55 protein-coding genes (1 of these 55 running past the window's edge) are annotated in these 56,003 nt (G+C 63.8%); 17 read left to right on the top strand and 38 right to left on the bottom strand.

Features of this window, described 5'->3' with window-relative positions; genetic code table 11:
* Positions 1-1,516, bottom strand: the 5' portion of a protein-coding gene (gene dnaK / locus J3E64_RS18600; protein WP_253344566.1) for a molecular chaperone DnaK. Its footprint begins 383 nt before the window's first position; 1,516 of the gene's 1,899 nt are visible here — the first part of the coding sequence; it begins with the start codon at positions 1,514-1,516; its stop codon lies off the left edge, out of view.
* Between the two features lie 172 nt (positions 1,517-1,688).
* Between dnaK and J3E64_RS18595 the strand changes: the two genes are divergently transcribed.
* Positions 1,689-2,165: a copper chaperone PCu(A)C gene (locus J3E64_RS18595; protein WP_253344565.1), complete on the top strand. Its 477-nt coding sequence runs from the start codon at positions 1,689-1,691 to the stop codon at positions 2,163-2,165.
* 4 nt (positions 2,166-2,169) lie between these two features.
* Positions 2,170-2,640 (top strand): vgr related protein, encoded by a 471-nt coding sequence (locus J3E64_RS18590; protein ID WP_253344564.1) that lies wholly within the window; start codon positions 2,170-2,172, stop codon positions 2,638-2,640.
* A 94-nt stretch (positions 2,641-2,734) separates the two neighbouring features.
* Here J3E64_RS18590 and lpdA read toward each other — a convergent pair whose 3' ends face one another.
* From lpdA to mdh, 5 genes are all read right to left on the bottom strand, one after another.
* The gene (gene lpdA / locus J3E64_RS18585) at positions 2,735-4,135 is read right to left on the bottom strand and encodes a dihydrolipoyl dehydrogenase (protein WP_253344563.1); all 1,401 of its coding nucleotides are present in this window, start codon (positions 4,133-4,135) and stop codon (positions 2,735-2,737) included.
* Between the two features lie 25 nt (positions 4,136-4,160).
* On the bottom strand, positions 4,161-5,399 hold the full coding sequence (gene odhB, locus J3E64_RS18580) for a 2-oxoglutarate dehydrogenase complex dihydrolipoyllysine-residue succinyltransferase (RefSeq protein WP_253344562.1): 1,239 nt from the start codon (positions 5,397-5,399) through the stop codon (positions 4,161-4,163).
* An 8-nt stretch (positions 5,400-5,407) separates the two neighbouring features.
* Entirely contained in the window at positions 5,408-8,203 is a 2,796-nt protein-coding gene (locus J3E64_RS18575; RefSeq protein WP_253344561.1) for a 2-oxoglutarate dehydrogenase E1 component, read from the bottom strand.
* A gap of 93 nt (positions 8,204-8,296) precedes the next feature.
* Positions 8,297-9,181, bottom strand: a complete 885-nt coding sequence (gene sucD / locus J3E64_RS18570) for a succinate--CoA ligase subunit alpha (RefSeq protein WP_253344559.1) — start codon at positions 9,179-9,181, stop codon at positions 8,297-8,299.
* Positions 9,182-9,285: 104 nt separating this feature from the next.
* Positions 9,286-10,248 carry a malate dehydrogenase gene (gene mdh, locus J3E64_RS18565; RefSeq protein ID WP_253344557.1) on the bottom strand — a complete coding sequence of 321 codons (963 nt, stop codon included), beginning with the start codon at positions 10,246-10,248 and terminating at the stop codon, positions 9,286-9,288.
* A gap of 381 nt (positions 10,249-10,629) precedes the next feature.
* On the opposite strand from mdh, the gene J3E64_RS18560 reads away from it, so the two are divergent.
* On the top strand, positions 10,630-11,178 hold the full coding sequence (locus J3E64_RS18560; RefSeq protein ID WP_253344555.1) for a phosphatase PAP2 family protein: 549 nt from the start codon (positions 10,630-10,632) through the stop codon (positions 11,176-11,178).
* A 4-nt stretch (positions 11,179-11,182) separates the two neighbouring features.
* Here the strand turns inward: J3E64_RS18560 and zapE are convergent, their stop codons facing one another.
* Genes zapE through J3E64_RS18545 form a run of 3 tightly spaced genes read right to left on the bottom strand, consistent with a single transcriptional unit; the run spans position 11,183 to position 13,537 of the window.
* Positions 11,183-12,295 carry a cell division protein ZapE gene (zapE, locus tag J3E64_RS18555; protein WP_253344553.1) on the bottom strand — a complete coding sequence of 371 codons (1,113 nt, stop codon included), beginning with the start codon at positions 12,293-12,295 and terminating at the stop codon, positions 11,183-11,185.
* Positions 12,292-12,747, bottom strand: a complete 456-nt coding sequence (locus J3E64_RS18550; RefSeq protein WP_253344550.1) for a PaaI family thioesterase — start codon at positions 12,745-12,747, stop codon at positions 12,292-12,294. Before J3E64_RS18550 ends, zapE begins: the two co-directional genes overlap by 4 nt.
* 1 nt (position 12,748) lies before the next feature.
* Positions 12,749-13,537 (bottom strand): succinate dehydrogenase iron-sulfur subunit, encoded by a 789-nt coding sequence (locus J3E64_RS18545; RefSeq protein WP_253344548.1) that lies wholly within the window; start codon positions 13,535-13,537, stop codon positions 12,749-12,751.
* Between the two features lie 154 nt (positions 13,538-13,691).
* On the opposite strand from J3E64_RS18545, the gene J3E64_RS18540 reads away from it, so the two are divergent.
* Genes J3E64_RS18540 through J3E64_RS18530 form a run of 3 tightly spaced genes read left to right on the top strand, consistent with a single transcriptional unit; the run spans position 13,692 to position 16,296 of the window.
* Entirely contained in the window at positions 13,692-14,765 is a 1,074-nt protein-coding gene (locus tag J3E64_RS18540) for a glycosyl transferase (protein ID WP_253344546.1), read from the top strand.
* The gene (locus J3E64_RS18535) at positions 14,762-15,859 is read left to right on the top strand and encodes a CDP-alcohol phosphatidyltransferase family protein (RefSeq protein WP_253344544.1); all 1,098 of its coding nucleotides are present in this window, start codon (positions 14,762-14,764) and stop codon (positions 15,857-15,859) included. The genes J3E64_RS18540 and J3E64_RS18535 overlap by 4 nt, the downstream gene beginning before the upstream one ends.
* Positions 15,856-16,296, top strand: a complete 441-nt coding sequence (locus J3E64_RS18530; protein ID WP_253344542.1) for an HIT family protein — start codon at positions 15,856-15,858, stop codon at positions 16,294-16,296. Before J3E64_RS18535 ends, J3E64_RS18530 begins: the two co-directional genes overlap by 4 nt.
* 25 nt (positions 16,297-16,321) lie before the next feature.
* Here the strand turns inward: J3E64_RS18530 and J3E64_RS18525 are convergent, their stop codons facing one another.
* The gene (locus tag J3E64_RS18525; protein WP_253344540.1) at positions 16,322-17,032 is read right to left on the bottom strand and encodes a Bax inhibitor-1/YccA family protein; all 711 of its coding nucleotides are present in this window, start codon (positions 17,030-17,032) and stop codon (positions 16,322-16,324) included.
* A gap of 291 nt (positions 17,033-17,323) precedes the next feature.
* On the opposite strand from J3E64_RS18525, the gene cysS reads away from it, so the two are divergent.
* Complete coding sequence (cysS, locus tag J3E64_RS18520; protein WP_253344538.1) at positions 17,324-18,844, top strand: cysteine--tRNA ligase; 1,521 nt, start codon at positions 17,324-17,326, stop codon at positions 18,842-18,844.
* Between the two features lie 75 nt (positions 18,845-18,919).
* Positions 18,920-21,847, top strand: coding sequence for a CHAT domain-containing tetratricopeptide repeat protein (locus tag J3E64_RS18515; RefSeq protein ID WP_253344536.1), 2,928 nt, complete (start codon positions 18,920-18,922; stop codon positions 21,845-21,847).
* Here J3E64_RS18515 and ccoS read toward each other — a convergent pair.
* From ccoS to J3E64_RS18455, 12 genes are all read right to left on the bottom strand, one after another.
* Positions 21,844-21,999 carry a cbb3-type cytochrome oxidase assembly protein CcoS gene (gene ccoS / locus J3E64_RS18510; protein ID WP_253344534.1) on the bottom strand — a complete coding sequence of 52 codons (156 nt, stop codon included), beginning with the start codon at positions 21,997-21,999 and terminating at the stop codon, positions 21,844-21,846. The two genes, J3E64_RS18515 and ccoS, sit on opposite strands and share 4 nt — an antisense overlap.
* A complete protein-coding gene (locus J3E64_RS18505) occupies positions 21,996-24,143 on the bottom strand; it encodes a heavy metal translocating P-type ATPase (RefSeq protein ID WP_253344532.1) in 2,148 nt (715 codons plus the stop codon). The genes ccoS and J3E64_RS18505 overlap by 4 nt, the downstream gene beginning before the upstream one ends.
* Positions 24,143-24,616, bottom strand: a complete 474-nt coding sequence (locus tag J3E64_RS18500) for a FixH family protein (RefSeq protein ID WP_253344530.1) — start codon at positions 24,614-24,616, stop codon at positions 24,143-24,145. The genes J3E64_RS18505 and J3E64_RS18500 overlap by 1 nt, the downstream gene beginning before the upstream one ends.
* Positions 24,613-26,055, bottom strand: coding sequence for a cytochrome c oxidase accessory protein CcoG (gene ccoG, locus J3E64_RS18495; protein WP_253344528.1), 1,443 nt, complete (start codon positions 26,053-26,055; stop codon positions 24,613-24,615). The genes J3E64_RS18500 and ccoG overlap by 4 nt, the downstream gene beginning before the upstream one ends.
* A 19-nt stretch (positions 26,056-26,074) precedes the next feature.
* Complete coding sequence (gene ccoP / locus J3E64_RS18490) at positions 26,075-27,010, bottom strand: cytochrome-c oxidase, cbb3-type subunit III (RefSeq protein ID WP_253344526.1); 936 nt, start codon at positions 27,008-27,010, stop codon at positions 26,075-26,077.
* Positions 27,003-27,179 carry a cbb3-type cytochrome c oxidase subunit 3 gene (locus tag J3E64_RS18485; protein WP_253344524.1) on the bottom strand — a complete coding sequence of 59 codons (177 nt, stop codon included), beginning with the start codon at positions 27,177-27,179 and terminating at the stop codon, positions 27,003-27,005. Before J3E64_RS18485 ends, ccoP begins: the two co-directional genes overlap by 8 nt.
* Positions 27,176-27,910, bottom strand: a complete 735-nt coding sequence (gene ccoO / locus J3E64_RS18480) for a cytochrome-c oxidase, cbb3-type subunit II (RefSeq protein WP_253344522.1) — start codon at positions 27,908-27,910, stop codon at positions 27,176-27,178. The genes J3E64_RS18485 and ccoO overlap by 4 nt, the downstream gene beginning before the upstream one ends.
* 14 nt (positions 27,911-27,924) lie before the next feature.
* On the bottom strand, positions 27,925-29,580 hold the full coding sequence (gene ccoN, locus J3E64_RS18475) for a cytochrome-c oxidase, cbb3-type subunit I (protein ID WP_253344619.1): 1,656 nt from the start codon (positions 29,578-29,580) through the stop codon (positions 27,925-27,927).
* Between the two features lie 155 nt (positions 29,581-29,735).
* Positions 29,736-30,479, bottom strand: coding sequence for a Crp/Fnr family transcriptional regulator (locus J3E64_RS18470; protein ID WP_253344520.1), 744 nt, complete (start codon positions 30,477-30,479; stop codon positions 29,736-29,738).
* Positions 30,480-30,551: 72 nt separating this feature from the next.
* A complete protein-coding gene (gene fixJ, locus J3E64_RS18465) occupies positions 30,552-31,163 on the bottom strand; it encodes a response regulator FixJ (protein WP_253344518.1) in 612 nt (203 codons plus the stop codon).
* Positions 31,160-32,308, bottom strand: coding sequence for a sensor histidine kinase (locus J3E64_RS18460; protein ID WP_253344517.1), 1,149 nt, complete (start codon positions 32,306-32,308; stop codon positions 31,160-31,162). Before J3E64_RS18460 ends, fixJ begins: the two co-directional genes overlap by 4 nt.
* Before the next feature lie 20 nt (positions 32,309-32,328).
* Positions 32,329-33,144, bottom strand: coding sequence for a universal stress protein (locus J3E64_RS18455; RefSeq protein WP_253344516.1), 816 nt, complete (start codon positions 33,142-33,144; stop codon positions 32,329-32,331).
* A 114-nt stretch (positions 33,145-33,258) separates the two neighbouring features.
* On the opposite strand from J3E64_RS18455, the gene J3E64_RS18450 reads away from it, so the two are divergent.
* Positions 33,259-33,621 (top strand): hypothetical protein, encoded by a 363-nt coding sequence (locus J3E64_RS18450; RefSeq protein ID WP_253344515.1) that lies wholly within the window; start codon positions 33,259-33,261, stop codon positions 33,619-33,621.
* Between the two features lie 23 nt (positions 33,622-33,644).
* Here the strand turns inward: J3E64_RS18450 and J3E64_RS18445 are convergent, their stop codons facing one another.
* Positions 33,645-35,513 (bottom strand): ABC-F family ATP-binding cassette domain-containing protein, encoded by a 1,869-nt coding sequence (locus tag J3E64_RS18445; RefSeq protein WP_253344514.1) that lies wholly within the window; start codon positions 35,511-35,513, stop codon positions 33,645-33,647.
* Between the two features lie 349 nt (positions 35,514-35,862).
* On the opposite strand from J3E64_RS18445, the gene J3E64_RS18440 reads away from it, so the two are divergent.
* Positions 35,863-36,639, top strand: coding sequence for a DUF4019 domain-containing protein (locus J3E64_RS18440; RefSeq protein WP_253344513.1), 777 nt, complete (start codon positions 35,863-35,865; stop codon positions 36,637-36,639).
* 39 nt (positions 36,640-36,678) lie between these two features.
* Here J3E64_RS18440 and J3E64_RS18435 read toward each other — a convergent pair whose 3' ends face one another.
* The 9 genes from J3E64_RS18435 to J3E64_RS18395 all read right to left on the bottom strand — a co-directional run bounded on the left by J3E64_RS18435 (position 36,679) and on the right by J3E64_RS18395 (position 46,000).
* Positions 36,679-38,232, bottom strand: a complete 1,554-nt coding sequence (locus J3E64_RS18435; protein ID WP_253344512.1) for a M56 family metallopeptidase — start codon at positions 38,230-38,232, stop codon at positions 36,679-36,681.
* Positions 38,229-38,597, bottom strand: a complete 369-nt coding sequence (locus J3E64_RS18430) for a BlaI/MecI/CopY family transcriptional regulator (protein ID WP_253344511.1) — start codon at positions 38,595-38,597, stop codon at positions 38,229-38,231. The genes J3E64_RS18435 and J3E64_RS18430 overlap by 4 nt, the downstream gene beginning before the upstream one ends.
* Positions 38,598-38,883: 286 nt before the next feature.
* Positions 38,884-40,206, bottom strand: a complete 1,323-nt coding sequence (locus tag J3E64_RS18425; protein ID WP_253344510.1) for an ATP-binding protein — start codon at positions 40,204-40,206, stop codon at positions 38,884-38,886.
* The gene (locus J3E64_RS18420) at positions 40,203-40,913 is read right to left on the bottom strand and encodes a response regulator (RefSeq protein WP_253344509.1); all 711 of its coding nucleotides are present in this window, start codon (positions 40,911-40,913) and stop codon (positions 40,203-40,205) included. Before J3E64_RS18420 ends, J3E64_RS18425 begins: the two co-directional genes overlap by 4 nt.
* Positions 40,914-41,104: 191 nt before the next feature.
* Complete coding sequence (locus J3E64_RS18415) at positions 41,105-41,935, bottom strand: TorF family putative porin (protein ID WP_253344508.1); 831 nt, start codon at positions 41,933-41,935, stop codon at positions 41,105-41,107.
* Positions 41,936-42,223: 288 nt separating this feature from the next.
* On the bottom strand, positions 42,224-43,720 hold the full coding sequence (locus tag J3E64_RS18410) for a SulP family inorganic anion transporter (protein WP_253344507.1): 1,497 nt from the start codon (positions 43,718-43,720) through the stop codon (positions 42,224-42,226).
* A gap of 3 nt (positions 43,721-43,723) precedes the next feature.
* Positions 43,724-44,422 (bottom strand): carbonic anhydrase, encoded by a 699-nt coding sequence (locus J3E64_RS18405; RefSeq protein WP_253344506.1) that lies wholly within the window; start codon positions 44,420-44,422, stop codon positions 43,724-43,726.
* Positions 44,423-44,582: 160 nt separating this feature from the next.
* Entirely contained in the window at positions 44,583-45,293 is a 711-nt protein-coding gene (locus J3E64_RS18400; protein WP_253344505.1) for a response regulator transcription factor, read from the bottom strand.
* Between the two features lie 176 nt (positions 45,294-45,469).
* Positions 45,470-46,000, bottom strand: a complete 531-nt coding sequence (locus J3E64_RS18395; protein WP_253344617.1) for a hypothetical protein — start codon at positions 45,998-46,000, stop codon at positions 45,470-45,472.
* Positions 46,001-46,225: 225 nt separating this feature from the next.
* On the opposite strand from J3E64_RS18395, the gene J3E64_RS18390 reads away from it, so the two are divergent.
* The 3 genes from J3E64_RS18390 (at position 46,226) to J3E64_RS18380 (ending at position 49,368) form a co-directional block, all read left to right on the top strand.
* Positions 46,226-47,194, top strand: a complete 969-nt coding sequence (locus tag J3E64_RS18390; protein ID WP_253344504.1) for a magnesium and cobalt transport protein CorA — start codon at positions 46,226-46,228, stop codon at positions 47,192-47,194.
* Positions 47,195-47,446: 252 nt separating this feature from the next.
* On the top strand, positions 47,447-47,827 hold the full coding sequence (locus J3E64_RS18385) for a hypothetical protein (protein WP_253344503.1): 381 nt from the start codon (positions 47,447-47,449) through the stop codon (positions 47,825-47,827).
* Positions 47,824-49,368, top strand: coding sequence for a relaxase (locus J3E64_RS18380; RefSeq protein WP_253344502.1), 1,545 nt, complete (start codon positions 47,824-47,826; stop codon positions 49,366-49,368). Before J3E64_RS18385 ends, J3E64_RS18380 begins: the two co-directional genes overlap by 4 nt.
* A gap of 5 nt (positions 49,369-49,373) precedes the next feature.
* Here J3E64_RS18380 and J3E64_RS18375 read toward each other — a convergent pair whose 3' ends face one another.
* Both J3E64_RS18375 and J3E64_RS18370 read right to left on the bottom strand, forming a co-directional pair.
* A complete protein-coding gene (locus J3E64_RS18375) occupies positions 49,374-49,829 on the bottom strand; it encodes a MucR family transcriptional regulator (protein WP_253344501.1) in 456 nt (151 codons plus the stop codon).
* A 197-nt stretch (positions 49,830-50,026) separates the two neighbouring features.
* The gene (locus J3E64_RS18370) at positions 50,027-50,350 is read right to left on the bottom strand and encodes a hypothetical protein (RefSeq protein WP_253344500.1); all 324 of its coding nucleotides are present in this window, start codon (positions 50,348-50,350) and stop codon (positions 50,027-50,029) included.
* A 199-nt stretch (positions 50,351-50,549) separates the two neighbouring features.
* Between J3E64_RS18370 and J3E64_RS18365 the strand changes: the two genes are divergently transcribed.
* Positions 50,550-51,524 carry a hypothetical protein gene (locus tag J3E64_RS18365; RefSeq protein ID WP_253344499.1) on the top strand — a complete coding sequence of 325 codons (975 nt, stop codon included), beginning with the start codon at positions 50,550-50,552 and terminating at the stop codon, positions 51,522-51,524.
* Positions 51,525-51,534: 10 nt separating this feature from the next.
* On the opposite strand, the gene J3E64_RS18360 is transcribed toward J3E64_RS18365, so the two are convergent.
* The 3 genes from J3E64_RS18360 to J3E64_RS18350 all read right to left on the bottom strand — a co-directional run bounded on the left by J3E64_RS18360 (position 51,535) and on the right by J3E64_RS18350 (position 53,428).
* Entirely contained in the window at positions 51,535-51,771 is a 237-nt protein-coding gene (locus tag J3E64_RS18360) for a hypothetical protein (RefSeq protein WP_253344498.1), read from the bottom strand.
* 47 nt (positions 51,772-51,818) lie between these two features.
* On the bottom strand, positions 51,819-52,202 hold the full coding sequence (locus J3E64_RS18355) for a hypothetical protein (protein WP_253344497.1): 384 nt from the start codon (positions 52,200-52,202) through the stop codon (positions 51,819-51,821).
* 233 nt (positions 52,203-52,435) lie between these two features.
* Positions 52,436-53,428 carry a restriction endonuclease gene (locus J3E64_RS18350; protein ID WP_253344496.1) on the bottom strand — a complete coding sequence of 331 codons (993 nt, stop codon included), beginning with the start codon at positions 53,426-53,428 and terminating at the stop codon, positions 52,436-52,438.
* Between the two features lie 281 nt (positions 53,429-53,709).
* Between J3E64_RS18350 and J3E64_RS18345 the strand changes: the two genes are divergently transcribed.
* The 3 genes from J3E64_RS18345 (at position 53,710) to J3E64_RS18335 (ending at position 55,386) form a co-directional block, all read left to right on the top strand.
* Positions 53,710-54,276, top strand: a complete 567-nt coding sequence (locus tag J3E64_RS18345; RefSeq protein WP_253344495.1) for a tyrosine-type recombinase/integrase — start codon at positions 53,710-53,712, stop codon at positions 54,274-54,276.
* A 238-nt stretch (positions 54,277-54,514) separates the two neighbouring features.
* Entirely contained in the window at positions 54,515-54,724 is a 210-nt protein-coding gene (locus tag J3E64_RS18340; RefSeq protein WP_253344494.1) for a hypothetical protein, read from the top strand.
* A complete protein-coding gene (locus J3E64_RS18335; protein WP_253344493.1) occupies positions 54,721-55,386 on the top strand; it encodes a DNA methyltransferase in 666 nt (221 codons plus the stop codon). Before J3E64_RS18340 ends, J3E64_RS18335 begins: the two co-directional genes overlap by 4 nt.
* 68 nt (positions 55,387-55,454) lie before the next feature.
* On the opposite strand, the gene J3E64_RS18330 is transcribed toward J3E64_RS18335, so the two are convergent.
* Positions 55,455-55,823 carry a hypothetical protein gene (locus J3E64_RS18330; RefSeq protein ID WP_253344492.1) on the bottom strand — a complete coding sequence of 123 codons (369 nt, stop codon included), beginning with the start codon at positions 55,821-55,823 and terminating at the stop codon, positions 55,455-55,457.
* Positions 55,824-56,003 lie beyond the last annotated feature (180 nt).

Below are 56,003 nucleotides of genomic sequence, written 5' to 3'. Positions count from 1 at the left end.
CGGCGTCCGACAGGCCACCCGATGCCTGGATGCGGATCTGCTGTTCCTTGCCGGTGCCCTTGTCCTTGGCGGACACGTTGACCAGACCGTTCGCGTCGATATCGAACGTCACCTCGATCTGCGGCACGCCACGCGGCGCGGGCGGAATGCCGACCAGGTCGAACTGGCCCAGCAGCTTGTTGTCCGCCGCCATTTCACGTTCGCCCTGGAACACGCGGATCGTCACCGCCTGCTGATTATCGTCGGCGGTCGAATAGACCTGCGACTTCTTGGCGGGGATGGTGGTGTTGCGGTCGATCATGCGGGTGAACACGCCGCCAAGCGTCTCGATGCCGAGGCTCAGGGGGGTCACGTCGAGCAGCAGCACATCCTTGACGTCGCCCTGAAGCACGCCGGCCTGGATAGCCGCGCCCATGGCGACGACTTCGTCCGGGTTGACGCCGGTGTGCGGTTCCTTGCCGAAAAATTCCTTCACGGCTTCGCGGACCTTGGGCATGCGGGTCATGCCGCCGACCAGGACGACTTCGCTGATTTCGCTGGCGGTCACGCCCGCATCGGCCATCGCCTTCTTGCAAGGCTCCATGGTCCGCTTGATCAGGTCGGCCACCAGACGCTCCAGATCGGCGCGGGTCACGGTCTTGACCAGATGCTTGGGACCATTCTGGTCAGCGGTGATGAAGGGCAGGTTGACCTCGGTCGACTGCGCCGACGACAATTCGATCTTCGCCTTTTCAGCCGCTTCCTTGAGCCGCTGGAGCGCCAGCTTGTCCTTGGTGAGGTCGATGCCCTCGTCCTTCTGGAAACCGTCGGCCAGATACTGCACGACCTTCGCGTCGAAATCCTCGCCGCCCAGGAAAGTGTCGCCGTTGGTCGATTTCACCTCGAACACGCCGTCGCCGATCTCCAGGATCGAGATGTCGAAGGTGCCACCGCCAAGGTCGTAGACCGCGATCGTCTTGCCGTCCTGCTTCTCAAGGCCATAGGCGAGCGCAGCCGCGGTCGGCTCGTTGATGATGCGCAGCACTTCGAGACCCGCGATCTGGCCGGCGTCCTTGGTCGCCTGGCGCTGGGCGTCGTTGAAATAGGCCGGAACGGTAATGACCGCCTGCGTCACGGTTTCGCCCAGATAGCTCTCGGCGGTTTCCTTCATCTTTTGAAGGGTGAAGGCCGAAATCTGCGACGGGCTGTAATCCTTGCCGCCTGCGTTGACCCATGCGTCGCCATTGCCGCCCTTCACGATCGAGTAGGGGACGAGTTCCATGTCCTTCTTCGTCGTCGGGTCGTCGAAACGGCGGCCGATCAGGCGCTTGACCGCAAAGATGGTGTTGTCCGGATTGGTGACCGCCTGGCGCTTGGCCGGCTGACCGATCAAGCGCTCGCCATCCTTGGCGAAGGCGACGATCGAGGGCGTGGTCCGCGCCCCTTCGGCATTTTCGATGACCTTGGGCTTGCCGCCATCCATCACGGCAACGCAGCTGTTGGTTGTACCCAGATCGATCCCGATAACTTTTGCCATCTCTTCCTCTTTTAACCCCAAAATATTCAGCGGTTGAAGGCCCCATACCTCACGAAAGCGCCAAGGCAAGGCCAGTTTGCATGGCGGATATAGGCGCGCTTTTCCTTGGCACAAGGCGCTGCGGCGATTACCTATGCCACAGACCTGAAACGAGACAGTCATGGAGTGACGGATGCGCGGCCCCCTTGCCCTTATCGCCCTGATGGCGCCGCTGGCCCTGAGCGCCTGCGGCGATCCGGCGCCGACTTATATAGACCAGGCCTGGGTGCGCCTGTCCCCGGGCAAGGATACGCCATCGGCGGGCTATTTCGTCGCGCATGGCGGCGATGCGGACACGCAGTTGCGGGGCGTGCTCACCGATTATGCGCTCAAGGTCGAGATGCATGAAAGCGTCGAGCAAAATGGCATGATGACGATGAAGCCGCTGAGCAGCGTCGACATCCCGGCCAAGGGCACGGTCGCCTTCGCGCCGGGCGGAAAGCATCTCATGATCTGGGGCGTCAACGACACCGCGATCGGCCGGGGCAAGATGCAGCTGACATTTTTGCTTTCCAATGGCGACCGGCTGCTGGTCGATGCCGTGATCCGCAAGCCCGAAGCGGCCGGCGCACCCGCTGCCATGGACATGGGCAACCATAGCGGTCACTGAACGGGTGACCGGCCGCCCGCTTACCCCCGACGAGATCGCACTGGCGCGCACCATGTTCGGCAGCGCGATCGCCTATGATCGCGTGCGCGTGCATAATCGCAGCTGGTGGCCGCTACAGCCCAGGCACGTTGCCATGGCGCCCGACGGCCATCTCTGGTTTCATCCGGGCGGCAACCTCTTTTGTGCCGATTTCTGCCGCAGCACACTCGCTCACCAGGGCCTTTTCGTCCACGAAATGACCCATGTCTGGCAGGCCCAGACACGCGGTCGATGGTATCTGCCACTGATGCGCCATCCTTTCTGCCGCTATGGCTATGCGATCGAACCTGGCAAGCCGTTTGATCGCTACGGCATCGAACAACAGGCCGAGATCGTGAAGCACGCCTTCCTGTTGCGCCACGGTCGAAGGGTTGAAGGCAAGCCGGACCGCGCCACCTACGATGCCCTCCTGCCCTTTCCCCGCATGCCCGGCTGAGCAAAGGGCGGGCCTTTCATCCAGCCATCCCTGAAAAGGAAAAGGCCTCCGCATAACGGAGGCCTTTTCCTTTCTGCATTCGCGCGGGCGGCGATTACATGTGGATCGGCTTGCCCGTGACGGCCATCGCCGCCTCCTTGATCGCCTCGCTGTGCGTCGGATGGGCGTGACAGGTATAGGCGATGTCCTCGCTCGACGCGCCGAATTCCATCGCCTGCGCCGCCTGCGCAATCATCGTGCCGGCAACGGTGGCGATGATCCACACGCCCAGAACCTTGTCGGTCTCGGCATCGGCGATGATCTTTACGAAACCTTCCGGTTCATGATTGGTCTTGGCGCGGCTGTTCGCCATCATCGGGAATTTGCCGACCTTGATCGCGCCCTTTTCCTTGGCGGCTTCCTCAGTGAGGCCCACGCCCGCGATTTCCGGCTTGGTGTAGACAACCGACGGGATGACCGCATGGTTCACGATGCCGGTCAGGCCAGCGATATTCTCGGCCACGGCAATGCCTTCATCCTCAGCCTTGTGCGCCAGCATCGGGCCGGGAATGACATCGCCAATGGCCCATACGCCCGGAACCTTGGTCGCGAAATCATGATCGGTTTCGATCTGGCCGCGCGCGTTGAGTTCCAGCCCGATCTTGTCGAGGCCCAGACCTTCAGTGTTGGGACGGCGGCCGATCGACACCAGCACGACGTCGGCCTCGATCTTCTCGGCTGCGCCACCGGCGGCGGGTTCGACCGTCAGGGTGACGCCCTTCTTGCCCACCTCTGCGCCCGTAACCTTGGTGCCGAGCTTATATTCGAAGCCCTGCTTCTTGAAAATCTTGTTCGCTTCCTTGCGGACTTCGCCGTCCATGCCGGGCAGGATCTGGTCAAGAAATTCGACCACCGTGACCTTGGCGCCGACGCGGCGCCACACCGACCCCAGTTCCAGACCAATGACGCCGCCGCCGACGACGACCAGATGGCCCGGCACCTTGTCCAGTTCGAGCGCGCCGGTCGAATCGACGATCCTGCCGCCCGCATTGTCGACCTGCACGCCCGGAAGCGGCGTGACCGACGATCCCGTCGCAATGACGATGTTCTTCGCCGTCACCTTCTCGCCATTCACGTCGACCGTGTTCGCGCCTGTGAAGCTCGCCAGCCCCTTCAGCCAGGTGACCTTGTTCTTCTTGAACAGAAACTCGATACCGCCGGTCAGACCCTTCACCGCATCAATGCGCTGGCCCTGCATGGTGGGCAGGTCCAGGCTCATCTTGTCGATCTTGACGCCCAGCTTGGCCAGCGCGCCATTCGCGGCTTCGTCGTAGAGCTCGGACGCGTGGAGCAGCGCCTTGGACGGTATGCAGCCCACATTGAGGCAGGTGCCGCCCAGCGTCTCGCGGCTTTCGGCGCAGGCTGTCTTGATCCCCAGCTGCGCCGCGCGGATCGCGGCGACATAGCCGCCCGGTCCGGCGCCGATGACAAGGACGTCATAATCAAAGTCGGCCATGGTTCTGGTCCTCTGGCTCTGGAACTTACAGGTCGATGAGAAGGCGGGTCGGATCCTCAATCGCATTCTTCACCGCGACCAGGAAGGTGACCGCCTCGCGCCCGTCGATCAGGCGGTGATCGTAGCTGAGCGCAAGATACATCATCGGCCGGACGACAACCTGACCGTTACGGACGACGGGACGGTCCTCGATACGGTGAAGGCCCAGCACCGCCGACTGCGGCGGATTGATGATCGGAGTCGACATCAACGATCCGAACACGCCGCCATTGGAGATCGTGAAGGTGCCGCCCTTCATGTCTTCCATGGTCAGCTTGCCGTCTTTCGCCTTCTTGCCGAAATCGCCAATCGTCTTTTCAATCTGCGCGACGCTCATGCTTTCGGCGTTGCGGATGACGGGAACGACCAGTCCGCTCGGCGCGGACACGGCGACGGAAATATCGGCGAAATCGTTATAGACGATCTCGTCGCCCTCGATCTGCGCATTGACACCCGGTATATCCTTGAGCGCCATGCACACGGCCTTGGTGAAAAAGCCCATGAAGCCCAGGCGGACGCCATGCTTCTTCTCGAACAGATCCTTATACTTGGCGCGCGCCTCGATGACGTTGGTCATGTCGACGTCGTTGAAGGTCGTAAGCAGCGCGGCCGTGTTCTGCGCCTCCTTCAGCCGCTTGGCAACCGTCTGGCGCAAACGGGTCATCTTGACCCGCTCCTGCGCGCGACCCGGTCCGGCGGCGGGCGCAGCGGCCGCGGGTGCCGCGGCCGAAGCAGACGCGATCGCCCTGGCGGTGCCGGCGGCGACGGCAGCCATGACATCATCCTTGGTCAGGCGACCGTCCTTGCCGCTACCCTTGATCTTGCTCGGGTCGAGACCATGCTCCAGCACGAGACGGCGCACGGCAGGCGACAGGGTCAGGTTGCCGCCCTCTTCATCGTCCGAAGCGGCGGGCGCCGAAGCGGCAGGCGCCGGGGCAGCGGCTTCCGCCTTGGCGGGCGCGGTGGCAGGAGCAGCCGCAGCGGCTCCGCCTTCGTTCACATAGGCCAGCAGGGCTCCAACTTCGACCGTATCGCCTTCCTTCGCGACAATGTCGCCCATCGTGCCGGCGGCCGGCGCGGGTACGTCCACCGCGACCTTGTCGGTTTCCAGGCTGACGATGGGCTCATCCAGCGCGACGGCTTCGCCCGGCTTCTTGAGCCACTGGCCCACGGTCGCTTCGGTAACGGATTCGCCCAGCGTGGGGACTTTGACTTCGGTGGCCATGAGCTGTCTCAGCCTTTCTTCTGGCGACGGATTTCAGTGCGGACGCTGTGCCCCAGCGCATCGGCGACAAGCGCACCCTGTTCGGACACGTGACGCGATGCCAGGCCGGTTGCGGGCGAGGCGGATGCCTTGCGACCGGCATAGCGGGCGCGCATCGGTGCCTTGCCGGCCTGGGCCAGCGCTTCCTCGATAAACGGCTCCACAAAGAACCATCCGCCATTGTTGCGGGGTTCTTCCTGACACCAGATCACCTCCTCCAACGCCGTCATGCGCTTGATGCGTATGGCCAGCGCCTCGGTCGGGAACGGATAGAGCTGCTCGATGCGGACGATCTGGGTATTCTTGTCCCCTGCCGCATTGCGCGCTTCGATCAGGTCGTAGGCGACCTTGCCCGAACACAGGACAAGCCGCTTCGTTTCCGCGTCCGGCGCCGGGTTTATGTCCGACAGGATGCGCATGAAGTGGGCTTCGCCCAGGAAATCCTCTGTCTTGCTGACGGCCAGCTTGTGGCGCAGGAGCGACTTGGGCGTCATCATGATCAGCGGCTTGCGGAAGGCCCGAAGCATCTGGCGGCGCAGGATATGGAAATAGTTGGCCGGCGTAGTGCAGTTGGCGACCTGGATATTGCCTTCGGCGCACAGCTGGAGAAAGCGCTCCAGACGCGCCGAACTATGTTCGGGACCCTGCCCTTCATAGCCGTGCGGCAGCAGGCAGACGAGGCCGTTGGCGCGCAACCACTTGCTTTCCGACGATGCGATATACTGGTCGAAAATGATCTGGGCGCCGTTGGCGAAATCACCGAACTGGGCCTCCCACATCACCAGGCATTTCGGGTCCGCCAGCGCATAGCCATATTCGAAGCCCAGCACGCCATATTCCGACAGCGGGCTGTCCAACACCTCGAACCGGCCATGGGGCACGGTCGAGAGAGGAATATATTTTTCTTCGCTATTCTGGTCGACCCAGACGGCGTGCCGCTGGCTGAAGGTTCCGCGCCCCGAATCCTGACCCGACAGGCGAACGCCATATCCCTCCGACAGCAGGGAGCCGAATGCCAGCGCCTCACCCGTCGCCCAGTCGAAATTCGCGCCGGACCTGAACATCTCCGTCTTGGCATCAAGGACGCGCTTGAGCGTCTTGTGGACTTGATGTCCTTCGGGAATGGTCGTCAGCGTCCGGCCCAGGCTGTCGAACAGCTTCGGGCTGATGCCGCTTTCCACCGTCTGGCGCGTGGTTTCTGCATCGGCGGGCTTGTGCAGGCCCGACCAGCGCCCGGCAAACCAGTCCGCCTTGTTGGCCTTGTAGCTCTTGGCCGCCTCGAACTCGTCCTCCAGATGATTGACGAAATCGCCGGTCGCCTTGGCCACGAAATCGTCGTCTACCAGGCCTTCAGCCTTCAAACGCGCGGAATAGACGTCGCTCACCGGGGGGTGCTGTCGGATTTTCGCGTACATCTGCGGCTGGGTGAAGGACGGTTCGTCGCCTTCATTATGGCCGAAGCGACGGTAGCACCACATGTCGATCACGATGTCGCGGTGGAACGCCGCGCGATATTCCATCGCCAGCTTGCAGGCAAAGGTGACGGCTTCGGGATCGTCGCCATTGACGTGCAGGATCGGCGCCTGGACACCCTTCGCCACGTCGCTGGGATAGGGCGAGCCGCGCGAGAATTGCGGGCTGGTGGTGAAGCCGATCTGGTTGTTCACGATGAAGTGGACGCAGCCGCCGGTATTATATCCGGGCACCCCGGAAAAACCGAAGCATTCCCAGACGATGCCCTGACCCGCAAAGGCGGCGTCGCCATGGATCAGAACCGGCAGCACCTGCTCATGCTTGGCAAGGTCGTCGCGGAATGTCTGCTGCGCGCGCACCTTGCCGAGCACGACCGGATCGACGGTTTCAAGGTGCGACGGGTTGGGGACCAGCGACATATGGACCTTGATGCCGTCGAATTCGCGATCGGTCGACGTGCCGAGATGATATTTGACGTCGCCGGAACCACCCACGTCCTCGGGATTGGCGGTGCCGCCCGAAAATTCGTGGAAGATGACGCGAAAGCCCTTGGCCATGACATTGGCCAGCACGTTAAGCCGGCCGCGATGGGCCATGCCGAACACGATCTCGCGCACGCCGGTCGCGCCGCCATATTTGATCACAGCTTCCAGCGCCGGGATCATGGCTTCGCCGCCGTCGAGGCCAAAGCGCTTGGTGCCGACATATTTGCGGCCCAGGAACTTCTCATATTGCTCGGCCTGGATGACCTTGGCCAGGATCGCCTTCTTGCCCTCGGGCGTGAAGTGGATTTCCTTGTCCTTGCCTTCCATCCGCTCCTGAAGGAACCGCCGCTCCTCGACATCGGAGATGTGCATATATTCCAGGCCGACACTACCGCAGTAATTCTGGCGAAGAATGGCAACGATCTCGCTGACGGTGGCGAATTGCAGCCCCAGCGTGCCGCCCAGGAACACCTTTTTGCTGAGGTCGGTCAGACCGTGATATTCCGGCGTCAGGTCCGCCGGCAGATCGCGTTGGGTCAGGCCCAGCGGATCGAGATTGGCGGCCAGGTGACCGCGCACGCGATAGGTGCGGATCAGCATCTGCGCGCGGATGGCATCCTCTGCGGCCTGCGCGATGTCCGCTTCGGACACGGCCTTGCCCGCCGACTTGGCGGCGGCCTTGACGGCCACCTGCATCTGCGTCGGGTCCAGCGCACCGGTCAGGTCGTCGGTATCCGTCAACGGCCAATTGTCGCGCGCCCAGCTCGGCCCGCGCTCCATCTCGAAATCCTGGTTCTCGTAACCCATGATCGTCACATTCCTTCCCAGCCGCGTGCAGTCGCGGAAGCGGGAAACCAAGCGGCCGGGGTGCAGCCCGGCCACCCTGGTCATTGCCTGCCTTTAGCCCTTCAGAACCTCGAGCAGGGTGGTGCCGAGTTCCGACGGGCTGGCTGCGACCTTGATGCCGGCCGCTTCCATCGCCGCGATCTTGCTTTCCGCGTCGCCCTTGCCGCCCGACACGATCGCGCCGGCATGGCCCATGCGACGGCCCGGAGGCGCCGTGCGGCCCGCGATAAAGCCGGCCATCGGCTTCTTGCGGCCCTTCTTGGCCTCGTCGATCAGGAACTGCGCGGCCTGTTCCTCCGCGTCGCCGCCGATCTCACCGATCATGATGATCGATTCGGTCGCGTCGTCGGCCAGGAACAGTTCCAGTACGTCGATGAAGTTGGTGCCGTTCACCGGATCACCGCCGATGCCGACGGCCGTGGTCTGGCCCAGGCCTGCATTGGTGGTCTGGAACACGGCTTCATATGTCAGCGTGCCCGACCGCGACACGACACCCACGCTGCCCTTGGAGAAGATGTTGCCCGGCATGATGCCGATCTTGCATTCGCCAGGGGTCAGCAAGCCGGGGCAGTTCGGACCGATCAGGCGCGACTTGCTGCCCGACAGCGACCGCTTCACCTTCACCATGTCCAGAACCGGAATGCCTTCGGTGATGCAGACGATCAGAGGGATTTCCGCATCGATCGCTTCCATGATCGAATCGGCCGCGAACGGCGGCGGCACATAGATGACCGAGGCATCGGCGCCGGTCTTCGCCTTGGCTTCCGCGACCGTGTCGAACATGGGCAGGCCGATATGGGTCGTGCCGCCCTTGCCCGGAGTGACGCCACCGACCATCTGCGTGCCATAGGCCAGCGCGGTTTCGGTGTGGAAGGTGCCGGTGGCTCCGGTCATACCCTGGGTGATGACCTTGGTGTTCTTGTTCACCAGAATGGACATATGTGTCCCTTCATATTCTGTGGACGTGGCACTTTGGGTCGAAAATTCAGCCCGTCCCAGGCTGCGCACTTACCTGGGACGGACAGGTGCAAGCTTGTGGAGGCTCAGGCGAGCGAGGAATCGATGCCCTTGCAGGCGACCAGCAGTTCCTTGACTGCGTCGATCGACACCTGGAGGCCGGCCTTCGCCTCTTCCTTCAACTCGATCTCGATCACTTCCTCGACGCCGTCCTTGCCGATCTTGACCGGCACGCCGACATAGAGACCGTCAACGCCATACTGGCCGTCCAGATAGGCGGCGCAGGGCAGGACGCGCTTCTGGTCGCGCAGATAGCTTTCGGCCATCGCAATGGCGGACGCCGCCGGCGCATAGAAGGCCGAACCGGTCTTCAGCAGCGCCACGACTTCGCCGCCGCCGTTGGCAGTGCGCTTGACGATCGCATCGATGCGCTCCTGCGTCGACTTGCCCATCTTGATGAGGTCGGGGACGGGGATGCCCTTCACCGTCGAATATTCGACGACCGGGACCATGGTGTCGCCATGGCCGCCCAGCACGAAGCTGGTGACGTCACGCACCGAAACGCCGAACTCCCAGGCGAGGAAGGTCGAGAAGCGCGCCGAATCGAGCACGCCGGCCATGCCGACGACCTTGTTGTGCGGCAGGCCCGAAAATTCGCGCAGCGCCCATACCATCGCGTCCAGCGGGTTGGTGATGCAGATCACGAAGGCGTTGGGCGCATATTGCTTGATGCCCTCGCCGACCGACTTCATGACCTTGAGATTGATGCCCAGCAGGTCGTCGCGGCTCATGCCCGGCTTGCGCGGCACGCCGGCGGTAACGATGATGACGTCCGCGCCCTCGATATCCTTGTAGTCGTTTGTGCCGGTGATGAATGCGTCGAAGCCCTCAACCGGACCGCACTGCGAAAGATCGAGCGCCTTGCCCTGCGGAACACCCTCGGCGATGTCGAACAGGACGATATCGCCCAGTTCCTTCTGCGCTGCCAGATGGGCAAGCGTGCCGCCGATATTGCCAGCGCCGATCAGCGCGATCTTCTTACGGGCCATATGCAATCATCCTCCAAGTCGTGACTACTGGAATTGCACGCCCGCCTACGCCCTTCGGACAGGGGTTTCAACCTGTCAAAGATGGGAAGTGAAAATTATCTTTGCAACTAATTCGCAATTGCGTTAAAGCCCATTCACCCCCTCTCGCTTGTCGGCTCCTGCCTTGGCCGGCAAGCCTTCCCTTAAGAGGCATCCTGCCTGGCGCTGCCCAAGCGAAAGCGCCCGGCCTGTTTTCCGCAAGAATGTTGCGACGACCCGACATCGTTTTTGGATCGGATCCGCAATCGGTCTTCGAAATAATTTCCGGAGCGGACTGGGGCATGCCCCCGCTGGCGACGTCGCCGCCCCAGTAGATGCGACATCCGTGGGGGAAGAACAATCATGGTGTGGATAAAGCGGGCCGCGTTCGCGGTTCTCGGGGCGCTCGCGTGCGTCCATGCGACCGGCGCACAGGCGAGCGACCGAGGATGGAACAAGGCGAGCACCGTGGGCGAGGCCGCTCTGGTCGGCATGGCGCTGGGCCTTCCCCTGCTGGAAGAGGATGATGGCGGCCTGGTGCAGGCGGGAGCCAGCATTGGCGCAGCGGCTATCCTGTCATACGGGGCGAAGCAGGCCTTCCCGGAATGGCGCCCGGACCATTCGGATCGCCGCGGCTTTCCGTCTGCCCATAGCGCCATCGCATTTTCGGCGGCGGCGACGCTGTACAACCGTCATGGTTGGGAAGTCGGCGTGCCCGCCCATATCGTCGCGGCCTTCGTCGCCACCGCCCGCGTCCAGGCGCACCGGCATCGTTGGCACGACGTGCTGGCCGGTGCAGCTATCGGCGAATTATCGGGGCTTCTGATCACCCGAAAGCAGGATGATCTGGTGCGTCTAAGCCCATGGGCGGACCTCCATGGGGGCGGAATCGCGCTGGCTACGCGCTTTTGAGGCTTTATTTTGGCCCGTGGCCCAGCGCCAGATATTCGTCCGATTGCATTTCCAGGAGGCGCGATACGGTGCGTTCGAACTCGAAGGCCCCGTCGCCCTCAGGATAAAGGCGTCCGGGTTCGGCATCGGCCGACGCCAGCAATTTGACCTTATATTCGTAAAGCGAGTCGATGAGCGTCACGAAACGCGCCGCCTCGTTGCGCTTTTCCGGGCCTAATATCGGGATGCCGACGATGATCACCGTATGATATTTCCGCGCGATAGCCAGATAATCGGGCGCGCCGCGCGCCTCGACGCAAAGCCGTTTGAAGGAGAATACGGCGACACCCTTCAGACTCTTGGGCACCAGCATCGTTCGGCCGCCCTGAACGACGATCTCCTCGGCGGGCACTTTCGCCCGGTCCTCAACCGGATAATCGGTCAGGCGGAAAAACGCCTCGGACAGGGCCCTGGTCGCTTCGGACCCATTTGGGCAATGCCACAAGCGCGCGTCGCCCAGACGGTCGCGCCGATAATCGGTCGGCCCATTGAGCGACATGACATCCAGCTTGGCCTTGATCAGATCGATGAAGGGCAGGAAAAGCTGTCGGTTGAGGCCGTCCTTGTACAATTCATCCGGCGCGCGATTGGACGTCGTGACGATCGTCACCCGCTTGTCGAGCAGTCCCGTGAACAGGCGCGACATGATTGCCGCGTCTGCCATATTGTTCACCACCATCTCGTCGAAACAGAGCAACCGTGCTTCCTCCGCCAGCGATTCGACCACCGGCGGGATGGGATCGCCCGTTTCCGATTTGCGCGCCTCGGCCAGACGGGTGTGCACGTCGAGCATGAATTCATGAAAATGCGCGCGCTTCTTGCGCTGGACATGCACCGCGTCGAAGAACAGGTCCATCAGCATGGACTTGCCCCGGCCGACGCCACCCCACATATATAGTCCGCGCGGGGGTTCGGGCGGCTTGCGCAGCAATTTCCACAGGGTAGATCCCCGCGCCGGGGTGGCTTCCAATTCCCCTTGCAGCCGGTCAAGCCGCTCTGCGCCGGCGCGCTGGTCGGGATCGGCCTTCAGTTCGCCGGCAGCCACGAGCGCTTCATAACGGGCCAGCACGCCGGTCATCGGCGCGGCGTCACCTTGCGCACCGTCGCGGCGGCTGCCGCCACCAGTTCGTCGCCCTGTACGATCGTCAGGCGCAGGAACATCAAGCGGCCGGTTTCGCGGAGCAATTCGACATTGGCCTGCAATACCGGCCCGACCCGGCCCGCCCCGCAATATTGCATCGACAGGTCGACCGTGACCGCCGACGCCTGCTCGGGCCGTCCCATGGCCGCCAAGCCCGCGAAAAGTGCGTGATCGGCGAAGCTTGCCAACATGCCTCCATGCAAACCGCCGATCCGGTTAGCATGGTCGGACCGGCTTTCCAGCATGACGATGGCACGACCCGGCCCGTCTCCGCGCGCATAGCTGACACCCAGAAAGTCCAGAAACGTACCCGCCGGGTCGTTCCACGCCTGCCATCCAGCCCACGCCCCGTCGGTGACGAGCGTGAAGAATCCGGTTTCGCCGTCCACGTCAGAGCTGGCGTTCGACCATCATCTTCTTGGTTTCGGCGATCGCCTTTGCGGGCGACAGGCCCTTGGGGCAGACATTCGCGCAGTTCATGATGGTGTGACAGCGATAAAGGCGGAAGGGATCTTCCAGCTCGTCCAGACGCTCGCCGGTATATTCGTCGCGGCTGTCGGCCAGCCAGCGATAGGCCTGAAGCAGGATTGCCGGACCGAGGAACTTGTCGCTGTTCCACCAGTAGCTGGGGCAGCTGGTCGAGCAGCAGGCGCACAGGATGCACTCGTAGAGGCCATCCAGCTTCTCGCGGTCGGCGGGCGACTGGAGCCGCTCCTTACCGCTGGGCGCCGGGCTGACGGTTTGCAACCAGGGCTTGATGCTGTTGTACTGGGCGTAGAAATGGGTGAAGTCCGGCACCAGATCCTTGATGACGTCCATGTGCGGCAACGGCGTGATCCGCACGTCCCTGCCCGAACATTCGTCAATCGCGGTGGTGCAGGCCAGACCGTTGCGGCCGTTCATGTTCATCGAACAGGAACCGCAAATGCCCTCCCGGCAGGACCGGCGGAACGTCAGCGTCGGATCATATTCATTCTTGATCTTCAGCAGGGCGTCCAGAACCATCGGCCCACAATTGTCGAGATCGATCTCATACGTGTCGTAGCGCGGGTTTTCGCCCGAATCGGGATCGTAGCGATAGACCTTGAACGACCGCACGTTGGTCGCTCCGTCGGGGGCCTTGTGCACCACGCCCTTGCCGGTGATCTTGCTGTTCTTGGGCAAAGCAAATTCGGCCATCGGTGATCGCGCCTCTTTCCGTCGTCTGTCTGTTGCGCTGCGCAATAACAAAAAATAGCCAAAGGTCCAGCGTTCAGGGCAAGGAAATGGCGTCGCGCTTGCTTCATGGCCCATATGATCGCAATGGCGCGGCTCATTTTCAGGATACCTTCAGTTGCCGACCGACATCGCCTTCATCGCCATCGCCGAAGCCCAGCAGCTCTATCACTGGCTACCCGCCGCGCTGGCGCTGGCGGGACGCAATGATGTGCATGTCCATGTGCTATCGCCCTCCGACGCCGTCCTGGACCTCGTGCGCAGCTACGATCCTGACGGGAAGCTGCGCCTTATCCGCCTGCGCCGCCCGCCATTGCGACCCGACTCGCTGTTCCGGCAACCCTCCCGGCTCGCGACCCTGTTGCTCAACTATCCGACCTTCGCGCGCTTCCCGCTGCTGGTCACGACCGAGATCAGCAGCGCCTGGCTTCGTCATGGACCCGGTTTCGCGTCCCGTATGATCCATATTAAGCACGGCGCCGGCGATCGCGAAGGGGGTTACAAGAAGCGCCACGCCGATTTTGATCTGACGCTGGTCGGCGGTGACAAGGACAGACGCCGGCTCATCGCGCGGGGACTTGGAACGGCGAACAATGTGCGCATCGGCGGCTATGCCAAGTTCGAACTGAAGGCGCAGAGGCAGCGCTTCTTCTCTGATGACAAGCCGGTGCTGCTCTATAATCCGCATTTCGATGCGGCGCTGTCATCCTGGGTCAACCATGGTCCTACGGTGCTGGCGGCGCTGGAATCGCTTGAGGACTGGAACGTCATCATCGCTCCCCACGCGAAATTGGCGCAGCGCGTGCCACCGATCGCCAGCAGCGCGCCGCACATCCGCGTGGACATGGGCAGTCGCCACTCGATCGATATGAGCTACACCATGAGCGCCGACGTCTATCTGGGCGACATATCGAGCCAGGTGTATGAATTCCTTCTGCATCCACGCCCCTGCCTTTTCCTCAATCTGGATCATCGCAATCCGCGGCAGGAATGTTTCAGCCACTGGCGCCTGGGCCAGGTGATCGAGGACGTGGCTCAGCTTCCGGCGGCTCTGGCCCGCACGCGCGACTTGCAACCGGACTATGTCGCCGTGCAGGAAGCGGCGATGCGCGATTCGATCGACCTGTCCCCCGTCCCTGCCTCGGAACGTCAGGCCGACATCATTTTGGATTTTGCGAGAAGCGCTGCATGAGCCAGACCATTACCACCAGCCTTGGCCAGGTTCGCATGATCGGCGACAACGCGACACCGATCTGGGGCATGACCAACGCCGAGCGTAACCGCCGCATGGCCGAAAGCGCCGCCAGGAACGGCAGCGCGCTGGCCCCGGGGCATGAATTGCTGTTCAACTTGACCTATGCCTTCGACCCGCTGCTGCTGCGATTGGCACTGGAAACGCCCGGCACGCTATTCAGCTGGGGCAGCATACCGATCGTCGGACAGGTGTCGCAGGGTGCCGATCTGACAACCGCCCCGAACCGCATCGACCTGTCGGACGGACGAAAGCTCTACAACCGGCAATTGCGCAAGCTGGAACAGCCGATGGTGCGCGAACTGACACCCGCCTCCCGGCGCGCCATCGAACGCCACAGCTATTTCGGCGCCTATAAGGGCGTCACCGACCTGCTTACCAAATATCTGTGGCCGGAACTGGCGCTGGTGCTGACCCGTATCGCCGCGCAATTGCGCATGACGCCCAACATGGTGTCGGTCATCGGCGTGACCCTTTGCCTGCTGGCAACCTTCCTTTTCGCAAAGGGCATGTACTGGACCGGCTTCCTGTCCGGCTTCATCTTCATGGTGCTGGACACGGTCGACGGAAAGCTCGCCCGCTGCACCATCACATCGTCCAAATGGGGCAATGTGATCGATCATGGCGTCGACCTGGTCCACCCGCCCTTCTGGTGGTATTTCTGGGGCACGGGGCTGGTCTATTGGGGGCTTGGCCTGTCGCCCGCCACTTTCACCTTCATCATGACCGCCGTGATCGCGGGCTATGTTTTGCAAAGGCTGATCGAGGGCATGTTCCTCAAGGATTTCGGGATGGACATCCATGTCTGGCGACCGTTCGACAGCCGGTTCCGCCTGATCACGGCGCGGCGCAACCCGAATATGGTCATCCTGTTAGTGGCGCTTTTGCTGGGACGGCCGGACGTCGGCCTGATCGCGCTTGCCTGGTGGACGATCCTGTCATTGGTCGTTCACGCCGTGCGGTTGGGTCAGGCCTATGCTGTGAAGCGGTCCGGGCAGCCCATTGTCAGTTGGATGGACGAGGCACAGATATGAACGAAACGATCCGGAAATTCGGCTGGCCCGCCAGCCTGGTGGCGGAATTCGACCATTGGCTGGTCCTGCTTCGCCCTGCCCAGCCGACGCTGGGTTCACTGGTTCTGGCGGCCAAGAGCGGCGCGACCGCCTTTGGCGACCTGCCCGGGCCGGCGCACGCGGAACTCAAGCATGTGACCGAGACGATCGAAAAAGCGCTCGCGAGCGCGGTCGACTATGCCAAGATCAACTATCTTATGCTCATGATGGTCGACCCCCACGTCCATTTCCATGTGATCCCGCGCTATGACGGGGAACGCACGGCCATGGACGTGGCCGTCACGGACGCGGGGTGGCCGGGACAGCCGGAACTCGGCCAGGCGGTGAAGCTCGATGATGATGCTATCGCCGCGCTGACCCGGTGGCTGCGCGGCGTGTTCGACGCCGCCGCCTCTTGACGGGCGACGGCGTTCCTCCCTGCCCTTATTCGCGTTCGCCGGTGAGGCTCAACAGCATCTGGAACAGGTTGACGAAGTTCAGATAGAGCGACAGCGCCCCCATGATCTGCATTTTCTGCGCGACTTCATGGCCGGCGTAATAGAAATATTCGGACTTGATGCGCTGGACGTCCCAGGCCGTCAGGCCGGTAAACACCACCACACCGATGATCGAGATGACCATCGCCATCGCCGACGATCCGATGAACAGGTTGATGAGGCTCGCCACCAGGATGCCGATCAGGCCCATGATGAGGAAGCTGCCCATCTTTGTCAGGTCGCGCTGCGTCGTGTAGCCCCATAGCGCCATGGCCAGAAACATCACCGCGGCCGAGAAGAAGGCTTGCGCGATGCTGCCGCCGGTGAACACCAGGAACACGCTGCCGAGCGACACGCCCATCACGGCGGCGAAGGCGTAGAAGGCCGAGCGCGCACCCGAAGTCGTCATTTTCTCCATGCGGAAGCTGAAGAAGAAGACGAAAGCCAGCGGCGCGAAGATGGCGACCCATTTGAGCGGCGTGCCATAAATGGCCGCTGCCAGTGCGGGCATGTTGCCCACCAGCGCGGCGACCAGGCCGGTGATGACGAGGCCAATGCCCATATTGCGGAAAACGCCCAGCATGTGCGCGCGCAGCCCGGCATCGGTATCCACCGACCGGCTGGCACCATAGCCTGGCATACGAACGGGATTATTCATGGGTAACAGTCACTCCATCCAGAATTGGTTCGAGTGGCCCGGCGCGGACAGCTGCGGCAAGATGGGGGACATTGGCCGCAAAACCTGCACCGAGCGCACTCGATGCGGTCCGACATCACGACCCGGATGGGGGGTAATCCAAGTCGCCAGAGGGGCCCGGCCCGCTTAATCAATATCGGGGGGACATGAGCTTCGTTCAAGACATCGCGGCGCCAGCAATATTTTATTACAAATGGCCGGCGCACGCGGGAGGATTGACGCCCGCACCGCTTCGCGACATGGCTTCGCCGCATGAATACCGCTTCCCGCGATCCGCATGCCGCAGCCCCGCTGCGCCTGTTCAACAGTCTTACCCGGTCGATCGCGCCCTTTGCGCCGATCGAGGACGATCATGCGCGGGTCTATAGCTGCGGGCCAACCGTCTATAATTACGCCCATCTGGGTAATCTGCGCGCCTACGTCTTCACCGACACGCTACGCCGGACGCTGCTGTGGAAGGGCATGGACGTCACCCACATCATAAACATTACGGACGTAGGTCATCTGACCAGCGACGCCGACGCGGGCGACGACAAGATGGAGGCGGCCGCCCGCGCCAGCGCCAAGAGCATATGGGACATCGCGGCCCATTATACGGAGGCGTTCAAGTCCAACATCGCCGATCTGAACATCCTGCCCCCCAGCGAATGGACGGTTGCCACCGACTATGTACCGCAAATGATCGCGTTCGCGCAGAAGATCGCGCCGGATCATTGCTATGAACTGGACAGCGGCCTCTATTTCGACAGCACGACCGTGCCCGATTATGGCGCGCTGGCCGGTGGCCGCGACGATGCCGCCCATGCGCGGATCGACCCGGTGTCGGGCAAGCGCAATCCCAGCGATTTCGCCATCTGGCGCAAATCACCGGCCAACGAGCAACGCCAGATGGAATGGGACAGCCCCTGGGGCAAGGGAGCACCGGGCTGGCACCTCGAATGCTCGGTCATGAGCCAGGCCCGCCTTGGCCAGCCGTTCGACATCCACACCGGCGGTATCGATCATCGCGAAATTCATCACCCCAATGAAATCGCCCAGAATCAGGCATTTCAGGCCTGCTGCGGCGATGGCGGCGCGGCGGCGGGCTTCACCGGCGCGCGCTGGTGGATGCACAATAATTTCCTGGTCGATCGCGGCGGCAAGATGAGCAAGTCGAAGGGCGGCTTCACCACGCTCTTCAGCCTTATCGACGCGGGGCTCCATCCGCTCGCCTACCGCCTGCTGTGCCTTGGCGCGCATTATCGCAGCGAACTGGAATTCAGCGCGGAAGGCGTGGCGGCGGCGCTGACCCGGCTCAAGCGGCTTGTCATGGGGATCGACGCGTTGAAGGCGCGCGCCGAAGGCGTCACCTGGCAATCACCCCGGCTCGACTATCTGCGGGCCAACCTGCATCCGAAGCTGGTGCCGCTGCTCGAACAGTTCGACGCGGCCATCAGCGACGACCTTATGACTCCGCGGGCGCTTCCGCTGCTGGAGGAAGCGATCGCCATCAAGAAGGTGCCTGCGGACGAAAAGCTGTGCCTGATCGCCGCCTTCGATGCCGCGCTGGGTCTTAACCTCCTCACGCTCAGCCGCGCCGATCTGCGGCTGACGCCCAAAGACGCGCAGGTCACGCCCGATGAGATCGAGGCGGATCTCGAACGCCGCAAGACGGCCCGGGCGGAAAAGGATTTTTCCCTTTCGGACGACATCCGAGACTCATTGAACGCGCGCGGCGTGGACGTGATGGATGGCGATCCGCTCGGTTGGGACTGGCGGCTGACGCTGGCGTAGAACCTCTTGCCGCTTGACGCTCCCCGGCGCGCAACCCAATAAGCCGTTAGGTCGCACTATAATGGGGGATATTGCGTGCGACGGTCGGGATATGTCTACGCCTGTTTTCTCGCACTCGCGCTGATCGGGCAAAGTCCGGCCGGCGCGGCGCCGGATCGCGGCTTTTCGGCCAGTGACCCGCGCTTTGCGCGGCTGTACCGGCTGGAGGAACAGGCGAACGCCCTGTTCGAAAGCCAGGATTATGCCCGCTCCATGTCGCAGGCGACCCGCGACGCGTGGAATCGCCTCCACGATGCTGCGATGAAAATCAGGATTGGCCGCCGTCCACATCCTCTGGCCGGCGTGGCGCTCATCAACCTATCGTCGATGGATCAGATCGACGGCAAAAACCCCGACGCCCTGACCCGCGCGGATGCGGGACTGAACCTCATTGATCCTTTCCACGATTCCTATCCCGTCGCCTGGATGCAGGGCCTGTCGATCAAGGGCTATGTCCAGGTGGCGCTGGGCGACGTTGCCGGCGGGGCCGAAACGCTGCGTCAAGCAAGCGACTATATGGACGCCTATATTGCCCGCACACCGCCGGACGATCTGGCGGATTCCACCCATATGCTGCGATCCAACATCGCCTTCTCGCACGCGCAGGCGCTGACCCGGCTGGGCCGCAACGACGAAGCCGTGACGGCGCAGCACGCCAGCATGGAGGCGCGCATCGCCGCCGTCGGCCCGAACAGCCCGGACGCCATCGGATCCTATTACACCTATTCCCAGATGCTGCTGCGCGCGGACCGGCGGGAGGAAGCGGAAAAATATGCCCGCCTGGCGGTCAACATCGCCACCGACCATGTCGACCGCAAGCATCCCAGCTATGCTCGCGCGCTTGAGGCGCTGGGCCTGCTGTTGTCGCGCACGGGGCGACGCGTTGAGAGCCTCGACTATCTGCAACGGGCGATCGCCATCAAGCGCGAGACGGTCGGCACGAACAGCCTCTATTTCCAGTTCGCCCTTCAAAATCTGGGCACAGTCCTGCTTCCTCTCGAACGCTATGCCGATGCCGAACCGCTTTTCATGGAAGCGGAGCGCGGTTTTCGCGCGATCGAGGGGAACAACAGCCCGCAGTCGGCCCGCTCGCTGGCCTTTGCCGGGGCGTTGAGCCTGGCCGAAGGTCGCGAAGCGCAGGCTGTCGAGCGTTTGCGAACGGCCATCGGCCGCGTTCACGCCGGGTCCGACAAGGACCGTGACATCGGACAGCGGGTCTATCCCTATCTGGTCACCGCATTGGTCGGCACGGGCGATACAGCGGGGGCCCGCGCCGCCGCCACCGCCTACACGGCCGAAACCGCGCAGATCGACAATGCTCCGGCGCTTCCTCTGGCCCAGGCGGCAATGCTGTCGGCCTGGACCGGGGATCGCGATGCAACCGCCGCCGCGCGTCGCGCGGCGGCGGTGATCCGTGACGGACAAAGTTTGGGAGAGGATGATAATTTCACCGAAGAACAGAGACTTGCACTCGACACAATCCTGAAAGTCGCGGTCAAGGCGCAGGACCCCGCGCTCGCACTCGATGCCATGTCGATGCTCGCCGGATCGCGGATTGCCAAGGCCAACCGGCTCGTGACCGAACGGCTGGTGGCCGATCCCGCGCTGGCGGGTCGCGTCCGCCAGTTGCAGGATCATGCGCGCGCGGCGCAGGCGGCGGACAGCCTGTTGCTCAAGGCGCTGGCGACCGACGAGGGCGTGGCCGACGCGCGCGCAGCCCGGGCACGGGCAGCCGCTACGTTGGAGGATGCGCGCACCGCTATGGCACGCGATTTTCCCCGCTGGGTCGAGGCACGGGGCGGCGATCGCCCCGATCTTGCCAGCGTGCGTGCAGGACTTGCACCGGGAGAAGCCCTGCTGGCAGTGATGCCCGCATTCGACGGCGCCTATGTGCTGGCGATCGGTGCCAAGGGCGCGCGCGTCGAGCGCATGGCCAGGGGGCGCGCCGAACTGGTCGCGCTGGTTGAACGCCTGCGCGCATCGCTCGCACCGAACGGATTTGACGGCGACGCCGCTCATGAATTGTATCGCCAGATATTCACGCCCACCATCCTGGCCGAGATCGGCGATGCCCGGCAGTTGCGGATCGTGCCCACCGGGGCCTTCGCCTCCCTGCCCTTCGCGATGCTGTCCGAACGTCCTGTCGCCAGCGCGACTCCGCGTGCCGCCTGGCTGGTAAGGCGTTTCGCAATGGAGGTTCAACCCGGCTTCACGAATGGCGGAACGCCGGCCGGACGGCATTATGCCGCGCGCGACGGCCGGTTCCTCGGCATTGGCGCCCCCGACAGTTTCGCCGGTCCCGGCACGACCGCCACGGGCGCCATTTTGGCTGCCGGCCACTATTTCCGTAACGGTAACGGTAACGCCACCGCACTGGCGGAACTGCCGCCGTTGCCGGGATCACTGGCCGAACTGGAGGCCGTCGCCGGGCGGTTCGGACCGGAACGCTCCACCCTGCTCGTTGGCGGTGCGGCCAGCGAGGCTGTGCTGCGCAAGGAGGATTTCACCCCCTATTCGGTCATCCTCTTCGCCACGCACGGACTGGTCAGCGGAGAGATGGAGGGCGTGGCCGAACCCGCGCTCGTCCTTTCGCCACCGGCGCCCGACACCGCCGATACCGATGGACTGCTGACGGCGTCGGAGGTCGCATCGATGCGGATCGACGCCGATTGGGTGATCCTGTCAGCATGCAATACCGCCGCCGGCGACAGCGCCTCGGCCCCGGCCTATTCGGGTCTGGCACAGGCGTTTCGCTACGCAGGCGCGGGATCGTTGCTGGTGTCGCACTGGCCCGTGCGCGACGATGCCAGCGCCTTCATCACGCTGGAAACCGTGAAAGGTGCGTCGAAGGGCCTGCCGCGAGCCGTGGCGTTGCAAAGGGCCATGCTCAAACTGATGCGGTCGAAACGGCCGGATGCGGCCCAGCCCTATATCTGGGCGCCGTTCATCTTGGTCGGCCGTTAGGCGCCGCGGTCATCCTCGTCCTCAATCAGGATGCGCGCGGCGGCACCGTCGCCATCCTCGAACTGGCCACTGCCCAGTGCCCAGAAAAAGGCGCCAAGGCCAATAAGGCCGAGCAGCAGGGCAAGGGGGATGAGCAGTCCCAGCCCAATCATCGTGCCGCGTTCCGCAATCGCAGCGCATTGGCCACGACGATCAGCGAACTGGTCGACATGGCGATGGCCGCGATCAGCGGGGTCACCTGCCCCGTCAGCGCCAGCGGCACGGCACACAGATTATAACCTATCGCCAATCCGAAATTCTGCCGCACTACCCGCACCGTCCGGCGCGCGGCGCGCAAGGTCATTGCCACCGGTTCCAGCCGGTCGCCCAGAAACACCGCATCCGCCGCCAGTTGACTGGCATCGCTTGCCGACGCGGGCGCCATGCTGGCATGGCCTGCGGCCAGCGCCGGGCCGTCATTCAACCCGTCGCCCACCATCAACACATGTCGCCCCGCGCCCCTCAGCCGGTCGAGCAGCGCCAGCTTGTCCTGCGGTCGCAAATGGCCGATCGCGGTCGTCCCGGTTTCCCGCGCTATCGCCTCCAGCGCCTCTGGCCGGTCGCCGCTGGCTATCAGCGTTTCCAGGCCCATGGCACGAATCCGCCGCAGCGTAACCGCCGCCTCGGGCCGCAAAGCATCGGCAAAGCGCAGCAGCACCGACTCACCGCCCCGCCGATATTCCGCAACCAGATCGAACAGGCCGATCAGGCTGCGTGGCCGGCCCAGCGTAACGACATCCGCGCCGAACCGCGCCTCCATCCCTTCTCCGGCCGTCTCGCCAAGGCCGGTCACCGCCGCCGGGATAACCCCGTCTGCCTCCAGCGCCCGCCGCAGCGCGACGCTCAGCGGGTGACGGCTGCCACGCGCCAGCGCCAGCAATATGCCCCTGTCCTGCGCCGCCAGCCGGTCGAGATCGCGCGGCACCGGCCGGCCGAGCGTCAGCGTGCCGGTCTTGTCGAACACAGTCTGGTCAACCTGCGCCAACCGCTCCAGTGCCGACCCGTCCTTCACCAGCACGCCCCGCCGCATCAACGATCCGCAGGCGACGATCTGGGCCGCCGGCACGGCCAGCCCCAGCGCGCAGGGACAGGTGATCAGCAGCACGGCGACCGCGACCAGCAGCGATTGGTGCACGCCCGCCCCCGCGATCATCCACCCGATGAAGGCCAGCACGGCGAGCAGATGCACGCACGGCGCATAGAGCCGGGCCGCCCGATCGGCGATGCGCACATAACGCGACCGCCCCTGTCCAGCCTCTTCCATCAGCCGGGCCATGTCGGCAATCATCGTGTCCGGGCCAGCCTCCGTAACCTCAACCTGGATCGGCCCGTCGATATTGAGGGCGCCCGCATGCACCATGTCGCCCGCGCCGACACGAACGGCCGCACTCTCCCCGGTCAGGAAGGCGATATCCAGGCCGGTTTGGCCTTGCGTGACGCGCCCGTCCGCCGCCAGGCGCTCGCCTGCGGCGACCAGCATCGTCATCCCCGGCCGAAGAGAAGGCGCGGCGATCCAGCGGCCATGGCCCGCTCCGTCCAGCACCATCGCCCCGGGCGCAGTCTGTTTCAGCAGCGCGGCGACACCCGCCCGCGCCCGCTCCCGCATCATGCCGTCCAGCACGCGCCCGGCGAGCAGGAAGAAAAGCAGCATGACGGCCCCGTCGAACCAGGCATGGGCGCCACCGGTGAAGGTTTCAAACAGGCTCATAGCGGTGGTCAGCCGCACGCCGATGCTGATCGGCACGTCCATGTTGGTCCGGCGTTGCGACAGCGCCGCCCACGCCGACCGGAAAAAGGGCTGGCCCGCATAGGCGACGGCCGGCAGCGCGATGAGCGCCGACAGCCAGTGGAACATGGTCCGCGTCGCTCCCGCCGCGCCCGACCATATCGAAACCGACAGCAGCATGATGTTCATCGCGGCGAAGCCGGCGACCGCCAGCGCACGCAACAGGGCGCGATTTTCGGCGGCGGCGATGTCCGTTCCCCGATCTGCGAGCGCTTCGGACTCGAACCCCAGCGCGGCGAGCGCGGCCTTGATTTCCGGCGGCGTCAGCGCCGGGTCATGATGGATGGCGACACGTTTGGCCGACAGGTTGACGCGCGCGGCCCCGATGCCCGGAGTCGCGAGCAATCCCCGCTCGATCTTGCCGATGCATCCCGCGCAATGAATGCCCGGCAGCGCGAAAAGGCTCGTCACCGTCTCCACCGGCGCGTGCGCCTCCACAGGCAGGACAGGCAAGACAGGCAGGCTGGCCATCAGTCCAGCGCCCGCAACAGCCGCTGCTCGGCCTTGCCCCGGCGGACCGTCAACGCGATCCGCCAGCGGCCTGCGGGCACCACCCGGTCACTTTGATAGTGGCCCGGCGCCACTTCGCTGAAATCCAGCGCAATGTCGGCGGCGCGCCCCAGCGGATGCTGCGCCAGCCCAGCGATCCGCGCGCCGCGCAAAGCTGCCCCGTCCGGTCCCGTCAGCGTCACGTCCACATGATCGCCGCCGCTCCGGTCCACCTTGTCCCGCCAGCCCAGCCGTTCCTGCGCCCGCGCATGCTCCAGCCAGCCGTTGAATTTCTGACTGGCGACATAGCTGTTGTCGACCACGGTTCCGCCGAAGGACCGGACAGCGATTGTCGCCATCAGCAAATTGACCGCGATCACCACCGCGAAGAAGGCGACCAATATGCCGGTCATGTGCCAGCCGGTGAAGCGTCGGATGCCGGGGTTACGCATCATTGGGGCCTTTCGAAACGGGCGGGTTCGGCGTCATGGCCGCCTTCGCGGTCGGTGGCGCGTACGGTGAAGCGGAAATCCTGCCGCGCCGCGCCCGGGGCCTGGGCCGGGGCGGCGACGAAGATGCGCAGCCTGGCGACGCTGTCGGCCGGGACCATGGCGGCGATGACGGGCATCGCCTGGTCGCGCGCCATGGCGTCGGTCCACAACACTGCACCCTGCAACCCGTCCACCCGCACTTCCATCGGCCGGGGCCGCGCTTCCATGTTGCGTAACTTCACTGTGTAGGCATTGCGGATCGCGCCATCGGACAGGCGCACGAAAATCGGGTTGCGGTCCTGTTGCGCGCTGATATCGACGCGGGTGCGCGCGCCCAGCGCGAACAGCATGGCAAGGCCGATACCGGTCCATACGCACAGGTAGCCAATGGTGCGCGGGCGCAGCAGCGATTGAAGGATCGGCCGGGGCACCCCGCCCTGCCGCTCGCGGTTCGCGTCATCCTCGGTGCAATAGTCAATCAGCCCGCGCGGACGGCCGACCTGCTCCATCACCTTGTCGCACGCGTCGATGCACAGGGCGCAGGTGATGCAGCCGATCTGCGGACCGTTGCGGATGTCGATGCCCGTTGGACACACGGCGACGCACTGGTCGCAATCTATGCAGTCGCCGAACTCGCCTGGATGGGCCGCCGCCTTCTTGACGCTGCCGCGCTTTTCCCCGCGCCAGTTCCTGTAGGTGACGACCAGCGATTTCTCGTCCAGCATCGCCGTCTGGATGCGCGGCCAGGGGCACATGTAGATGCATACCTGTTCGCGCATGAATCCGCCCAGCACGAATGTCGTGGCCGTAAGGACACCCGTGGCTGCGTAGGCGACCGGTGCGGCCGTGCCCGTCCAGAAAGCGCGTTGAAGCGTCGGCGCGTCGGCGAAATAGAAAATCCAAGCGCCGCCGGTCAGAAAGGAGATGAGAAGCCAGACCTGCCATTTGACCAGCCGCCGCGCCAGCTTGTCCGCGCTCCACGGCGCATTGGCCAGCCGTATCTGCGCATTGCGATCCCCGTCGATGAAACGCTCGACATGCTGGAACAGGTCGGTCCACACCGTCTGCGGACAGGCATAGCCGCACCATGCGCGCCCGACCGCGGACGTGACCAGGAACAGGCCTATCCCCGCCATGATCAGCAAGCCGGCCACATAATAGAATTCATGCGGCCAAATCTCGATCGCGAACATGTAGAAGCGCCGATGCGCCAGATCGACGAGCACCGCCTGGTCTGGCGCATAGGGGCCGCGATCCCAACGAATCCACGGCGTGCCCCAGTAAATCACCAGCGTTGCCGCCATGATCGCCCATTTCAGGCGCCGGTAGAAACCGTCGACTGCCTTGGGGTAGACGCCCTTGCGTTTCTCGTAGAGATCGCCCGATCCGGCCGGCACCAGCATGGTCCTTCCTCCGTTCGGCTCAGGGTTGGGGCGCAGCGGCGTTGCCCGCCGGGGCGGCTTGTGCATCCACCGGCGCGGCCTCGCCGCCGCCCAGGCTGTGGACATAGGCCGCCAGCATCCGGATCGTCGCCGTGTCGAGCTTGTCGTTCCAGCGCGGCATCACGCCCTGCCGGCTGTTCCATACGGTCTGGCGTATCGTGTCAGCGTCGCCGCCATAGAGCCAGATCCCGTCGGTCAGGTTGGGCGCGCCGACCTGACGGCTGCCCTTGCCTGCCGGACCATGGCACACCGCGCAATTGTCGGCGAAGATTTGCGCGCCGCGCTGCGATGCCGCATTGGCCACATCCTGCCCACTGATGACGCGGATATGGGCGACCACGTCGCTGACCTGCGCGGCGGTAAGCAACTGGTCGCGACCGAAGGCGGGCATCATCGACTGGCGCGTTTTCGCATGGTCGGGGTTGCGGATGCCGTCGGTGATCGTCGTTTCGATGCTCGTGAGGTCGCCGCCCCACAGCCAGTCGTCGTCATTCAGGTTGGGATAGCCCCGCGATCCCGCCGCGCCCGATCCATGGCATTGCACGCAATGAACCTTGAACGCCGCGCGCCCGCCCTCGACCGCCGCCTGCATCAGTCGTGGCTGTCCCGCCAGCTTCCCGATGTCGGTCGCCGCGATCGCCTGGCGCAACGGTGCCATCTGCACCTCGCGCGCGGCCAGTTCCTTCTCCAGCGCGCCGCGGCTCGACCAGCCGAGCATCCCGCGCGTATAGTCGTGCAGCATCGGCAAGGCCGGATAGGCCAGGCAATAGCCGATCGCGAAAACGATCGTGGCGTAGAAGGTCCAAAGCCACCAGCGCGGCAGCGGCGTGTCCAGTTCCCGGATGCCGTCCCATTCATGGCCCTTATACTGGGTGCCGGTGGCGGCGTCGATCTTGGGGGTTTCGTCGTCAGCCATGGTCGGCCTCCGTCTCTTCAGTATCGCGGTCGAAGATCATCGTGGCGGCGCGCATGCTGCTGCGGCCGCCATGCGGCAGGAAATGCCAGCCGATCAGCAACACATAGGACAGGCCCATGAAGACCAGCCCCCAGCTATCGGCGAAATGGCGCAGCGCATCGTAGCTCATTGCGGCGTCTCCTGCGGGGCGGCGGCGTTGACGTCGACCAGCGTGCCCAGCATCTGGAGATAGGCGACAAGCGCATCCATCTCCGTCAGCATGTCGGGATCGCCGTCGAAGTCGCGCACCTGCGCCTTGGGGTAGCGCTTGAGCAGGTCGGTGGTGTCCGCGGTCGGATCGGCCTGCGCATGCAAATCCTCATTCGCCTTGTCGACGTCTTCCTTGCTGTAGGGCACGCCCACCCGCGTCAGCGCGGCAAGGTCCATCGTCATGTCGCCCGCCTTGAGCGGCCGTTCGGCCAGGAAGGGATAGGTCGGCATGATGGACTCGGGCACCACGGCGCGCGGGTCCTTCAGATGCTGGACGTGCCATTCGTCCGAATAGCGGCCGCCCACGCGCGCCAGGTCCGGCCCGGTCCGCTTGGACCCCCATTGAAACGGATGGTCGTACATGCTCTCGGCCGCCAGGCTGTAATGGCCATAGCGCTCGACCTCATCCCGGAAAGGGCGGATCATCTGGCTGTGGCAGTTGTAGCAGCCTTCGCGGATGTAGATGTTGCGCCCCGCCAGCTCCAGCGGCGTGTAGGGCCGCACCCCTTCCACCTTCTCGATGGTGTTGTCGATCCAGAAGAGGGGCGCGATTTCCACAATGCCGCCGATCGCAACGGTGATCAGCGCGGCAATACCAAGCAGCGAAACGTTCCGCTCCAGCTTGCCATGGTCGAAATATTTGGAAGCCATGTCTTGGGTCTCCCTTAGGCTGGCTGGGCGATGAGGGGCCGGTCGGCGGCGGGATCGTAGGCGGCATCGTGCATCGGCTGCTCGTTGCGCAGCGGGCTGCCGGCGATGGTCCTGCCGATGTTCCAGGCCATGATGATCGCGCCCGAAAGATAGAGCAGGCCCCCCGTGGCGCGGATCAGGTACATGGGCAGCTTGGCGCTCACGACTTCGGAAAAGGCGTAGACCAGGTAACCGTCGGCCCCATATTCCCGCCACATCAGGCCTTCCATGATGCCCGACACCCACATGGATGCCGCGTAAAGAACGATGCCCACCGTCGCGAGCCAGAAGTGCCAGTTCACCAGCCGAAGCGAATAGAGCCGTTCGCGCTGCCACAGGCGCGGCGCCAGATAATAAAGGCAGGCGAAGGTGATCATGCCATTCCAGCCCAGCGCGCCGGAATGGACATGGCCGATGGTCCAGTCGGTATAGTGCGAAAGGCTGTTGACCGCCTTGACGGACATCATCGGCCCTTCGAACGTGGACATGCCGTAGAAGGCGAGCGCCATCACCATCATGCGGATGATCGGATCGGTGCGGATCTTGTCCCAGGCGCCGTTGAGCGTCATCAGGCCGTTGATCATCCCGCCCCAGCTCGGCATCCACAGCATGATCGAAAAGACCATGCCCAGCGTCTGCGCCCAGTCGGGCAGAGCGGTGTAGTGCAGATGGTGCGGACCCGCCCAGATGTAGAGGAAGATCAGCGACCAGAAATGGATGATCGACAGGCGATAGCTGTAGACCGGCCGCTGCGCCTGCTTGGGCACGAAATAATACATCATGGCCAGGAAGCCGGCGGTCAGGAAGAAGCCCACGGCATTATGGCCGTACCACCACTGGGTCAGCGCGTCCTGCACGCCGGCGAATGCGCTGTAGCTCTTGGAGCCCAGCAGGCTGACCGGCATGGACAGGTTATTGACGATGTGCAGCATCGCGATCGTCAGGATGAAGCTGAGATAGAACCAGTTGGCAACGTAGATGTGCGGCTCGCTGCGTTTGACGATCGTGCCGCCGAACACGATCAGGTAGCAGACCCACACGATCGTCAGCCACAGGTCGACATACCATTCGGGCTCGGCATATTCCTTGCCCTCGGTGATGCCCATCAGATAGCCGGTCGCAGCCAGCACGATGAACAACTGATAGCCCCAGAAAACGAAGTCGGCGAGCTTGGGCGCGAACAGCCGCGCGCGGCAGGTGCGCTGCACCACATAGAAACTGGTGGCGATCAGCGCGTTGCCGCCAAAGGCGAAGATGACCGCCGATGTATGCAACGGCCGCAACCGCCCGAAACTGGTATATTCGATGCCCAGATTCAGCGCCGGGAAGGCCAGCTGGAGCGCGATGTAAAGCCCAGCCAGAAAGCCTGCGAGACCCCAGAATACCGTCGCGATCACGCCCCAGCGGATCACGTCGTCATAATAACGGCCCGGCTCCGGCATTTTCAGCAGCCCGCGGGTCAGCGCCGCATAGTCAGCGTGGCGCATGGTCACGACCGCAACCAGCAGCGCCGCCGCGCATATGATCCCCATATGGACGGCAAAGCCGCTGTCCGCCGCAGCGACCGCCGCAGCGAAGGCGGCGAGCGCGAGCGCGAACCAGCCGCCCGTCTTCATCACCAGTTGTTCCATGGTCATTCCCCGTGAAAGCTTCTCGCGCCGCCTTCCTCCAGGCGCCGCCCCCATGCATTGACCTCTGTCAAAGGGCGTCTTCGGGGTCTTTACGGGATAGTGCGTAGGCAGTTGGCAGCTGCTCCGTCGGCAACGAGAGCGACTGGCACCCGGATCTATCCCGCCTCGGCCAGAGCCTCCAGCTCGGCCATATCGACCAGCCGCACGCCGCGCCGCCCGATCAGGTCGATCGTCCCGCCGCGCTTGAGTTCGGTCATCTGCCGCGACACGGTTTCGATGGTGATCCCCAATATGTCGGCGATCTGCTGACGGGACAGGGGCAGATCGATGACGCCGTCTCTATCCGCGCGCAGTCGCCGTCCCATGTCGAGCAGGAAGGTCGCGACCTTCTCGCGCGCCGTCTTGCGGCCCAGCAGCAGCATCCACGCGCGGGTGCGGTCGAGGTCGTCCAGCGTGCGCTGGAGCAGGCGATGCTGCAATTCTGCATGATCGCGGGCGAATCCGTCAAAGGCACCGCGCGGAAAGAGGCAGAGCCGTGCGTCGGTCAGCGCCGTGACGCTATGCGGCGTGCGCGCGCCGAAAGGACGGCCGATGAAGTCGGACGCATAGACCACGCCGACAATCTGCTCGCGTCCGTCGCCGGTTGAGGTCGCCAGCTTCAAGGTGCCTTCCACGACGTTGGCGACAACCATATTGTCGTCGCCTTCCCACATGACGGTCTGCCCGGCCTTGAGCGAAACGCGCCGACCGATCCGGCTCAGCGCGTCGCGGTCGGACGCCGAAAGATCGGCACAGATCGCCCGGTCCCGGACATCGCAACGTTCGCAATTATGGCCGACGCAGGGACGGACCATCGTTGGAAGGGCGGCATTTTGCGCCATGTCAAATTGCATGTTCATGCACGATCCATGACCCGGGCGGGGACAGGAACCTATCCGTAAATGTCCCTACCCGATCCTTGCCGCCAGCCCCTACTCCACGCCGGCATGGAAGGCGATGCGCAGCGCTTCCGCCAGGCTGCGCACTTCCAGCTTCTGCATCAGATTGGCGCGGTGGATTTCGACAGTGCGCGGACTGATCCCCAGGTCATAGGCGATGGTCTTGTTGGGCAATCCGTCGATCAGTCCGTTCAGGACGTCGCGCTCGCGGTCGGTCAGGACATTCAGCCGGGCCTGCGCCTCCTGCGCCCGCGCGTCGGCGCCCCGCGCGGCGACCGACTGTCTGCGCGCGGCCTCGATGCAGGCAAGCAGGGCAGCTTTTTCGAACGGCTTTTCGATGAAGTCGCTCGCCCCCGCCTTCATTGCCGCGACCGCCATGTCGACATCGCCATGGCCGGTCATGATGATCACGGGCAGCATGACCCCCCGCGCCCGCAATTCACGCTGCACCTCCAGCCCGTCCATATCGGGCATCCGCACGTCCAGCAGGACGCAACCGGACGCCAGTCTCCCCGCCACTTTCAGGAAAGGGAGCCCGCCCTCGAACGGCTGGACAACAAATCCGCTTGTCTTGAGCAGGAACGACAGCGACCGCCGGATCGCCTCGTCATCGTCCACGACATAGATGGTATAGGCTTCGCTCATTCCTCGTCCACGCGATCCAGGGTGAAGTGAAAGGCCGCGCCGCCCCATTGTGAGGGCGTCGCCCAGATGCGACCGCCATGGCCTTCGATAATCGTCTGGCTGATGGAAAGGCCCACGCCCATGCCGGTCGATTTGGTGGTCGTAAATGGGGTGAACAGCGTGCGCGACATATCGGGGTCAAGGCCAGGGCCGCTGTCGGCCACCACGACCTCCACCTTGCCGTCATCGGTCGGCACGGCCGACAATCGCAGGATACGGACCGGACGGGCATGCATCGCCTCGACTGCGTTCCGCACGAGGTTGATGACGACCTGCTGAAGCTGGACCCGGTTGACCAGCACCTTGCCGACCCCCTTGTCGACGCTCACATCCATGTCGATGCCGCTGCTGTCGATCCCGATGAATGCCAGCGCCGCGCCCTCTGCCAGCAGGCCGCGCAAATGTTCGGGCTGCCGCAGGGTTTCGCCGCGCTTGATGAATTCCCGCAGCGACCGGATGATCTCTCCCGCGCGCAGCGCCTGCGCCGCGCTTTCCGCCATCGCTTCTCCCAGCATCTCGCGATCGACCGGCCCCTCGACCGCCAGAAGATCGCGACCGGCCTCCATATAATTGGCGATGGCGGTCAACGGCTGGTTGAGTTCATGCGCCAGCGCGGAGGCGAGCGTGCCCATGGCTGTCACCCGCCCTGCATGCGCCAGCTCCGTCTGGAGATCGGCGACGCGGCGTTCGGTCTGCTGCCGCTCCGTCAGGTCGCGAATGAAGCCCGTGAACAGCCTTCGCCCCTGATCGGCGACCTCCCCCACCGCCAGTTCGATGGGAAAGACCGACCCGTCGCGCCGGCGCGCGCTGGTCAGACGGCCGATGCCGATGATGCGCTTTTCGCCGGTGGTCAGATAATGGCCGATATAGCCGTCGTGACGCTCCCGATCCGGCGAGGGCATCAGCATGGAGATATTCTCGCCCAGAACATCCGCTTCGGCATATTGGAACATATGCTGCGCGGCCGCGCTGAACGACACGATCCGGCCGTTCATGTCGATCACGATCAGCGCGTCGGGCACGGTCGCCAGGATGGAACCCAGCAGCGCCTGTTCCAGACTATGGGCGTCGGTCAGAGCGTCGGTATCGTCATCAGCAACGGCCATGGGAAGATCATGCCGCCCTTTCAATGCGCCAGCAAGATCGGCACGCGCGCATTGTGCAACATGGCCCGGGTTACGCCCCCAAAGATGAACTCGCGCAACCGGCTGTGCCCGAATGCGCCCATGACCAGCCAGTCCGCCGCCAATTCGCCGATGGCCGCGCGCAATGCATCCTCGACGGCGCGGCCGTTACGCGGCCAGCTATGCAATTCTGCGCCGACACCGTGGCGGGCGAGATATTCGGGTGCCCCCGTCGCCGGGAAGCGCGCCTTGTCGGCTTCCTCCACCGTTACGATGTCCACCCCGTCGGCCAGCCGAAGCAATGGCACGGCGGCGCGCAGCGCGGCGCAGGACTCGGGAGAGCCATCCCAGGCGACGAGGGCGCGGCCGGCCACGGGAAAGGACCGTGCGGACTGCGGCACGGCCAGCACGGGCGTACGGCCGCCAAGCGCCAGTTCGGGGACGATCGGCAAGGGGCTACGGGCGTCGGCGCGTCCCGCTTCCGGCAGGGTGGCGACCACAATATCGGCGAGCCGCGCCGCGGACAACAGGCCCGAAACGATGTCGCCATCGAACTGAACCCAGTCCCAGCCGATGTCTTCGCGCGCCAGCCTCGCTTCCACCTGATCGCGGAAGCTGTCGTCGATCGCATGAATCTCGGCGGCGAGCGTTGGCGCGTAGCCGGCACCACCATAGACATCGGCCGCGACGAGATCCGGCATCGGCGACACCTGGACGCAGCGCACATGCGCGTTTCGCGCGCGCGCCAGGTCGCAGGCCGCCTGCAAGCGGCTTTCCGCGCCCAGATCATCATGGATATGCAGCAGGACGGTCTTCATCGCAGCGTCTCCCGACAACCAGTGTCGGCCATCAGGGCTACGCCGTCACCGCACGCCGCTCCATCCGGGATAGTCCTTATAGCGCCGGCCACGCCGAAACGGGATGATGGCACCATGACGTGGACCACGATACGCCTGGAACTCGACCGAACACCCGCCTTTCCGAAGGGGTCGGCGGCCCGCAGCTATGTGTTGCGCCTGCCGCTGAAGGAGGACGGCACGATCGACGAGCAGGCCTATCGCGCCCATGCCGAACTGGCGACGGTGCGGCGCTTCTGGCCGAACGAGCCGGATCGGCACGGCGCCATGCGACACACCGACAGGGGCTGGGCATTATCCTACATGGACGGGGATCAGGATGACGGGCGACTGTTCCGGCTGGAAGATCATGCGATCCGGCCCGGAAGCTACATCACGCTGACCGAACCCGATGGCGTCACCCTGCCGTTCCTTGTGAAGGGCGTGGCCACGGCTTGAACGGTCCTGCCGGAACGGGCCTTTCAGCCTGCTTCCAGAGCGGCGCTGGCCTCCATCCAGACCTCCTCGGCGGCTTCCAGCTTCTTTTCGACCTCGGCGCGCTTCACCATCAGCTGGCTGGTGGTCATCTTCGCCTCGGCACCGGTCGCGGCCCTGGGGTCGAACAGCGCCTGATCGATACGACTGCGCTCGGCTGCCAGTGTGGCCATCTCCCTTTCCGCCTTGGTGACCGCATTCTTGGCCGCCTTCTGCCTTTCGCGCCATTCGGCCGCGTTGCGCTTTTCCGCTTTGCGGTCAACCCTGGGCGCATCGCCGCCACCGGCGCTGCCGTCCGCCTTGCGCAGGATGATGTCGGTATAGTCGTCGAGCGACCCGTCGAAGGGCTGGGCCGTGCCATTGTCGACCAGCACCAGGCGGTCGGCGACCAGTTCGATCATGTGGCGGTCATGGCTGACGATCACGACCGCGCCGCTATAGTCGTTGAGCGCCTGCACCAGCGCCTCGCGACTGTCGACGTCGAGATGGTTGGTCGGCTCGTCGAGGATGAGAAGGTGCGGCGCGTCGCGGGTGATGAGGGCCAGCGCAAGACGGGCGCGCTCGCCGCCCGACATGGAGCCGACCTTCTGCGTCGCGCGCTCTCCCGAAAAGCCGAAACGGCCGAGCTGGGCGCGCACGGCGCCGGGGGTCGCGCCCTTCATGACGCGGGTCATATGTTCCAGCGGCGTGTCGGCGACGTCCAGTTCCTCCACCTGATATTGGGTGAAGTAACCGACATTCATCTTCGACGAGCTGTTCATCGTCCCTTCCATCGGCGCGAGCTGCGCGGCGATGAGTCGGGCCAGCGTCGTCTTGCCGTTACCGTTGCGGCCGAGCAGCGCCAGCCGATCGTCGGGGTCGATGCGCAGGTTGACGCGCTTGAGGATCGGCGTCTCGTCATAACCGACCGCCGCCATGTCCATGGTGATGAGCGGCGGGCGCAGTTCCGGCGGGCTGGGGAAACCGAAATGCAGCGTCGGGTCTTCGATGGCGGCCGCGATGGGCTGCATCCTCGCCAGCGCCTTGGCGCGGGACTGGGCCTGTTTCGCGGTCGAGGCACGGGCCGAGTTGCGGGCGACATAGTCCTGCAACTTTTCCCGTTCCGCCTGCTGCTTGGCGCGGGCGGCTTCCTGCTGCGCCAGCCGTTCGGCGCGCTGGCGCTCGAACGCGTCATAGCCGCCGGGATAGAGCATCACCTTCCCGCCTTCGAGGTGGAGGATATAATCCACGACATTGTTCAGCAGGTCGCGTTCGTGGCTGATGACGACCACGGTGCCGCGATAGGCCTTCAGGAAATTCTCAAGCCACAGCGTGGCTTCGAGGTCGAGGTGGTTCGACGGTTCGTCGAGCAGCAGCAGGTCGGGTTCGGAAAACAGCAGCGCGGCGAGCGCCACGCGCATCTTCCAGCCGCCCGAATAGCTGTCGAGCGGGCGGCCCTGCATTTCCTCGTCGAAACCCAGGCCGACCAGGATACGGGCGGCGCGGGCGGGTGCGGTATAGGCGTCGATCGTCGTCAGCCGCTCATAGATATGGCCGAGGCGGTCGGGGTCTTCGGTATGTTCCGCCTCCGCCATAAGGGCGGCGCGTTCCTTGTCGGCGGCGAGCACGGTGTCGAACGGGGTCGCGGTGCCGGAAGGCGCCTCCTGCGCGATATAGCCAAGGCGCGTGTCGCGGGGCATGTCGCACGACCCCTCGTCCGGGTCGAGCTGACCGATCATCACTTTCATCAGCGTGGACTTGCCCGCGCCGTTGCGGCCGATCAGGCCGACGCGGCTGCGCGGCGGCAGCGCGGCGCTGGCGCGGTCGAGGATGGTGCGGCCGCCCAGGCGCACGGTGATGGCGTTCAGATTCAGCATGGCGCCCGCCTCTAGCAGAGCGACAGGAGGTGGTGAAGGCGTCGAAAGCGCGATTTGCAAAAGCGGGTCCGGTTGTGAAGTTCACACTGTCGTGGCCAACGGAAAAGCGCGGGCACAAAGCTGTGGCGCAGATTTCGCAATAGGAGAATTTTTGCAAAGTGGGCCACGCCGGTGCGAAGGGCGGCGCGGGACGAAGAAGCCGGACGATTGTAAGGAGCCGGCCGGTTTCCTGCCACGGACGGGACGGTGTAGGACAGCGGAAACCGACGGAAGCGGCCACCGCGACGCGTCCGCCCTACAAATTTTTCGGGGTAGCTGCGATGGCGGCGGCGACCTAGGTGCTGAAGGCATGACGATGCGGATGAGGGAAGGATGCGCGGCGCTGACCGAGAAGGAGAAGCAGACGCTTCGCCTGATGGTCCGGGGCCATGATGCGAAATCGATCGCGCGCGACCTGGGACTTTCGGTTCATACGATCAACGAACGGCTGCGCGATGCGCGGCGCAAGATGGCGGTGTCGAGCAGCCGCGAGGCGGCCCGCCTGCTGCTGGAGGCGGAAGGCGGCGAAAAGGGAAGCCCCGCCCCCGATTCCTTGGGGGACACGGAAATCGGGGGCGACGGCGCGGTCCGCCGGGCGGATCAGGACAGTGCGCCGACTGTCGGCGCGGGGCGACCACATCGCCCTACCCGGATCATCATCGGAGCCGCACTCATGACCCTGACCCTTGGCCTTCTGGCATTCGCCGCCCTGACCGACGTCACCGCGCCCCCGGCGCCCGCCGTCGCACGGTCGATTGTGGAAACCCCGGTCGTGGACACGGCCCGGCGATGGCTGGCGCTGGTGGATCAGGGGCGGTGGGATGAAAGCTACCGCGAGACCGGATCGTCATTCCGAAAGCTAAACAGCGCACAGACGTGGGCGCGGGTGTCGGAAGAGGTGCGGCCTCCGCTGGGGACGGTGACGTCCCGCATACTCATCAGCCAGCAGGACCTGCCCGCGCCGCCTGCCGGCTATCAGGTGGTGAAGTTCCGAACGCAATTTTCCAACAAGGCCGACGCGGTGGAAACTGTCACGCTGGAGCGCGAGGCGCAGCAATGGCGGGTGGTCGGCGTCACCATCGAATGAGCGGGCCGGGGGCGGTGTGGAAACGCCGCCCCGCTCGGCTCAATCTTCCTCGCCGCGATCGATCCGGGCGATTTCCTCGTCAATATCGCGCAACGCCTCGGCGCGCGCTTCGGCCGGCATGGGAACGGCGGCGATCTGGGCGCGCGCGGCGACGAGCCCGACGCGGGCGCCCATGCGGCCCGCGCGTTCGGCCTGACGGGCCCGCGCTTCGATGGCGGTCTGGCAGATGCGGACGCGGATATGCCGGCGGCCATTGCGATCCACTGTTTCGCGATGGCTGGTGACCTGATCGCCGTCGCAGCCTTCCCGCACGTCTACCACCGGGATCATGCGCTCGATCTCCGCGTCGGTCGGGATGCGATGGTTTTCGACGCGACCATCGGGATAGGTGACGCTGATCCGCCCCTTGCCGCTGCGCACGCTGACCTGCGGCGCCGGCGGGACGGGCGGGACCGGCGGAACCATGTCTGCCGTGGGGGCCGGCGGCAGCGGCGGTTCCGGCGGAGCGGGCGGCACGACCGGGTCGGTCGAAGCGCGCGTTGCCGGCGGCAGCGGCGCGGCGGGCACGGCCGGCACGGCGTCGGCCGTGTCGACGCTGGCGATGGCCGGCGCGGCGACCAGATCGGTAAGGCGGCCCAGATCGGCGCCCTGCACCTTTTCGGTGATCGCCGCCATTTGCTGCGCGGCGCGGCTGCCCGAAGCGGTGAGCGCCAGGCCGGTGGCGGTAACCAGCGCAACGGCGGCCATGGCCCAACTGATACGGTGCAGCGATGTTTCGTGGCTCGAAAGCATTTTAAGCCTCCCCTTGAGCGTCGTCAGACGTGTGAGATGACAGGCGGCGGCGAACTGGCGCCCGCCCGCCGCCTTCAATATGGCGCGGCCATAGGCATGGGCCTGATCCCGGCCGTAGAGCGACAGCACGCGAGCGTCACAGGCGGTTTCCTGATCGGCGCGGTAGGCGCGATAGGCGATCCAGGCGACGGGATTGCACCAGTGGACGGCCAGCAGCAGCAGCGCGACCATGTTGGCGGCCAGGTCTCCGCGTTCATGATGGGCGCGTTCATGGGCGATCGCCATGTCCTGTTCCTGCACGTCCCAGCGCAGCGCGAAGTCGACGGGCAGGCAGATATAGGGGCGGAAGATACCGAAGGCGAGCGGACCGCTGGCGTGCGGACTGGTAACGATATGGATCCGCCCCTCCTGCCCCAGCGCGGTCGCGTCGGCCAGCATCAGGCGGCGAAAACGGACATAGCCGACAGCCTGCACCAGCAGAAAGGCCAGCATGCCGACAAGCCAGATGGCAAGACCGATTTCCATCCAGGGCAGGCTGGCGGCCGGCGGGGCGGCTCCACCGGCGACCGGCGCCGCTTCCAGCATCGCGGGCAGGCCGGACTGGTCCACGGCGATATGCAGCGGCGACGGGTCGGCGACCTCGGTCGGCAGGGCGGGCAACAGCATCCGGACGAAAGGCAGGAGCCAGAGCCAATAGGCCGCGCCTGCGCCCAGCCAGCGCGCGACCGGGCGCCGCAGCAGCATCACGACCGCCATCAGCAGGGTGCTGGCGATCAGCGTTTCGGCAAGCCAGACGCTCATGATTTCAGCCCTTTCAGAATATCCTCCAGAGCGGCGATATCTTCCGCCGTCAACTGATCCTGCTCCGCCAGCCGCGCGACCAGCGGCGATATGCGACCGCCGAACAGCCGGTTCACCAGCCGCCCGGATTCGCCGGCGACATAATCGTCGCGCGTGATGTGCGGGCGATACAGGAAGCGGCGCCCGTCCTGATCCGCCACGATCGCATCCTTCGCCATCAGGCGGGACAACAGGGTCTTGACCGTCTGCACGCTCCAGTCACGGGCGGCGGCCACCCGGTCGGCCACGTCGCTGGCGGTCAGCGGCGCCTGTTCCCACAGCGCCTCCATCACCACCAGTTCCGCTTCGCTGATCTTCTCGCTCACCTGGACGTTCCGTTGCCGATTCGGTTTCAACTACATCTGTAATCGCATCGATTACGGCTGTAGTCAACAGCCGGAAGGCGGGAGCGGAGGCACCGAAAATGTCGGTATATTTGACACATGGCGCGTCGGGGCCATGGGCCTTAACCTTAAGATCGCGCGGGATCGGGTGCCTTTTCCGGAATGGCACGCCGTTTGCGAATTAGATGGCGTTCCCTTTGATCAACGTCACGGGGGAGGAGCCGGTCTCCGCTCTTCCCCCACCCGTTGCCCCGACACCCGAAAATTCTCAGGTCTCCGCCGATGCCGCCAGGCTGATTTCGGCGCGCAACCCGCCTTCCGCGCGATTGCCCAAGGTGAACCGGCCACCTTCCAGCGCCACCGCCTTCTGCACGATGGCGAGGCCGAGGCCCAGCCCACGGGTATTGCGGCCCCGTGCCGCGTCGAGACGAAAGAAGGGCCGCATCACCTCGTCAATGCGGTCGGCCGGGATGCCGGGCCCGTCGTCGTCGACACGGATCGCGATGCGATCCTCCAGCGCGGCAAGCGAGACGCGCGCGCAGCCGCCATAATGCAGCGCGTTTTCTATGAGGTTGCCGATCGCGCGGCGCAGGGTGACCGGCCGGCCGGACATTTCAAGATGATCCGGCCCATCATAGCGCACATCTGCGCCACGATCCTGAAAACCGTCCACCAGGGTCGCGATCGCCACGGCCAGGTCGATGCGCACCGGCGGTTCGGGATCCCGCTCCCCGCCCAGGAAGGCGAGCAGCGATTCCAGCATCGCCGCCATTTCGTCGAGGTCGGTGTCCATCGCGCCCCGCACATCGGCTTCGCGCACCTCCTCCAGCCGCAGCCGCAGCCGCGCGATCGGCGTGCGCAGGTCGTGGCCGACCGCCGCCAGCGTTTCCGTCCGTTCGTCGATCAGCCCGTGGATGCGGGCCTGCATCGCGTTGAAAGCGCGGATCAGGTCCCGCACATCGTTCGAGCCGGCTTCCGGCACGATGACCTCGCGCCCCAGGCCGATCTGCTCGGTCGCGCGCGTCAGGTCGCGTAATGGCCCCAAAGTGCGCCGGATCATGACGCCGCCGATCAGCACCAGCGCCATCACCGGGATCAGGGCCAGCCCCATCCGGCCAATGGCGAACGCCCATCTCCCGGCATGATGGGTCATGCCGAAATAAACCCAGCTGCCGTCGCGCAATTGCAGCCCGCCGTTTATTTCAGCGTGGCGGCCGGACGCCGACAGCCGCAGCCACAGGCGCGAATCCGACAGCCCCGGTTCCCAGTCCAGTATCTGCTGGCGCGTCCGTTCCAGCCCCGCCGACAGGGGCGACGGCGGCGGCGCCGTGGCGGACCAGTGGACGTCGTAGCGATCGGTCGTGAGTTGCAGGCTGAGCGCGGGCCGTTCGTCGCGCGGCGCTTGGACCAGAAGCCGCCGGGCGATGACCAGATGCTCGGCCAGCCGGCGTGCCTCGTCATCCTGAAGCGACACCTGGCTGGCGCGCTCGTAGATCAGGGTGCCGACCGCGAATTCCAGCGTGACCGTCAGCAGCAGGATCGCAAAGATACGGCCGACAAGCCCCAGCGATCCGCGCACATGCCGGGTCAAGCGCGGCTGACTTCCGCGTTGAACATGTAGCCGACACCGCGCACCGTGGTGATGGGCGCCGGCCGGTCCGCCAGCGACAGCTTGCGCCGCAGGCGGCTGACCAGCACGTCGATGCTGCGGTCGGAACTGTCGCCCATCCGCGTGCGCGACAGTTCGATGAGCCGCTCGCGCGCGATCACGCGCTGCGGATGGCCCAGGAAGGAGCCGAGCAGGTCGAATTCCGCGCCGGTCAGGTCGACGATGGCGCCGGTGGGCGAACGCAATTCGCGACGCGGGAAATTGACCACCCACCCGTCGAACCGCGCCTCGCTCTCGCGCTGGTCGTCGGGGCCGCGCTCCAGCCCGACCCGGCGCAATATGGCGCGAATGCGCGCGATCAGTTCGCGCGTACCGAACGGCTTGGGAAGATAGTCGTCGGCGCCCAGTTCCAGCCCGACGATCCGGTCGGTCTCGCTGCCCTTGGCGCTGATGAAGATGATCGGCACGTCACTGCGACGACGGATCTGACGGCAAAGGTCGATGCCGTTCGTGCCCGGCAGCATGACGTCGAGAACCACCAGGTCGACCGGACCGGCATCGAACGCCACCCACATTTCGGGGCCGGACGATGCGGGACGCACCTGATAGCCATGTTCCTGAAGCGCGCGCGCCGTCAGCGTCCGCAGCGGGGGATCGTCCTCTACCAGAATGATGGAAGGAGCGGTCATGCGGAAAGGAAAGCGGCTGGGATCATTATGCAAGGCGAGATAGGATCGCCCGCGATGCCGGTCAATGCGGCGCTATGGTTGTCGGATCAAACTTGCCGATTGGCAACAATTTGTCATGGAACAGCAAGCCATTGGCATCGGCCCGGACATGATGGCGCGACCGGGCCGCACATGGCCCGGTCGCCTGAACATCAGAAGGAGGCCGACAGCGAGAAGACCACCTGCCCGCGCGCGATCGAAGAGCCGTCCGCGGCCGAGAAATTGGGGCGGATGTAGTTTTCCTCGACCCGCGCGATGTCGGTATCGACATAGGCGATGCCCAGCGTCAGCGGCGTGCCGGGAACGGCGACGTCCGCGCCGACCAGCCAGTCGAGATACTTGCCGGTGGGGGCCAGCGACGTACCGTTCGGACCCAGGCCGGAATTGCCCTTCGACCAGCCCATATGCGCCTTCACAGTGACGGGCGTATTGGGGATCGCGCTGCTGACGTCGCCCCACAGGTAGAGGTTGTCGTTCTTCTTGCCGGGGCGGAACACGGTGCAGGCGGCGTCGCTGCACGTCTTGCCGAGCGCTTCCTGCTTGGGCGCGTAGGCCACGCCGACCAGCGCGCTGACGGGGCCGACGTCGCCCGACAGCTTGATATAGGGTTCGGCGAAATCCGTGGTGTCGAGGCCGCTGGGATACATGTACCAGACGAGCCCGACGTCGAGCGTCGCGCCGCCCAGGTCGACCGCGTAACCGGCGTTGAGATCCAGTTCCATGTTGGCGCCACCGAACGTGCCCCAGCCCGACAGGTTGGAACCCCACACACCGGCATAGGCGCCCGATTCATGGCTGACCGATACGCCGCCCTGAACGGCCATGCCCTTGTCCGTCATGGACACGCCGCGGAAGCGATAGTCCGACACCAGAGCAACGCTGCCCGACACGGTGACGGGGCCGGTGGCCTCTTCCTGGGCGAATGCCGGCGCGCTGGACATCAGCGCGAGAGCGGCACAGGCGATTTGATACTTCATGAACATTCCCCTTTGAGAAAGAATGTTCCTTCCTGCGTCCGCGAACCCGGCAGTCTCATGTTAATGGCTTCGGTGTCCGGCGGATGCCTACCGCCTATGCGTTCCAGAAAAGATACGAAACCGCTTTTCCCGCAACTGCGAAGAGAAGTCCCCTGTTGTGGCATGGGAGGCACGCTTTATTGCTATGGCGGCAATGAATGTTTCTGTTATATTTCTGATCATCGGCCAGATCATTAAAAAGCCGCCGCACGATATCCGTGCGGCGGCTTCAATTTCAGACCGGGTGCAGGTCGATCAGGCGGCGAGCCGGTGCATGCGTCCCGTGGCGCCAAACAGTTCGACGCGCGCGCCCGAGCCCCGGCGCCGGTCGACCCATTCGCGCAGCATTTCCGCGCAAGTATGGTCGATATGGCCGAGCCGTTCGACATTCAGGATCACCAGCTTGGCCGCCGGGATGGATTCCAGCCTGGCCGACAGGCCCGGCAGGTTCAAGAAGGTCGCCGTGCCGCGCAGCGCCAGCTCATGCGCTTCGTCACGGCTCTCCTCCTCGACCCGCAAGCCCAGCTTCCGGGCGTGCGGCAGCAGTTCCAGCAGTGACAGGCCGATCCCGACCAGCACGCCGGTCAGAAGGTCCGTAGCCACAACGCAGATCAGCGTCGCCGCCCAGACGATGGCGGGCAAGGCGCCATAGCGGTGGAAGAGATGCTTCACATGCGCGACGCTGACCAGACGGACGCCGGTGATGACCAGGATGCCCGCCAACGCCGCCATCGGAATTTCCCGCAGCAGCCAGGGCAGCAGCGCGACGAAGCCGAGTATCCATATACCGTGCAGGATGGCCGACAGGCGCGTCCGGGCACCGGCCTGAACGTTCGCCGACGACCGGACGATGACACCCGTCATCGGCAGCGCGCCGGCAAAGCCGCACAGCAGATTGCCCACGCCCTGGGCGCTGAGTTCCCGGTTATAATTGGTCCGCACGCCATCATGCATGCGGTCGACCGCCGCCGCCGACAACAATGTTTCCGCGCTGGCGATGAAGGCGATGGCGATCGCGGTGGTGATGACCGTGGGGTTGAGCAACTGGGCCACCAGCCCGGCCTCGGGCGGCGTGATTGCGGCCATGATCGATTCCGGCACGGCCACGCGGGCCACCGGCAGGCCGAGCGCGAAGGCGACCAGCGTCGCCAGCACGACCCCCACCAGCGCGCCGGGCACCAGCTTCATCGAGGCGGGACGGAATTTTTCCCAGCCGAGCATCCCCAATATGGTGACGAGGCCGATCGCGAAGGCCGTCGCCGCGTCCTGGTTGGTAAGGCCGAACAGCTGACCCGGCATCGCGATCAGGTTGGCGAGGCCGCTGGACAGCGGTTTGTCGTCGAACAGGACATGGAACTGGCCGACGACGATCAGTACGCCGATGCCCGCCAGCATTCCGTGCACCACCGCCGGGGAAATGGCGCGGAACCAGCCGCCCACCCGCGCCAGGCCCGCGATCACCTGGATCGCGCCGGCGAGGATGAGGATCGGGCCGAGCGCCGAGAGCCCCTGTTCGCGCACAATTTCGAATACGATGACGGCAAGACCGGCAGCCGGGCCACTGACCTGAAGCGGCGAACCCGCCAGCAGACCGACGACGATACCGCCGATGATGCCTGTGATCAGGCCTTTTTCCGGCGGCACGCCGGACGCGATGGCAATGCCCATGCAAAGGGGCATCGCCACCAGGAAGACGACGATGGACGCCGTGAAGTCGCGGCTGAAATTGCCGCCGGAAAATGCCTTCAGCATGATTTACTCCGCGGCTTCGGCGTAGACGACATCACCGGCCAGACGGCGCGCATGCGGCAGCGCGACGGGCAGCGGCGCATCTTCGCGCAGGATGACGAAGCGCCCGGTGTCGCCGTCCAGGCCCAGCACCTGCCCGGCATGGATGTCGACATACCAGCCATGCAGCGCGATGGTGCCGCTGGCGATGCCAGACGCGACCGACGGGTGCGTGCGCAGATGAGCAAGCTGGGCGACGATATTTTCCAGCGCCATGGTCCGCAGCCGTTCGGCGTCGGTCATCGTATCGGGATAATGATCGCGGCACACCTTCTGCGCGGCGTGACTGTGGCGCAGCCAGGCGGCAACGTTGGGCATGGCCGACAGGTCGGCTTCCGTCGACAGCGCCTTCATCGCGCCGCAGTCACTGTGGCCGCACACGATGATGTCGGTGACGCCCAGCACCATCACGGCATATTCGACGGTGGACGTGACGCCGCCATTCTGGGTGGCGTGGGGCGGCACGATGTTACCTGCATTGCGGCAGACGAACAGGTCGCCCGGTTCGGCCTGCATGATATGTTCCGGCACGATGCGGGAATCGGCGCAGGAAATCATCAGCGTCTTGGGGCTCTGCCCTTCGCTGGCCAGCTTGCTGTAGAGGGTGTTCTTGTTCGGATAGACGTGCTTTTCGAAGCTGAACACACGACCGATGAGCTCGTTCATGGCTTCTCTTTCCTTCCATAAAGCCGGTCGCGCGACGGACCGGTTAGATGGAGAAAGATAGGGATGCGTCTTTGCTGCGGTGCAGCGGTTCTGTAAAATTATATGTCTGGGCCGCGAACGACCATGTGCCGATAATATAAGGGGAAACAAGTCCGGACGATCAGCGCCGGTCGACCATTGCGCTGAACATGTAGCCGCTGCCGCGCACGGTGACGATGGGCGCGCCACGGCCGGCGTGGCCGAGCTTGCGGCGCAGGCGGCTGACCAGGACATCGACGCTGCGGTCCGACGAGGGCGTATCGCGAATACCCGCCAGTTCCATCAGCCGCCCGCGCGCGATCACCGCCTGGGGGTGATCCAGCAGCACCGCAAGCAGGGTGAATTCGGCGGAGGTCAGCGTGACCGACGCGCCGTCGGGATCGACAACCTCCCGCCGGGCGAAGTCGACCTTCCATCCGTCGAACCAGGCTTCCGTCTGGCGCCGAAGGCCGAGCACGCGCTCGCCCCGCCCCCGCCGCAGCACGGCGCGCAGGCGGGCGGCCAGTTCCCGGCCCGAATAGGGCTTGCCCATATAATCGTCCGCGCCCAGTTCCAGGGCGATGACGCGATCGACCTCCGAACTGTCGGCGCCAACCAGGATCACCGGCACGTCGCTGCGTTCGCGCACATCGCGGCACAGATCCATGCCGTCGGCCGCGCGCAGGGCCGAATCCAGCACGATCACCCCGATGGGCAGGCTGCCCAGCGCCTCGAACACGTCCTGTCCGGTCGTGGCGGGCATCACGCGAAAGCCGCTGCGCTCCAGATAGTCGCGGGTGGCCTGCCGGATGTCGGGCTGGGTTTCGGCAACCAGAATGAGGGGGGCGCTCATCGGCAATCCTTGCACCACGCATGGCGCCGCAGGCGCACGGCCCGGCCTGCGCGGCTGCCCAATGTCATGCGAAAATCTCTGCGGCGAAGGGGATCATGCCGCGCAGGACTTAGGCCCGATCGGTGTCTGCGAGATTGGCCAAGCGTTACAAATTGTTGCTGCCGTGCCGGAGCCGGTCAGGCCGCTCCCAGCGCCGGCTCCCGCACGGGTGCGACATGGCGCGGGCCGGCAGGCAGGTGGGCCATCAGCGTTGCCAGCCACAGCGCATCGCTGCCGGCGCGATGGCGCTGCGGGCAACGCCGGTCGGCGGCAGCAACGGCCGCGACGATCCCCGCTTCGTCCGTGCCGCTTTCCTCCAGGATCAGCGCAACATGATGGATCGCGAAGGGCGGCGGTCGACGCGCCGCGGCGGCCAGTTGCTCCAGCCAATATTGGTCGAGCCGGCTGTCGGCGACGATGCGCGCTTCGCCGGCGGTCTGCGCCAGTTCGGCGAGCACGACGTCGGCGGGCATCCCTTCCCGCTCGATGGTCGCCCGGTCGATGCCATGCAGCGCCTCCGCCTCGGCCGTCCAGTGTCCATCGGACCAGTCCGCATGCGGACGGATCAGCCAGCTCCGCGTCCAGCGATCGCTGGCCAGGCCGACCTCTATGGGAAAGGAGCGCCCGTGGCGGGGAAGGCAGGATGCCTCGAAATCAATGGCCAGCACAGTCACGCGAAAAGGCTCCGTTCGAACGCCGGCCGACATGCGTCGTCCGCCATTCCGATGCCCCCCTGTCGCGTGCAACTATGTCAGGGCGAAGTCATATGCCAGCGCGCCCGGAAAAAATCCCTCCAACCGCACGACCGGCAGGACGAACGGGGCGGGCGCAAACGGCGACGGGACACCCGGAATCTGCTAATCCGCGCCGCGAATCCCGCATCGGAGAACAGCATGACCGTCGTCGCCGCCTTCCTCTACCGCAACGGCGTGCGCGTGCGCCCGGTAGCGATCGATGAAAGGGTGGACTGCGCCGACGATGCGTCGGAATTCGTCTGGATCGGCGTTTGCGACCCGACCGAGGAGGAGATGCGCACGCTCCAGCGGACGTGGCACCTGCACCCGCTGGCGGTGGAGGATGCGATCAAGGCCAACCAGCTGCCCAAGGTCGATCAGTTCGGCGACGACCTGTTCGTGGTCGCACGCACCGCCCGCGTCGAGGGAGAGAGCATCGCCTATGGCGAGACCGCCGTCTTCGTCGGGCGCAACCATATCATTACCGTCCGCCACGGATCGGCGCGCGCCCATGTCACGCTGCGCCAAGAGCTGGAGCAAGTGCCGCAACGGCTGGCACTGGGCGTCGATTACGTGCTGCACGCGATCCTCGACTTTATCGTCGACGGCTATCTGCCCATCATCGAAGGGATAGAGGCCGAGGCGCTGGGCATGGAGCAGCGGATGATCGACCATTTCCTGGCGCGCGAGGAAATCACCCGCATCTTCGCGCTGCGGCGGCAACTGATCGCGTTCCAGCGCATGTTGGGGCCGATGCACGAAGTTGCGACGAAATTCGTCAAGGTCGAGATGCCCTGCATCGATGCGGACGCCCGCCCCTATTTCAGCGACGTGCGCGACCATGTGCGCCGGGTAGAGACGATGGTGTCGGACCTGCGCGAGATATTGGCGAGCGTGTTCGAATCGAGCAATTTGCTGGAACAGCAGCGGACCGGCGATATCACCCGGCAACTGGCGGCATGGGCAGCGATCCTGGCGGTGCCGACCGCGATCGCGGGCATTTATGGAATGAATTTCGACTATATGCCCGAACTGCGGACGCATTACGGCTATTTCGTCGTGCTGGGCGTGATCGTCTTGCTGTGCAGCCTGCTCCACTGGCGTTTCCGGAAGCTCGGCTGGCTGTAGAGCGAAAAATGGTGCGCCTTGAAGGAGAAACTTTGAACCAGTTGTTCTCGACCTTGGCAGACTGGAACCAATTATTGTCCACTATCCCGCTGGACGCAATGGAAGATTTGCCAGCTATGGAAGGGCCAGAACCGCCCGGCCTATGATGGATATTAATTGATTCTGTAAACCCCCAATCTTCGTTTCAACCCGGCGCATCATGCTCGCGTGTTCCCTCACGCGGTTATGGTGCGCTTTTGTTTGTCGTGACCCATGCCTGATCAGAAAAAACGCGATGCGCCGCTTTCGCTGCGGCTCTCGCGTGACGAACGCGCGCGCCTTGAGCGCGACGCGGCGGGCATGTCTCTGGGCGCATATATAAAGTGGCGCTTGTTCGATCCCGACCGCCCACCGCCACGCACACGCGGCAAGGCTCCGGTGCGCGACCATATATTGCTTTCGCAGCTTATGGCCTTGCTGGGCCAGTCGCGCCTGTCCTCCAACATCAACCAACTCGCCAAGGCCGCCAATAGCGGCTCGCTTCCCGTCACCCCGGAAACCGAAGCCGATCTGCGCCACGCCTGCCACGATCTGGCCGACATGCGCCGGATGCTGATGCGGGCGCTGGGTCTCGACGCGGGAGGTGCCCTATGATCATCAAGGCATCGACACGCGGCAACCCCACGGCGCTGGCGCGGCATCTGCTCAACGACCGCGACAACGACCAGATCGAAGAACATGATGTACGCGGCTTCATGGGCCACGATGTCATGGCCGCCATGCGCGAACAGCAGGCGATGGATCAGGGCGTGAAATCCCGCCAGACATTATTCTCCGTTTCGCTGTCGCCGCCGCAGGAGGAAAGCGTCGATGTGGCGGTGTTCGAAAAGGCCATCGACGACATCGAACTGTCTGTCGGCCTCAAGGATCAGCCCCGCGTCGTGATCTTCCATGAGAAGGAAGGCAGACGACATGCCCATGCCGTCTGGTCGCGCATCGATGCCGAGCGGATGACCGTCATCCCGCTGCCATTCTACAAGCAGCGGCTCATGGAAATCTCCAAGGACATCTATCTCGAACAGGGCTGGAAACTGCCGAAGGGCTATATCGACAAGGCCGAGCGCGATCCGCGCAATTTCGATTTGTCGCTTTATCAGCAGGCCAAGCGCGAAGGGATCGACCCCAAACAACTGAAGATGATGGCCAAGGAAGCATGGGCGATCTCTGACAGCCGCGAGGCGTTCGAGGAGGCGCTGGAAGCGCGCGGCCTCTATCTCGCCAAGGGCGACCGGCGCAGCCATGTCGCGATGACCTGGCGCGGCGAGGTCATCGCGCTATCCCGGTTGCTCGACAAGAAAACCAAGGATGTGCGCGAACGGCTCGGCAGCGCTGACGATCTGCGCAGCCTCGACGATACCCGCGCCCATGTCGCGCAAAACATTGCGCCGACCTTGCACAAGGTGATCGGCGAAGCCGACAGGCAAAAGGCCGAGCAGCTTGCACCGCTCGATGCGCAGCGCATGGCGATGAAGGGCGATCATGCCGCTGAACGCCAGCGCATGGATGCTGGTCTCAAACAGCGCCACGACACCGAACAGCGCGAACGCGCCGAACGGATGCGCCATGGCCTTGCCGGGCTGATGGACCGCATCACGGGTCGCTATGCGAAGCTTCGCGAACAGAATGAGCGCGAGGCATGGGCCGCGCTCCAGCGCGACCGCGACCAGCGCCAGCGGCTGATCGATGCCCAGCTTGCTGAACGCCGCCAGCTTCAACAGCGCATCGTCGATGTCCGCAAAGAGCATGGCGACCGTGTCGCAGAACTGCACCGCGATTTGGCGGCACAGCTTGCCGCCGACCGCAGCGAGCAGCGCGATGCCCGGCGCGCATGGCTCGAAGCCCAGCAGCGCCGCGAACAGGATGATCGCCGCGACTGGCTGGAACAGCAGCAGCGCATCAAGGATCAGGAGCGCGAGCAATGGCTGGCCAGCCAGCAATCGACCACACGGCAGGCCGATCCGGCGCGCGACGATGATCGCCTCTCATGGCTGTTCGAGCAGCAGCAGCGCCCGACGCGGCAGGATGTCGAACAGACCCGGCCCGATCTCACGCCCGACTTCAACGAGCGCGTGAAATGGCTCGAACAGAATAAGGGCCGCGACCCTGTGGATCGCGGCCCCGACATCGACCTGTAAAAAGATCAGGCTTCGACCGTCGCCTTGGGCTGGCGCGTGGCGCGGGGCTTGGCGGGGGCTTTCGCCTTCTGGCCCGTCTTGCGGCCCAGACCGATCTTGAGCGCCAGTTCCTTGCGCTGCGCGGCATAATTGGGCGCGACCATCGGATAATCGGCGGGCAGTTTCCACTTGGCGCGATAATCTTCCGGGGTCATCTGATAATGGGTCATCAGGTGACGCTTGAGCATTTTCAGCTTCTTGCCGTCTTCCAGACAGACGATGTAATCAGGCTTGATGCTCGACCGTATCGAAACAGCCGGTTCCTGTATTGGGGCCTCTTCGGCGACTGGCGTTCCAAGACCAGACAGAGCGGCATGGATGCTCGCGATCAGATTGGGCAATTCCGATATCGCAACGCTGTTGTTCGATACATGCGCCGCGACAATATCGGCTGTCAGCGTGATCAGGGTTTCATCACTCATGTTTGATTTCCTGCTTTTGTGGAATTGGGCATTCGTGGCCCAAGACTCGACCCGCGATGAAGGATTTTCATGGCTGATCGCGTTTCTATTATTCAAAGCAGGGAAACTCAACATGCATCCAAAACGGATGTAAAACAGGGGCCGCGCATCTTCTGCGCGGCCCCTGTAACTGCCTCCTTCTTTCCTGGCGGGCGGCGCTATCGCCTGCCGCCGCCGCTGCCGATCGTGAAGAGCAGGAATTCGCCGCCCATCAGGGCCAGCATCACCATAAGCGCGCTGAACAGGAAGGTTCCCATCGCGACGATGATCCACCAGAAGAACCAGCCGATCGCCACCATCCACGAACCATAATTCGCTTCCATATAGCCGATCGCCCAATCCACGGTCGCGCCGTGGATTTGCGGCGTGAACACGAAGGTGAGGCCGATCGCAACGGTGATTGACAACCCTTTGATGATCCAGTTCGTCGGATTGCCGCCGCCGCTGCTCCCGTTACCAAAGCCCTTGTTTTGCCCGAACATATCCCTTGTCTCCCTATGCGCCAGAGCGAAGCCGGTCGGCTTGCCATGGCCGGGAGAATAGCCGCTGCGGGCAGGCTCTCCGGGGGGATAGGCCCCGGAACGACCGGAATTAGGGATTTGTTAACCCTTTCCTAACGGATTTCCGCCTATCATGGTTGTGGGCCAGAACAAACAGAACAACCGGGCCAAGCGAGGGTGCATGGGGTTCGACCCTGCCGACATCGAGCGGATCAAGGCCGCCGTCCCGAACGATTACCGACCGCCGCGCGATGCGGGCGGCCAGCTTTCCAGCGCATTTTTCTCAGTTGATTCACTGCGTGAATCAACTGCCCTGCAGGGCAGCGAATTTGAACGCCATCAACTCGGTATGACGTTCCTCGACAATGGCGACGACGATGCCGCCAATCCCAATTTCCTGCTGACGGGCGCGCAGGCGAAAGTCCGCGCTGAACGGATCGAAAAACAACAGCGCAAGGAACAGGACGAACAGCGCCAGTTTCTGGCTGATCTGCACGAGGCGCTCGACCGCCGATTGGCCGCGCTCAATGCAGAGTTGGAAGCCATCGACCAGCGCTTGGAAGAAATCCGCCTTCGCCGCGAGCAGATCGGCGAAACGCTGGAAGCCATGGACGAGATCGCGCGCCTCAAGCGCATGGGCAAATATGATCCCAACAACCCGGCACATGCCCGACTTGCACAACAGGCCGGGCTATCGTCCGACGAGGTATCGCGCATGGATATGGCCGAACTGGCCAAACGCCGCGCCGATCTCAGCCGCGAAGATGGCGATCTCGATACCGAATGGAATAGCCGCATGAAGCGTCGCGGCGACGTGGTTGCCGAGCGTGACGATGTCATCGAAGCCAAGAAGGATATCGAGAACGCCGACACCGAAGAAGCGCGCATCAAGGCCGAACGCCGTGCCGTGTCGGTATTGGGTGCGCAGCAGTTGGGCGAGGCGGCCTACCAGACCGACATGCAACGCGCCAAGATCGTTGCGGCAGATGCCGTCGCCTCAGCCGAGCTTGCACCGGCTAAGGCAGACAGCGCGGCCTATACGCGCGCGGCAGCGACGGGAACCGGGGAGACCGTCAAGGACGGATCGGTTGTAGGTTGGGAGTTGGACGATTCCGATCCAACCCGGCCTTTGCCGACAGCGCCGAAGCCGGGCTGATCGTTGGTCATCATGCGATCCATTTGAACGCCACCGCTGCCAACGGCGCGCCCATCATGGCGAAGAACAGAACCGCGCAGCCTTCCGTCTTTCCCGTGGTTCGTTGAGCTTCACTGGAAAGGCGGATTTGCCGTTGCATATGTTCATCGGCTTCCTTCCTCCGACGCTTCTCGCGTGCCTGCTCCTCGGCAATGCGCTGTTGGCGCATCCGCTCATTGTGGGCTTTCGTTTTTGGGTCTTCGGCCATGCTGCTTCCCCTGACATGCGCGGCGCGATCCGCCGCGCGAAGACAGACTATCCGGCGTAATATTCTCGCCAGACATCGCGCACGAGACGGGTGATTTCCGGCCCGCTGATTTCGTTCAGATCGATCGGATTGGTGACGTGATGGCCCTTGGCGTAAATCTCCAAGGACGGCGGTTCACTCGTCGGACCCATGAACACGCAATTGATCTGGTAGCCCTGCGCAACGGCCTCCTGCATCGCAGCCCGCACCTTGTGCCAGCTTGGCGTTGTCGCGCCGAACAGAATGACGGTCGGTGCGTTGCGGCTCAATTGCGCCGCCGAGAAGCGGACAGAATTCGGCCCGATCTTACGCGCATCGCTGATGGAGATATTGACTTGGCTATTGGACGCTGGCTGCGCGGTTGCGGGCATGGTGGTGGCTGCCGCCAGCATCGCAGTGCAAATCACCCGATGCGAAAGCCCGGCATTCTGCCGAAAGATGCCCCAAAACATGGCCATTTCCCCGTGATTGGTTCACGCGGAAAATAGCTCTGTGCAACACTATCGGCAAAAGTGTTGCAACAGAAGTTATTATTTTTCAATAACTTATTGAAGAGGCCATATCATAAGCTGTGTCCGCCCGAGGCACTTCATAGACCTTAAACATAAAGCGGAAGCGACTGAGTTCAATTTGCGCTCTGCCCCCTCACTGGAATTGCAACCGCTGAATTGTAGACTGAAAGATTGAACTCGATGTCCGCAACGGGGAAGGTCAATATGTCGAACTCCGCTGGTCGGCCCAGTTCGCACATTTCAATCAGAAGCTTGCCGTCGATCAGTTGAATTTGCTCTATTACCTCGCTGTCCATCGCTCGGCTCGCGGCCACCCTTGCGAAGGGGCTGAATGTTCCTGTGGTGACAAATATTCCGCTGAGCATTTGCTCAATCACCATAGCGCCAACAAACTCCCTGACACTGCTGACTGGCTCGCCACCCCGACGGATTGCCCTGCGTTTTACCTGCACCGCCATCTCATCATCGCCTTTGACGAGATAGAGATCGATTCCTCGGTCGTTGGGGCCACCAACATATCGAACATCGCAGTGATGCGTTTCTCGAAAAACGTGTCCAACCAGTTCCTCCAGCTTGCCTGGATCGACTTTCTCTAGCTTGTCCGGGTTACTGGCCAAATATTCACAAAGATTTTCGACAGGTACGGCAGAAGATGATACGGCAAAGGACTTTAGCACCGCTCGGCGTTGAAACGACTTGATACCGCATCGAAGGCCATAGTCGTCATATTGATCAAGCAGCGTATGTTCGGTTTCCCACCAACCGCAATTGGCACACCGCGAAATATAAATATCTCGAAACCCTTCAGTGTGCCGGTGTGTCGTACTCGACAACGGTTTTTTGCAATGCGGGCAGTGGGTGAATACAGCAAGCTGGCCGAACGAGTGACGCCTCGTAAAGTTGTAGTCCATTTCATCTAAAAGGATCTGATGCTGATCAGACGTGCCTATGTAGTCGAAACCTTTGGAAGTCCGTGGTTTTCTAAAACGGTGTCCGTTCCTTCGCTGATCCGCGAGAGACGCAGAAACATCGCAGTTCCCATCTTCATCGCTACAGGTCAGTTCGACAAAATCCTGATATACTACAATTGGATCATCCACGTCCATCAATAGGCACCTTATATCTGATGCTACAGCACAGGTATCAGAATCGTTTGGATGTCGTTGAACTTGAGCATCCATGTTCAGATCGCATTCTATATATAGTTCGGCGACAATGTGTCTCGCGTACCGAAGAGCGACGGCACTTGCTAACCTGTTAGAGGCGACAACCCGAGGATGATACCCGAAATTCTCACGGAAGGTATCAGGCCAAGCGCCGAGATCTCATTCGAAAAAATCGGCGCAACCCTATTGCCGATTTTGTTGCGAATCGGGGATGATGGTTCATGTCGCATATGCAGGTCGGCGATTGGCAGCCCTATGACGAGGCTGGCCGCCGCAAATATGTCAACGGAGCCGAACGCAAACGCTTCCTTCAAGCCGCCGATCAGATGGGTAACGAGGTGCGGGCACTTTGCTATGTGCTGGCCTATTCCGGTTGCCGGATATCCGAGGCGCTGAATCTGTCGCGCGATCAGATCGACCATGAGCGCGGCGCATTGACCATCCGCACCCTGAAACGCCGCAGGCTGCGCTTTCGTATGGTGCCAATTCCGAGGCGATTGATCGCCATGCTGATGGCGTTGCCCGGTCACGCCAATGGCCGCATCTTCGTCATGCACCGTTCGACCGCATGGCGGCAGGTGAAGAGCGTCATGTTTACCGCAGGCATTCATGGCCCGATGGCGACCGCCAAAGGACTTCGGCACGGATTCGGCATTCGTGCAGCAGGCAGTTCGGTGCCGCCCAATCTCATCCAGAAATGGCTGGGTCATGCATCCGGCGTGACGACAGCTATCTACCTTGATGCAGTAGGGGTCGAAGAGCGGGAATTCGCCGAGCGGATGTGGTGACGTTTCTGTAGGCCAGCTTCTCCGGTCGATCCCGGCAAACACCATCAGCGGCAATCATTCGGGGAGCGTGGCACGGTCCGGCGGGCCGTCAACGCGCTGCGCTTCCGCGTCGCTATGCTCCTTGTGCAGCTTGCCCCTAACGGGCGCTGGCGCGGCGTGGACAGTCCGCCTTCCGACCGTCGCCTGATCCTCTCCCCATGAAGCCGCAATGGTGCGGCATCGAAAAGGAGAAGACCAAATGACGACAGAAAACAGCAACAACCACCGCCATCCCGAATACCGGCTCTATCACGTCCTCGGCCAAGGCGAGAGCAGCATCTGGACCGCGATCGGTGCCGCTTGGCCGCACCGTGACCAGCAGGGCTTCGCGATCAGCCTCAGCATGGTGCCGCTCAACGGGCGGATCGTCATGCGCGCCATCAGCGAAGGCAATGGGGGTCCGCAATGACCCCCTTCACCTTGCCCCGGAACAGTATCATCCATGGCGATTGCCTGAACGCGATGCGAACCCTGCCCAGCCGGGGCGTCGATTTCATCCTCACCGATCCGCCCTATGTGACGCGCTATCGCGACCGCAGCGGCAGGCAGGTTCTCAATGACGACAATGCCGATTGGATCGAGCCAGCCTATGCGGAGATGTATCGCCTGCTGAAATGCAATAGCTTCACCGTCAGCTTCTACGGCTGGAACAGCATCGACCGCTTTTCGGCGGCATGGGCCAAGGCGGGCTTTCGCATGGTCGGCCATATCGTGTTTCGCAAACGCTATGCGTCGTCGCGCGGGTATCTCGCCCGCCATCATGAAAATGCCTACCTCCTGGCCAAGGGCAGGCCGGATATGCTATCAAGAAGAGTTATCGGCGATGTCATCGACATGCCATATACTGGCAATCGCCTACACCCTACGCAGAAACCAGTCGCGGCGCTCACGCCTCTCATCGAGAGCTTCTGCCCGCAAAGCGGCATCATCCTCGATCCGTTTTGCGGATCAGGATCGTCGCTTGTCGCTGCCCAGCAACAAGGCCGCGATTGGCTCGGGATCGAACTTGATCCCAACCATCATCGCATCGCCAGCAGTCGGCTCGCGGGCGAAATGGAGGAAGCAGCATAGGCTTCCACCAAGCCATCGCCGCCGATGCGATGGCGGGGCCGGTTTCCCGGCCCCGCTCACCTTTTCGTTTACTCAGCCGTGATCGGCCTACCTTCAATTTTGTATGCCGCATCCCAGAGCTGAAGTCTCAGAAGGTGCGAACCCCGGCTTCCACGTCGCGGCTTCCGCTTCGCAAAAACCTTGATGTCTGTTGTCCAACTGAACGACAGCTCATAGGCATAGGCTTCTTCGACGATATCTGGGTGGATGTAGATCGCAGCGCCATATTCGTTCACGATCTTTCCGCCTCTTTCCACGAAGTCGAGTATCCGGCTCATCAGGAAGATGAAGCTCCCCATCCGGGACAATTCATCTTCCACCAACCGCTTTGCCAAAGTCTGTTTGAACTCGGCGCTCAGCAAGACTGCGGCACATTCCAACTTAACAAAATTGCCCATCGCGTTATCCTTCGCGATGGAGGAAAGCTACTTAAGTATGTCGATCCTGAAGGCCTTCGGACCACCGGAATTCCTCCACTTCCAGCTAGGCTCAGGACTCATTGATCGAGCCAGAAGATGACGGTTGCGGCGATGCAGATAGCGGACATGAAGGTGTGCGCGCAGCGATCGTAGCGGGTG

It is taken from the genome of Sphingobium sp. OAS761 (assembly GCF_024168485.1).
GTDB lineage: Bacteria > Pseudomonadota > Alphaproteobacteria > Sphingomonadales > Sphingomonadaceae > Sphingobium.
This window is presented reverse-complemented; position numbering and strand designations above follow the sequence as displayed.

Bases quoted from the DNA above. Each gene is read 5' to 3' on its own strand.
- J3E64_RS18595 (WP_253344565.1), top strand. From the start codon at position 1,689: ATGCGCGGCCCCCTTGCCCTTATCGCCCTGATGGCGCCGCTGGCCCTG.
- lpdA (WP_253344563.1), bottom strand. From the start codon at position 4,135: ATGGCCGACTTTGATTATGACGTCCTTGTCATCGGCGCCGGACCGGGC.
- odhB (WP_253344562.1), bottom strand. From the start codon at position 5,399: ATGGCCACCGAAGTCAAAGTCCCCACGCTGGGCGAATCCGTTACCGAA.
- J3E64_RS18575 (WP_253344561.1), bottom strand. From the start codon at position 8,203: ATGGGTTACGAGAACCAGGATTTCGAGATGGAGCGCGGGCCGAGCTGG.
- sucD (WP_253344559.1), bottom strand. From the start codon at position 9,181: ATGTCCATTCTGGTGAACAAGAACACCAAGGTCATCACCCAGGGTATG.
- mdh (WP_253344557.1), bottom strand. From the start codon at position 10,248: ATGGCCCGTAAGAAGATCGCGCTGATCGGCGCTGGCAATATCGGCGGC.
- J3E64_RS18560 (WP_253344555.1), top strand. From the start codon at position 10,630: ATGGTGTGGATAAAGCGGGCCGCGTTCGCGGTTCTCGGGGCGCTCGCG.
- zapE (WP_253344553.1), bottom strand. From the start codon at position 12,295: ATGACCGGCGTGCTGGCCCGTTATGAAGCGCTCGTGGCTGCCGGCGAA.
- J3E64_RS18545 (WP_253344548.1), bottom strand. From the start codon at position 13,537: ATGGCCGAATTTGCTTTGCCCAAGAACAGCAAGATCACCGGCAAGGGC.
- J3E64_RS18535 (WP_253344544.1), top strand. From the start codon at position 14,762: ATGAGCCAGACCATTACCACCAGCCTTGGCCAGGTTCGCATGATCGGC.
- J3E64_RS18530 (WP_253344542.1), top strand. From the start codon at position 15,856: ATGAACGAAACGATCCGGAAATTCGGCTGGCCCGCCAGCCTGGTGGCG.
- J3E64_RS18525 (WP_253344540.1), bottom strand. From the start codon at position 17,032: ATGAATAATCCCGTTCGTATGCCAGGCTATGGTGCCAGCCGGTCGGTG.
- cysS (WP_253344538.1), top strand. From the start codon at position 17,324: ATGAATACCGCTTCCCGCGATCCGCATGCCGCAGCCCCGCTGCGCCTG.
- ccoS (WP_253344534.1), bottom strand. From the start codon at position 21,999: ATGATTGGGCTGGGACTGCTCATCCCCCTTGCCCTGCTGCTCGGCCTT.
- J3E64_RS18505 (WP_253344532.1), bottom strand. From the start codon at position 24,143: ATGGCCAGCCTGCCTGTCTTGCCTGTCCTGCCTGTGGAGGCGCACGCG.
- J3E64_RS18500 (WP_253344530.1), bottom strand. From the start codon at position 24,616: ATGATGCGTAACCCCGGCATCCGACGCTTCACCGGCTGGCACATGACC.
- ccoG (WP_253344528.1), bottom strand. From the start codon at position 26,055: ATGCTGGTGCCGGCCGGATCGGGCGATCTCTACGAGAAACGCAAGGGC.
- ccoP (WP_253344526.1), bottom strand. From the start codon at position 27,010: ATGGCTGACGACGAAACCCCCAAGATCGACGCCGCCACCGGCACCCAG.
- J3E64_RS18485 (WP_253344524.1), bottom strand. From the start codon at position 27,179: ATGAGCTACGATGCGCTGCGCCATTTCGCCGATAGCTGGGGGCTGGTC.
- ccoO (WP_253344522.1), bottom strand. From the start codon at position 27,910: ATGGCTTCCAAATATTTCGACCATGGCAAGCTGGAGCGGAACGTTTCG.
- ccoN (WP_253344619.1), bottom strand. From the start codon at position 29,580: ATGGAACAACTGGTGATGAAGACGGGCGGCTGGTTCGCGCTCGCGCTC.
- J3E64_RS18470 (WP_253344520.1), bottom strand. From the start codon at position 30,479: ATGAACATGCAATTTGACATGGCGCAAAATGCCGCCCTTCCAACGATG.
- fixJ (WP_253344518.1), bottom strand. From the start codon at position 31,163: ATGAGCGAAGCCTATACCATCTATGTCGTGGACGATGACGAGGCGATC.
- J3E64_RS18460 (WP_253344517.1), bottom strand. From the start codon at position 32,308: ATGGCCGTTGCTGATGACGATACCGACGCTCTGACCGACGCCCATAGT.
- J3E64_RS18455 (WP_253344516.1), bottom strand. From the start codon at position 33,144: ATGAAGACCGTCCTGCTGCATATCCATGATGATCTGGGCGCGGAAAGC.
- J3E64_RS18450 (WP_253344515.1), top strand. From the start codon at position 33,259: ATGACGTGGACCACGATACGCCTGGAACTCGACCGAACACCCGCCTTT.
- J3E64_RS18445 (WP_253344514.1), bottom strand. From the start codon at position 35,513: ATGCTGAATCTGAACGCCATCACCGTGCGCCTGGGCGGCCGCACCATC.
- J3E64_RS18440 (WP_253344513.1), top strand. From the start codon at position 35,863: ATGACGATGCGGATGAGGGAAGGATGCGCGGCGCTGACCGAGAAGGAG.
- J3E64_RS18435 (WP_253344512.1), bottom strand. From the start codon at position 38,232: ATGAGCGTCTGGCTTGCCGAAACGCTGATCGCCAGCACCCTGCTGATG.
- J3E64_RS18420 (WP_253344509.1), bottom strand. From the start codon at position 40,913: ATGACCGCTCCTTCCATCATTCTGGTAGAGGACGATCCCCCGCTGCGG.
- J3E64_RS18415 (WP_253344508.1), bottom strand. From the start codon at position 41,935: ATGTTCATGAAGTATCAAATCGCCTGTGCCGCTCTCGCGCTGATGTCC.
- J3E64_RS18410 (WP_253344507.1), bottom strand. From the start codon at position 43,720: ATGCTGAAGGCATTTTCCGGCGGCAATTTCAGCCGCGACTTCACGGCG.
- J3E64_RS18405 (WP_253344506.1), bottom strand. From the start codon at position 44,422: ATGAACGAGCTCATCGGTCGTGTGTTCAGCTTCGAAAAGCACGTCTAT.
- J3E64_RS18400 (WP_253344505.1), bottom strand. From the start codon at position 45,293: ATGAGCGCCCCCCTCATTCTGGTTGCCGAAACCCAGCCCGACATCCGG.
- J3E64_RS18390 (WP_253344504.1), top strand. From the start codon at position 46,226: ATGACCGTCGTCGCCGCCTTCCTCTACCGCAACGGCGTGCGCGTGCGC.
- J3E64_RS18385 (WP_253344503.1), top strand. From the start codon at position 47,447: ATGCCTGATCAGAAAAAACGCGATGCGCCGCTTTCGCTGCGGCTCTCG.
- J3E64_RS18380 (WP_253344502.1), top strand. From the start codon at position 47,824: ATGATCATCAAGGCATCGACACGCGGCAACCCCACGGCGCTGGCGCGG.
- J3E64_RS18375 (WP_253344501.1), bottom strand. From the start codon at position 49,829: ATGAGTGATGAAACCCTGATCACGCTGACAGCCGATATTGTCGCGGCG.
- J3E64_RS18370 (WP_253344500.1), bottom strand. From the start codon at position 50,350: ATGTTCGGGCAAAACAAGGGCTTTGGTAACGGGAGCAGCGGCGGCGGC.
- J3E64_RS18365 (WP_253344499.1), top strand. From the start codon at position 50,550: ATGGGGTTCGACCCTGCCGACATCGAGCGGATCAAGGCCGCCGTCCCG.
- J3E64_RS18360 (WP_253344498.1), bottom strand. From the start codon at position 51,771: ATGGCCGAAGACCCAAAAACGAAAGCCCACAATGAGCGGATGCGCCAA.
- J3E64_RS18355 (WP_253344497.1), bottom strand. From the start codon at position 52,202: ATGCTGGCGGCAGCCACCACCATGCCCGCAACCGCGCAGCCAGCGTCC.
- J3E64_RS18350 (WP_253344496.1), bottom strand. From the start codon at position 53,428: ATGGACGTGGATGATCCAATTGTAGTATATCAGGATTTTGTCGAACTG.
- J3E64_RS18345 (WP_253344495.1), top strand. From the start codon at position 53,710: ATGTCGCATATGCAGGTCGGCGATTGGCAGCCCTATGACGAGGCTGGC.
- J3E64_RS18340 (WP_253344494.1), top strand. From the start codon at position 54,515: ATGACGACAGAAAACAGCAACAACCACCGCCATCCCGAATACCGGCTC.
- J3E64_RS18335 (WP_253344493.1), top strand. From the start codon at position 54,721: ATGACCCCCTTCACCTTGCCCCGGAACAGTATCATCCATGGCGATTGC.
- J3E64_RS18330 (WP_253344492.1), bottom strand. From the start codon at position 55,823: ATGGGCAATTTTGTTAAGTTGGAATGTGCCGCAGTCTTGCTGAGCGCC.